The organism is Streptomyces sp. 17_S59, from assembly GCF_056930295.1.
This window is the reverse complement of the sequence record NZ_JBXOWD010000001.1, coordinates 6087685-6144859: the sequence shown is the minus strand read 5'-3', so window position 1 is coordinate 6144859 and position 57175 is coordinate 6087685. Positions and strand designations below refer to the sequence as shown.

The 57175-nt window shown below is 70.7% G+C and carries 50 protein-coding genes and 4 pseudogenes (2 of these 54 running past the window's edge); 29 read left to right on the top strand and 25 right to left on the bottom strand.

The genetic code is table 11. The features are described 5' to 3' along the window. A protein-coding gene (locus AC1Z4A_RS27875) for an RNHCP domain-containing protein (RefSeq protein WP_483683754.1) crosses the window boundary here: on the bottom strand, positions 1-126 show its start. The gene continues 261 nt to the left of window position 1, outside the view; 126 of the gene's 387 nt are visible here — the first part of the coding sequence; its start codon is at positions 124-126; the stop codon falls past the left edge of the window. A gap of 495 nt (positions 127-621) precedes the next feature. Between AC1Z4A_RS27875 and AC1Z4A_RS27870 the strand changes: the two genes are divergently transcribed. From AC1Z4A_RS27870 to AC1Z4A_RS27860, 3 genes are all read left to right on the top strand, one after another. Then, positions 622-1164, top strand: a complete 543-nt coding sequence (locus AC1Z4A_RS27870) for a hypothetical protein (RefSeq protein WP_483682618.1) — start codon at positions 622-624, stop codon at positions 1162-1164. 110 nt (positions 1165-1274) lie between these two features. Further along, entirely contained in the window at positions 1275-2654 is a 1380-nt protein-coding gene (gene hemG, locus AC1Z4A_RS27865; RefSeq protein WP_483682617.1) for a protoporphyrinogen oxidase, read from the top strand. 227 nt (positions 2655-2881) lie between these two features. Further along, on the top strand, positions 2882-3991 hold the full coding sequence (locus AC1Z4A_RS27860) for a baeRF2 domain-containing protein (RefSeq protein ID WP_483682616.1): 1110 nt from the start codon (positions 2882-2884) through the stop codon (positions 3989-3991). Here the strand turns inward: AC1Z4A_RS27860 and AC1Z4A_RS27855 are convergent. Next, the gene (locus AC1Z4A_RS27855) at positions 3988-4290 is read right to left on the bottom strand and encodes an ABC transporter permease (RefSeq protein ID WP_483683753.1); all 303 of its coding nucleotides are present in this window, start codon (positions 4288-4290) and stop codon (positions 3988-3990) included. The genes AC1Z4A_RS27860 and AC1Z4A_RS27855 overlap by 4 nt on opposite strands. A gap of 6 nt (positions 4291-4296) precedes the next feature. On the opposite strand from AC1Z4A_RS27855, the pseudogene AC1Z4A_RS27850 reads away from it, so the two are divergent. Then, positions 4297-4566, top strand: a pseudogene (locus AC1Z4A_RS27850) (ABC transporter ATP-binding protein); the annotation flags it as partial. Between the two features lie 93 nt (positions 4567-4659). Here the strand turns inward: AC1Z4A_RS27850 and AC1Z4A_RS27845 are convergent. The 3 genes from AC1Z4A_RS27845 to AC1Z4A_RS27835 all read right to left on the bottom strand — a co-directional run bounded on the left by AC1Z4A_RS27845 (position 4660) and on the right by AC1Z4A_RS27835 (position 6603). After that, positions 4660-5514, bottom strand: coding sequence for a hypothetical protein (locus AC1Z4A_RS27845; protein ID WP_483682615.1), 855 nt, complete (start codon positions 5512-5514; stop codon positions 4660-4662). Between the two features lie 10 nt (positions 5515-5524). Beyond that, positions 5525-6097: a papain-like cysteine protease family protein gene (locus AC1Z4A_RS27840; protein WP_483682614.1), complete on the bottom strand. Its 573-nt coding sequence runs from the start codon at positions 6095-6097 to the stop codon at positions 5525-5527. 176 nt (positions 6098-6273) lie between these two features. Continuing rightward, positions 6274-6603 carry a hypothetical protein gene (locus AC1Z4A_RS27835; protein ID WP_483683802.1) on the bottom strand — a complete coding sequence of 110 codons (330 nt, stop codon included), beginning with the start codon at positions 6601-6603 and terminating at the stop codon, positions 6274-6276. On the opposite strand from AC1Z4A_RS27835, the pseudogene AC1Z4A_RS27830 reads away from it, so the two are divergent. After that, positions 6551-6775 (top strand): annotated as a pseudogene (locus tag AC1Z4A_RS27830) (arsenate reductase/protein-tyrosine-phosphatase family protein); the annotation flags it as partial. The gene AC1Z4A_RS27835 and the pseudogene AC1Z4A_RS27830 overlap by 53 nt on opposite strands. A 138-nt stretch (positions 6776-6913) precedes the next feature. Beyond that, on the top strand, positions 6914-7591 hold the full coding sequence (locus AC1Z4A_RS27825) for a phosphatase PAP2 family protein (RefSeq protein ID WP_483682613.1): 678 nt from the start codon (positions 6914-6916) through the stop codon (positions 7589-7591). Between the two features lie 111 nt (positions 7592-7702). On the opposite strand, the gene AC1Z4A_RS27820 is transcribed toward AC1Z4A_RS27825, so the two are convergent. Then, the gene (locus AC1Z4A_RS27820) at positions 7703-8662 is read right to left on the bottom strand and encodes an AraC-like ligand-binding domain-containing protein (protein WP_483682612.1); all 960 of its coding nucleotides are present in this window, start codon (positions 8660-8662) and stop codon (positions 7703-7705) included. Positions 8663-8832: 170 nt separating this feature from the next. On the opposite strand from AC1Z4A_RS27820, the gene AC1Z4A_RS27815 reads away from it, so the two are divergent. Then, positions 8833-9615 (top strand): alpha/beta fold hydrolase, encoded by a 783-nt coding sequence (locus AC1Z4A_RS27815; RefSeq protein WP_483682611.1) that lies wholly within the window; start codon positions 8833-8835, stop codon positions 9613-9615. Between the two features lie 39 nt (positions 9616-9654). Here the strand turns inward: AC1Z4A_RS27815 and AC1Z4A_RS27810 are convergent, their stop codons facing one another. After that, positions 9655-10653, bottom strand: coding sequence for a GlxA family transcriptional regulator (locus AC1Z4A_RS27810; protein WP_483682610.1), 999 nt, complete (start codon positions 10651-10653; stop codon positions 9655-9657). A 137-nt stretch (positions 10654-10790) separates the two neighbouring features. On the opposite strand from AC1Z4A_RS27810, the gene AC1Z4A_RS27805 reads away from it, so the two are divergent. Next, a complete protein-coding gene (locus tag AC1Z4A_RS27805) occupies positions 10791-11096 on the top strand; it encodes a putative quinol monooxygenase (RefSeq protein WP_483682609.1) in 306 nt (101 codons plus the stop codon). A 228-nt stretch (positions 11097-11324) separates the two neighbouring features. On the opposite strand, the gene AC1Z4A_RS27800 is transcribed toward AC1Z4A_RS27805, so the two are convergent. Then, positions 11325-11642: a hypothetical protein gene (locus AC1Z4A_RS27800; RefSeq protein WP_483683801.1), complete on the bottom strand. Its 318-nt coding sequence runs from the start codon at positions 11640-11642 to the stop codon at positions 11325-11327. On the opposite strand from AC1Z4A_RS27800, the gene AC1Z4A_RS27795 reads away from it, so the two are divergent. From AC1Z4A_RS27795 to AC1Z4A_RS27770, 6 genes and pseudogenes are all read left to right on the top strand, one after another. Next, positions 11626-12468, top strand: coding sequence for a three-helix bundle dimerization domain-containing protein (locus AC1Z4A_RS27795; RefSeq protein ID WP_483682608.1), 843 nt, complete (start codon positions 11626-11628; stop codon positions 12466-12468). The two genes, AC1Z4A_RS27800 and AC1Z4A_RS27795, sit on opposite strands and share 17 nt — an antisense overlap. 518 nt (positions 12469-12986) lie before the next feature. Continuing rightward, positions 12987-13251, top strand: a pseudogene (locus tag AC1Z4A_RS27790) (oxidoreductase); the annotation flags it as partial. Between the two features lie 421 nt (positions 13252-13672). After that, on the top strand, positions 13673-14827 hold the full coding sequence (locus tag AC1Z4A_RS27785) for an RICIN domain-containing protein (protein ID WP_483682607.1): 1155 nt from the start codon (positions 13673-13675) through the stop codon (positions 14825-14827). A 454-nt stretch (positions 14828-15281) separates the two neighbouring features. Further along, a pseudogene (locus AC1Z4A_RS27780) lies at positions 15282-18419 on the top strand (Tn3 family transposase). Between the two features lie 50 nt (positions 18420-18469). Next, positions 18470-18970 carry a zinc-ribbon domain-containing protein gene (locus AC1Z4A_RS27775; RefSeq protein ID WP_483682606.1) on the top strand — a complete coding sequence of 167 codons (501 nt, stop codon included), beginning with the start codon at positions 18470-18472 and terminating at the stop codon, positions 18968-18970. Between the two features lie 159 nt (positions 18971-19129). Beyond that, positions 19130-19648 carry a hypothetical protein gene (locus AC1Z4A_RS27770; protein ID WP_483682605.1) on the top strand — a complete coding sequence of 173 codons (519 nt, stop codon included), beginning with the start codon at positions 19130-19132 and terminating at the stop codon, positions 19646-19648. A 121-nt stretch (positions 19649-19769) separates the two neighbouring features. Here AC1Z4A_RS27770 and AC1Z4A_RS27765 read toward each other — a convergent pair whose 3' ends face one another. The 4 genes from AC1Z4A_RS27765 to AC1Z4A_RS27750 form a co-directional block, all read right to left on the bottom strand. After that, complete coding sequence (locus AC1Z4A_RS27765; RefSeq protein ID WP_483682604.1) at positions 19770-20150, bottom strand: hypothetical protein; 381 nt, start codon at positions 20148-20150, stop codon at positions 19770-19772. 105 nt (positions 20151-20255) lie between these two features. After that, entirely contained in the window at positions 20256-20708 is a 453-nt protein-coding gene (locus AC1Z4A_RS27760; protein WP_483682603.1) for an NUDIX hydrolase, read from the bottom strand. Beyond that, complete coding sequence (locus AC1Z4A_RS27755; RefSeq protein ID WP_483682602.1) at positions 20705-21958, bottom strand: DegT/DnrJ/EryC1/StrS family aminotransferase; 1254 nt, start codon at positions 21956-21958, stop codon at positions 20705-20707. The genes AC1Z4A_RS27760 and AC1Z4A_RS27755 overlap by 4 nt, the downstream gene beginning before the upstream one ends. Then, positions 21955-22956 (bottom strand): Gfo/Idh/MocA family protein, encoded by a 1002-nt coding sequence (locus AC1Z4A_RS27750; protein WP_483682601.1) that lies wholly within the window; start codon positions 22954-22956, stop codon positions 21955-21957. The genes AC1Z4A_RS27755 and AC1Z4A_RS27750 overlap by 4 nt, the downstream gene beginning before the upstream one ends. A gap of 203 nt (positions 22957-23159) precedes the next feature. Here AC1Z4A_RS27750 and AC1Z4A_RS27745 point away from each other — a divergent pair, with 203 nt between their 5' ends. Next, on the top strand, positions 23160-24545 hold the full coding sequence (locus AC1Z4A_RS27745) for a helix-turn-helix domain-containing protein (RefSeq protein ID WP_483682600.1): 1386 nt from the start codon (positions 23160-23162) through the stop codon (positions 24543-24545). A 308-nt stretch (positions 24546-24853) separates the two neighbouring features. Here the strand turns inward: AC1Z4A_RS27745 and AC1Z4A_RS27740 are convergent, their stop codons facing one another. Genes AC1Z4A_RS27740 through AC1Z4A_RS27730 form a run of 3 tightly spaced genes read right to left on the bottom strand, consistent with a single transcriptional unit; the run spans position 24854 to position 26755 of the window. Next, the gene (locus tag AC1Z4A_RS27740; RefSeq protein WP_483682599.1) at positions 24854-25270 is read right to left on the bottom strand and encodes an arsenate reductase ArsC; all 417 of its coding nucleotides are present in this window, start codon (positions 25268-25270) and stop codon (positions 24854-24856) included. Further along, on the bottom strand, positions 25263-26363 hold the full coding sequence (gene arsB, locus AC1Z4A_RS27735; RefSeq protein WP_483682598.1) for an ACR3 family arsenite efflux transporter: 1101 nt from the start codon (positions 26361-26363) through the stop codon (positions 25263-25265). The genes AC1Z4A_RS27740 and arsB overlap by 8 nt, the downstream gene beginning before the upstream one ends. Then, the gene (locus tag AC1Z4A_RS27730; RefSeq protein WP_483682597.1) at positions 26360-26755 is read right to left on the bottom strand and encodes an ArsR/SmtB family transcription factor; all 396 of its coding nucleotides are present in this window, start codon (positions 26753-26755) and stop codon (positions 26360-26362) included. The genes arsB and AC1Z4A_RS27730 overlap by 4 nt, the downstream gene beginning before the upstream one ends. Positions 26756-26835: 80 nt before the next feature. Between AC1Z4A_RS27730 and AC1Z4A_RS27725 the strand changes: the two genes are divergently transcribed. Continuing rightward, positions 26836-27318, top strand: a complete 483-nt coding sequence (locus tag AC1Z4A_RS27725; protein ID WP_483682596.1) for an ArsI/CadI family heavy metal resistance metalloenzyme — start codon at positions 26836-26838, stop codon at positions 27316-27318. A gap of 87 nt (positions 27319-27405) precedes the next feature. Here the strand turns inward: AC1Z4A_RS27725 and AC1Z4A_RS27720 are convergent, their stop codons facing one another. Beyond that, positions 27406-28074 (bottom strand): recombinase family protein, encoded by a 669-nt coding sequence (locus tag AC1Z4A_RS27720; protein ID WP_483682595.1) that lies wholly within the window; start codon positions 28072-28074, stop codon positions 27406-27408. A gap of 456 nt (positions 28075-28530) precedes the next feature. Here AC1Z4A_RS27720 and AC1Z4A_RS27715 point away from each other — a divergent pair, with 456 nt between their 5' ends. The 8 genes from AC1Z4A_RS27715 to AC1Z4A_RS27680 all read left to right on the top strand — a co-directional run bounded on the left by AC1Z4A_RS27715 (position 28531) and on the right by AC1Z4A_RS27680 (position 36952). Further along, on the top strand, positions 28531-29265 hold the full coding sequence (locus tag AC1Z4A_RS27715) for a TnsA-like heteromeric transposase endonuclease subunit (protein ID WP_483682594.1): 735 nt from the start codon (positions 28531-28533) through the stop codon (positions 29263-29265). 71 nt (positions 29266-29336) lie between these two features. Next, positions 29337-31361, top strand: coding sequence for a transposase (locus AC1Z4A_RS27710; RefSeq protein ID WP_483682593.1), 2025 nt, complete (start codon positions 29337-29339; stop codon positions 31359-31361). A gap of 17 nt (positions 31362-31378) precedes the next feature. Continuing rightward, positions 31379-32398, top strand: a complete 1020-nt coding sequence (locus AC1Z4A_RS27705; RefSeq protein WP_483682592.1) for an ATP-binding protein — start codon at positions 31379-31381, stop codon at positions 32396-32398. Next, on the top strand, positions 32395-33327 hold the full coding sequence (locus AC1Z4A_RS27700) for a TniQ family protein (RefSeq protein ID WP_483682591.1): 933 nt from the start codon (positions 32395-32397) through the stop codon (positions 33325-33327). Before AC1Z4A_RS27705 ends, AC1Z4A_RS27700 begins: the two co-directional genes overlap by 4 nt. Continuing rightward, a complete protein-coding gene (locus AC1Z4A_RS27695; RefSeq protein ID WP_483682590.1) occupies positions 33324-33941 on the top strand; it encodes a recombinase family protein in 618 nt (205 codons plus the stop codon). Before AC1Z4A_RS27700 ends, AC1Z4A_RS27695 begins: the two co-directional genes overlap by 4 nt. 184 nt (positions 33942-34125) lie before the next feature. Beyond that, entirely contained in the window at positions 34126-35577 is a 1452-nt protein-coding gene (locus tag AC1Z4A_RS27690; protein ID WP_483682589.1) for a DNA sulfur modification protein DndB, read from the top strand. Between the two features lie 320 nt (positions 35578-35897). Next, positions 35898-36233, top strand: coding sequence for an ArsR/SmtB family transcription factor (locus AC1Z4A_RS27685; protein WP_483682588.1), 336 nt, complete (start codon positions 35898-35900; stop codon positions 36231-36233). 2 nt (positions 36234-36235) lie between these two features. Continuing rightward, positions 36236-36952, top strand: a complete 717-nt coding sequence (locus tag AC1Z4A_RS27680; RefSeq protein WP_483682587.1) for a cation efflux transmembrane domain-containing protein — start codon at positions 36236-36238, stop codon at positions 36950-36952. 401 nt (positions 36953-37353) lie between these two features. On the opposite strand, the gene AC1Z4A_RS27675 is transcribed toward AC1Z4A_RS27680, so the two are convergent. After that, positions 37354-38619, bottom strand: a complete 1266-nt coding sequence (locus tag AC1Z4A_RS27675; protein ID WP_483682586.1) for a multidrug effflux MFS transporter — start codon at positions 38617-38619, stop codon at positions 37354-37356. A 48-nt stretch (positions 38620-38667) separates the two neighbouring features. On the opposite strand from AC1Z4A_RS27675, the gene AC1Z4A_RS27670 reads away from it, so the two are divergent. After that, positions 38668-39180, top strand: coding sequence for a MarR family winged helix-turn-helix transcriptional regulator (locus AC1Z4A_RS27670; protein WP_483682585.1), 513 nt, complete (start codon positions 38668-38670; stop codon positions 39178-39180). A 64-nt stretch (positions 39181-39244) separates the two neighbouring features. On the opposite strand, the gene AC1Z4A_RS27665 is transcribed toward AC1Z4A_RS27670, so the two are convergent. Continuing rightward, positions 39245-40189 (bottom strand): amidohydrolase family protein, encoded by a 945-nt coding sequence (locus AC1Z4A_RS27665; protein WP_483682584.1) that lies wholly within the window; start codon positions 40187-40189, stop codon positions 39245-39247. A gap of 4 nt (positions 40190-40193) precedes the next feature. Beyond that, complete coding sequence (locus AC1Z4A_RS27660; RefSeq protein ID WP_483682583.1) at positions 40194-41420, bottom strand: amidohydrolase family protein; 1227 nt, start codon at positions 41418-41420, stop codon at positions 40194-40196. Positions 41421-41504: 84 nt separating this feature from the next. Here AC1Z4A_RS27660 and AC1Z4A_RS27655 point away from each other — a divergent pair, with 84 nt between their 5' ends. Then, positions 41505-42443, top strand: a complete 939-nt coding sequence (locus tag AC1Z4A_RS27655; RefSeq protein WP_483682582.1) for a LysR family transcriptional regulator — start codon at positions 41505-41507, stop codon at positions 42441-42443. 73 nt (positions 42444-42516) lie between these two features. Here the strand turns inward: AC1Z4A_RS27655 and AC1Z4A_RS27650 are convergent, their stop codons facing one another. Both AC1Z4A_RS27650 and AC1Z4A_RS27645 read right to left on the bottom strand, forming a co-directional pair. Further along, on the bottom strand, positions 42517-43491 hold the full coding sequence (locus AC1Z4A_RS27650) for an aldo/keto reductase (protein ID WP_483683752.1): 975 nt from the start codon (positions 43489-43491) through the stop codon (positions 42517-42519). 69 nt (positions 43492-43560) lie between these two features. After that, positions 43561-44493, bottom strand: a complete 933-nt coding sequence (locus tag AC1Z4A_RS27645; RefSeq protein ID WP_483682581.1) for an oxidoreductase — start codon at positions 44491-44493, stop codon at positions 43561-43563. 259 nt (positions 44494-44752) lie between these two features. Between AC1Z4A_RS27645 and AC1Z4A_RS27640 the strand changes: the two genes are divergently transcribed. Next, entirely contained in the window at positions 44753-45595 is an 843-nt protein-coding gene (locus tag AC1Z4A_RS27640; protein ID WP_483682580.1) for a helix-turn-helix transcriptional regulator, read from the top strand. A gap of 152 nt (positions 45596-45747) precedes the next feature. Here the strand turns inward: AC1Z4A_RS27640 and AC1Z4A_RS27635 are convergent, their stop codons facing one another. Together AC1Z4A_RS27635 and AC1Z4A_RS27630 are read right to left on the bottom strand one after the other, a co-directional pair. After that, on the bottom strand, positions 45748-47247 hold the full coding sequence (locus AC1Z4A_RS27635; RefSeq protein WP_483683751.1) for an ISL3 family transposase: 1500 nt from the start codon (positions 47245-47247) through the stop codon (positions 45748-45750). Between the two features lie 577 nt (positions 47248-47824). After that, on the bottom strand, positions 47825-48703 hold the full coding sequence (locus AC1Z4A_RS27630) for a methyltransferase family protein (protein ID WP_483682579.1): 879 nt from the start codon (positions 48701-48703) through the stop codon (positions 47825-47827). Positions 48704-49354: 651 nt separating this feature from the next. Between AC1Z4A_RS27630 and AC1Z4A_RS27625 the strand changes: the two genes are divergently transcribed. Further along, positions 49355-49738, top strand: coding sequence for a hypothetical protein (locus AC1Z4A_RS27625; RefSeq protein WP_483682578.1), 384 nt, complete (start codon positions 49355-49357; stop codon positions 49736-49738). A 301-nt stretch (positions 49739-50039) separates the two neighbouring features. Here the strand turns inward: AC1Z4A_RS27625 and AC1Z4A_RS27620 are convergent, their stop codons facing one another. Next, entirely contained in the window at positions 50040-50657 is a 618-nt protein-coding gene (locus AC1Z4A_RS27620) for a TetR/AcrR family transcriptional regulator (RefSeq protein ID WP_483682577.1), read from the bottom strand. Between the two features lie 133 nt (positions 50658-50790). Between AC1Z4A_RS27620 and AC1Z4A_RS27615 the strand changes: the two genes are divergently transcribed. Beyond that, positions 50791-51783 carry a 4,5-dihydroxyphthalate decarboxylase gene (locus AC1Z4A_RS27615; RefSeq protein WP_483682576.1) on the top strand — a complete coding sequence of 331 codons (993 nt, stop codon included), beginning with the start codon at positions 50791-50793 and terminating at the stop codon, positions 51781-51783. A gap of 150 nt (positions 51784-51933) precedes the next feature. Here the strand turns inward: AC1Z4A_RS27615 and AC1Z4A_RS27610 are convergent, their stop codons facing one another. Then, on the bottom strand, positions 51934-57175 hold the 3' portion of the coding sequence (locus AC1Z4A_RS27610; RefSeq protein WP_483682575.1) for a type I polyketide synthase. It continues 2672 nt past the right edge of the window; 5242 of the gene's 7914 nt are visible here — the last part of the coding sequence; its start codon lies off the right edge, out of view; its stop codon occupies positions 51934-51936.

The following is a 57175-nucleotide window of genomic DNA, read 5'->3' as shown; positions in this document are numbered from 1 at the left end:
GTTGCGCCGCGCGCCGTCGGCGGCGACGGCGGACACGGTCAGACCGCACCACGCGCAGGCGAAGGTGTCGATCTTCAGGGTGTTGTTCGGGTTGCTCTGCTGAGCATGGTTGGTGCTGGTGTTGATGCTGGTGCTGGACACCCGGAGTACTCCTTGCTGAAAAGTCTGCGATGACAGCAAGATCCGGCCGAGCGGTCCTCGGCATGGAGGCCGCGCGCACGCAGCGCCCTACGAGATGGGCATGGTGCAGCGTCGGCGGTACAGGGCACCGGAACTCACGTCCGGTCGCCGCGCGGGTACGGCGGCGGCGTAAGAAATGGACGGACGGTTACGCGGTGCGGCGAGGCGCGCTCGGCGCGGTCCGGGGCATCAAACACTCTTCCTAGGGCACACGGGCCCGGTCAGCGATCCGCAATCTTCGGTCTTCCACCACCGTAACGAGATCACCGGAACGCATGCCAATGATTTTCCGACCAGGGCCGTTCGGCCTCTGTCCCGGGAAGGACGCGGCCGTGTTCACTCGTGTCCTGCGGCTGCCGCCTCTGCTCGGCGGCAGCCGTCCAGGACTCCGGGTGACGGCGGTGAGAAGGAGAACACGATGGCGGCCTGTGGAGCCCGGTGGTGATCGCGGGTGTGGGTCATGCGGACCTGACCCCGGACACGGTGAAGCTGCTCGAAGCCGAACTGTCCCTCCGGTTTGCGGGGCTTCCGGAAGAACCCCGGGCGGTGGTGCGCGTCGGCGCCGGGCTGCCCGTCGCGTTCGGACGGGCGGTGAAAGAGGCCGGCGGGCGGCTGGTCGTGGCGTTGCCCACACAGGCAGGCATGCCCGCTCCCCTGTCCGGGAACGAACGGGCCGCGGCCGGAGAGCTGCTGCTCCTTGCCGAGCATGTACGGCTGCTGGAGTGCGCACCGGCCGACCGCCACGCGCTGGTGACCGCGGACGAGAAACTCGTCGCCTCGTGCCGCCGGATCCTGGCGGTCTGGGACGGGTCACCGTCCAACGGTCAGGACGCCACCGCGCACTTGGTGGCCTTCGCCCGTGCCCGCGGCATCCCGGTGGAGATCGTCTGGCCCGACGGCGCCGCCCGGGCAAGCGAACCAGGGACCCACGGCCCCGTGGTGCAGGACCGTACGGCCCCGGCTCCCCGGCCGTCGCGGACGTAGATTTCCCGGAGACCGCTCCGGGAGGCAACGGGTTTCCGGTGACGCCCTCGGCGTCCCGCCCCGGCGGGGATGCGGGCATTCTTCGGCACCACTCGGCCAGGAGGCCATTCATGCGTTCAGTCATCGTCATCGGCGGAGGCATCAGCGGGCTGGCAGCCGCCTGGTACCTCGCGCCCGAGGCCGAGGTCACCGTCCTGGAGGCCTGGCCGCAGCCGGGCGGGACACTGCGTACCGGCAGCGTCGCCGGGACCGCGGTCGACGAAGGCGCGGAGGCGATGCTGACGCTGCGCCCGGAGGCGGTGGAGCTGGCCAAGGCCATCGGCCTCGGCGGCGATCTGGAAGCGCCCGCGCAGGCCCCCACCGCGGTGTGGACGCGTGGCGCACTGCGCACCCTGCCGCCGGGCCACATCATGGGCGTGCCCACCGACCCGGCCGCCCTGGAGGGCACCGGCCTCCTGTCACCCGAGGGCCTGGCCCGGCTCGCCCGGGAAGAGGAGATCCCCGCGCCTCCCGTCGAGGACGATGTCGCCGTGGGCCGCTACCTCGCGGCACGGCTCGGACAGGAAGTGGTGGACCGGCTGGTCGAGCCGCTGCTCGGCGGGGTCTACGCGGGGCGCGCGGACCGGCTCTCGCTGCGTGCCGCATTGCCGCGGCTGGCGGAGATCGCCGGGCAGGGCGGCTCGTTGCTCGCGGCTCTGCGGCCCGGCAAGGCCGCCGTCGCGGCCCCCACCGGGGCACCCGGGGCTGCGATGCAGAGCCTGCGCGGCGGCCTGGGACGCCTCCCGCGCGCTCTCGCCAACACCTGCGGCGCACGGGTCCTCACCGGCACCCGGGTCCGCGAGCTGCACCGCACTGCCACCGGCTGGCGCGTGCTCGTCTCCGGTTCCGCACCGCGGACGCTGGAGGCCGACTCCGTCGTGCTGGCCGTTCCCGCCTACGCCGCGGCGCCGCTGCTGCGTCCCCACTCTCCTGTCGCCGCCCGCGAGTTGAGCGCGATCGAATACGCGAGCATGGCTCTGGTGACACTGGCCTTCGACCGCTCGAGGATGCCGGCCGTGCCCGAAGGCAACGGCTTCCTCGTCCCACCGGTCGAGGGCAAGGCCGTGAAGGCGGTCACCTACATGTCCAACAAGTGGGGGTGGCTCGGCAACGCCGCCCCGGACACCTTCGTTCTGCGGGCCTCCGTCGGCCGGATCGGCGAGGAGTCCCTCCTCGGCCGGGAGGACGGCGAACTGGCCGCCGTCTGTCTCGCGGAACTGGGCGGGTTCGCGGCCCCGTTGGGCCGCCCGGTCGACTTCCGCGTCTCGCGCTGGGCCCGCGGCCTTCCGCAGTACGCCGTCGGCCACCCGGACCGCGTGCGCCGGATCCGTGGCGCCGTGGCCGGCCTTCCCGGACTGGAACTGTGCGGAGCGGCATACGAAGGCGTGGGCGTGACCGCTTGCATTGCCGGTGGACGCGATGCGGCCCGGCGGGTGCTCGGCACGCCGTAGGGGTGTCCCATGCGCTGCCCGGCCCGGGAGCACGGAATCCCCCGGTCGGCCGCACCCGACCCGTGCCGGTGAGAGCACCTCCTGGTGACGGGCACACCGCAGCAGCAGCCCGGCCGGGGCGAACCGTCCTCCCGGCGGTCAGGGCCCGGATTGCGGGGTTTCGCGCCCACCGTTCAGTATGGATGGGCGTGGACGACACGGCTGACCCGTGGACGGAAGGTGAGGCTGTGAAGCTGTCGTTCCTGGACCGGCTGTACGAGCAGCCGGGCCCCTGGGCCAGTGTCTACCTCGACACCTCGCGGGACATCGACGATCCGGACCGGGCCGTCGCCCTGCGGTGGCGGCATCTGAGCGACGACCTCGCCGAGGCCGGAGCGGACGAGGAGACCGTCGGCGCACTCGAAGAGGCAGTCGGCACCGACCGGGAGGTGGCAGGACGCCACGGGCAGGCGCTGTTCGCGGCGCGGGGCCGGCTGGTGCTGCTGGAGGAGCTGCCGGAGCCCCCGCCGCGCGATGCGGCCCGCTTCGGCCCGCTGCCGTACGCGCTTCCCCTGGCGGTGCAGCACGCGCCGGACATTCCGTATGCGGCGGTCGCGCTGGAGCGGCTCGGGCCGGAGGAGGCGGGCAGGCCGGAGGAACAAGTGCTCGTGGAGGTGGAGAGCGGGCGGTGGCCGATGAGCCGGGTCGTCCCCGGCCCCACGGAGGCCCACTGTTTCGCGGCCGCGGACTGGCAGCGGCAGGCGCCGCGCATCGCGGGCGAGCTGGAGAAACTGGCCGCCGACGGCGAGGCGGAGATCATCGTGGTGCGGTCCGGCGCGGACGACGGGTGGGTGCGGGGAGTCCTGGTCAACCAGTTGCCCGCGCGCGTGCGCAAGCACCTGGTGACCACCCGGAGCGGGGCCGTGCCGGAGGCGGTGCCGGTGTGGGACGGCACGGGCCGGGCCCTGCTGGAGCAGGAGCTGGGCGGCCTGCTCGCCGGGCGGCTGAGCGAGGCGGACCACCGGCTGCTGAACCGTTACCAGACCCAGCGCGCGCGGCAGCCCGAGGCGTCCGACGGCATGGACGCCGTCGTCACCGCGCTCCAGCGGGGCCAGGCCGCCGCCCTGATCGTCAACGACCCGCCGCGGCTCTCCGCCCGCACCTGGGTCGGCACGGAGCCGGCGCACATCGCCCTGTCGCCCGAAGAACTCCAGGCCTTCCGGGCGCCCGCCGTCCATGAGGAACCGGTGGAGGACGCACTGCTGTGGTCCACGGTCGGCACGGGCGCGGAGCTGCTGGTGGTCCCGCACGACATGCTGTCCCTCCGGGACGGGGCAGGGGTGCTGCTGCGCTACTAGCGCGCCGCCTGGCCTTCCCTGACGACCTGCCGAAGCGGGGCAGTCAGCGGGGGCAGCCAGCGGGTCACCCGGGGATAGAGGCGGGCCGTGGCCGCGACGAGCACCACCAGCACGCCCAGCAACACCCCGATGTCGATGCCCAGGCCGAAGGCGGAGCGGCCCTGGGCGAGCATCAGCGAGCGCAGGGCGTCGGTCTGGTAGCTGAGCGGGTTGACGTGGGCCAGGACACACAGCCAACCGGGCATGACCGTGATCGGGTAGATCGCGTTGGAGGCGAAGAACAGCGGCAGGGCGAGCATCTGACCGATCCCCATGATGCCATGGTGCCGGCCGACAGGCTCATCGTGATCGAGCAGGGGCAGCAGGTGCAGGAGGGCGGCCCCCTGGAGATCGCCCGCCGGCCCCGCACCGAGTACGTGGCCCGGCTGGTCGGGCTGAACCTGTACCGGGGGCAGGCAGCCGGACACGAGGTGCGGCTGGCCGCCGGCGGCCGGATCAGCGTCGCGGAGGCGCTGACCGGTGAGGTGTTCGTCGCCTTCCCCCCCCGGCACCCAGCCGGCTGCCGGAGCCGATCGGGACCGGCGAACTGCGCGGCCGCCGGCGGCCGTGGCTTCGCCCCCGGGACGGGGTGGGGGCCGGGTCCCGGGGGCGAAGGTGCGGGCAGCGGGTCAACCGGCCCGTACCCGCCTGCGGCGGCGGATCAGGACGGCTCCGCCGGCCAGGGCCAGCGCGGTGCCCGACCCGCCCACGAGCAGCGGCACCAAGGGCTGCGACGCCCCCTTTCCGGTGCCTGTCCGGTAGCCGCTGGAGTATCCCTTCGTGTCGTAGTCCGAGCCCGGCTGCTTGTCGGCGTAGCGGGCCTTGACCAGCTTCTGGTAGTCCGCGAGGGACGCCGAGGACTGACCGCCGAGGCCCTGCCGCGCCGCGTCGTTGAGCGGTTCGACGGTGGTCAGCTTGAGCTGGTAGTAGGCGTGGATCTGCGGCTCGGAGAACACCGTCGTCGTCGCGTCGGCCTTGCCCGCGAAGCCGGCGTCGGCGTCGCTCTCGCGGACGGCGGCCAGGTGCCAGCCGGTCGTGCCGGTCGGGGCGAGCAGGACGGTGGCGGTGCGCCCGCCGGTGACGCTCACCCCGGCCACCGCGTAACCGAGCTTGATCGCCGCGGTGGGGATGGGCTGTGCCGTCCCGGCGGCGAACTCCGGTGTGATCTCGTTCAGCGCCACGGGGTCCTTGATGGTGAACGAGGGCAGGCCCTCGCACGGGTCGGTCTTGGCGGGGATCGTCACCGGGCCCTTCTTCGAGCCGTCGGGAACCGGCGCGCTCAGGAAGCGGCAGATCGCCTCGCGGGTGGCGGTCGACTTCAGGGTGTCGAGGGCGGCCTGGAGGTTCGGCAGGTCGGCCGGGGCCTTGGCCGCGAGGGCCGTGCCGGCCGCCGGCAGCAGCGTGGATGCGCCGAGGGCCAGGGCGACGGCCAGGTGGGAGGGCCGGGAGTTCCGGCGCGTCATGGACATTCTCTGGTCTCGCATGGTGCCTGCCTTACGGGGAGATGCCGATGCGGGAGTGGGTCCACTTGAACGAGCTGTTGCTCACGTAGTCGTTGTAGTTCCACCACGTGTACGTGTTGGTGTCCGGCCACGGGTCGCCCACACCGATGGTGTTGTTCGACGTGTCGTAGCCGTAGATCACGTTCATGTGGCCGCCGCCGGAGTTCCAGCCGATGCGCGCCCCGAGGGGCCGGGCGGCGTCGACGTCCGTGCGCACCTCGCTGAAGGACGCCGCGCGGGACAGGCCCGTACCGGTGTGGCTCATGCCCAGGTCGCCCCAGGCGTAGGCCATGTCCTGGAGGGTGGCGGGCTGGTTGTCGCAGCTCAGGTACGGGTCGTGGTTGGCGGCCCGGTTGCAGAAGTCGGTCTGCGTGGAGCCGTAGCCCTGGTACTTGGCGATGGTCAGCCCGGAGGCGTCCCAACACCACTGAGTCTTCTCCTGCTTGTACATGGTGATGTCGTCGTAGGCGGCATCCGCCTGCGCCGTTCCGGCGGCCGCCGTGAGGGCCCCGGAAACAGCCAGCGTCAGGGCCGATGCGATCGTCGCGAACTGGAGTCTGCCCATGGTCCTGCCTTCCCTTGACGGGGCAACAACCGGGTGTCCGGATCATCCGGTCATCCGCGATGGACAGTGGTATGACACCGCAACATCTGTCTGGCATATACAGATCTTGCAGGAATTTACCCGGATGGCGGCATAGTCCTATGAACACCCCTTCGGAGAGCGCCAGTTGCACGACATCACCGATGTTTTCCCCGGTACTGCCGAGGCGTCGACCGAAGGATGGGTCGGTCTCGTAGCCAGGACTCCGCGTCCTTGCACACGATCGTGCCCACGTGTTCGCCGGCGAGGGCCCTGGCCAGCAGCTCCGGCTTGCGGCCATTGATCACCTGGAAGCGCTTGACCAGGCGGGCCTGGGCCAGCAGGGTCCCGAGAATGTGGGCGTTGCCCGGCGCATCCGCGATCGCCAGCTGCGCCAGCACGCCCGACGGCAGTCCCAGGTCGATACCGACGGAAAAGACGCCGAGGCTGCTGACCACCGACGCTGTCCAGGCGTCCGACGTCGTCATCACCATGGGCTGCGGCGACGCCTGCCCCGTCTTCCCCGGCAAGCAGTACCTCGACTGGAAGCTCGCCGACCCCGCCGGCCAGGGCGTGGATGCCGTCCGCCCGATCCGCGACGAGATCGAGCGCCGCGTCCGCGGCCTGCTCACCGAGCTCGGCATCGAGGCCGGCGCATGACGGGTGTTCCCAGCAGGATCCCTTCCCATGGCCGCAGGTCTGCTGGTCGGCTGAGGCAGGTGACATATCTGCCTCCGATATCGTGTCCCGATTGCGGTGTGCGGCGGAGGCTGCCGCGTGCCGGTGAAAGGGCATGGTGTGACCTCGTACAGGAACAAGCTCGTCGGTGGCCTGGTGCTCCTGATCGTGCTGATGGGGATGGGTTTTGCGGCGAAGACCTCGGCGGTGACCCGTGCGGACATTTCGGTGAACGAGGAGGTGGCGACCTGGCGGGACGGGGCGCTGACCGTGTTGGCCAAGGCGGCCACGCACGCGGCCTCGTCCACGGTGGGGGTGGCCCTCGCGTTGCTGATCCCGGCGGTGCTGTGGCTGCTGCGTCGTCGGCGGGATGCGGTGCGGACGCTGCTGGCGATGGGCGGTGCACTGGCCGTCGCCTTCGTGGTGAAGGTTTCGGTGTCCGAGCACCGGCCGCCGACCCGGTTGTGGGTGATCCCGCCGGACAACGCGCAGAGCTTCCCCAGCGGCCACACCACGGTCGCCGCGGCCCTCGCGCTGGCCCTGGTGTTGCTGGTGCGCGGCCGGGTGCGGGCCCTGGTGGCGCTGGCCGGCCTGGCTTTCACGACGGTGGTGGCCTTTGCCCGCGTCTACTTGGGCGTCCACTATGTGCCCGACGTGATCGGCGGCGCGCTCAGTGCCGTTGTCGCCGCCGTGCTGGCGTGCGCCCTGGTGGAGCTGCCGCCCGTGCGAGGCCGCTTGGACACTCTGGAGGCCGCGGCCGGCGGCCGGGGCCGTCATGCGGGTCACCGCAGCCGGTAGCGAGCCCTCGAGGAACGCCTCCACGCCCGCCCAGGGATAGCGGGCCACGGTGCGCTCCAATGAAGCAAGGCGCTCTTGGAGATCGTGGACGGTCTCGACCAGCTCAGGTGCTCAGTGTCTGTCGCGGCGGGCGGCCCGGTAGTCGCTGGGGCTCAGGCCGTGGGCCGCCTTGAAGACGCGACTGAAGTGAGCCGGGTCCATGAACCCCCACCGGGCTGCTGTCGACGCCACCGTGCGGTGGGCCGCGTACGGGCCGGCCAGGTCGCGTCGGCAGCCCTCCAGCCGACGCTGCCTGATCCAGGCGGTGATCGACGTCTGCTCCTCGGCGAAGAGCTTTTGCAGGTAGCGCAGTGACACGTGGTGCGCCTTCGCGATCTGCTCCGGCGACAGATCCGGGTCGGCCAGGTTCTGGTCGATGTAGGCGCGGACGCGCAGGAGCATGGTGCGACGGACCGCTTTCGGGCCGTCGCCCGGGCGTGGCCGCCTACGCTCGGCAAACATGGTGGCGAGCAGGTCACCGGTGGTCCGGGAGAGGCTTTCCGCGCTGTCCGCGTAGTCGCGGGAGTGCCCGGCCAGGCGGGTGAGAAACGGAGCGACCAGGGCCCCGACCCCTTCGGTCGCGGAAAAACGGGTTGCCGTCACCTCGCCGGTCCGGCTGCTGTCCAGGTGGGCCAGGCGGTGCGGAAGCATGAACTCCAGCATCGAGAAGTCCGCACGGCACACGAGCGTGTAGGGCCGACTGGTGTCGTAGCAGGCGATGTCCCCAGGACCCAGCACTGTTTCGCGGCCGTCCTGGCGGACCACCGCGCTGCCGCGCCGCACCAGGCCCACCAGCAGGTACTCGGCACCTGAGCGGGCGATCAGCCGGGGCGTCCGGTCGACGCGGCTCGGATCGGCCGACACCTCGGCGACCTGGACAGCACCGAGGCGGCCGGCCGCGATCTCTCCGCGGAACGGCTCGTCCTGAAGCGGTGTGACGTGGACGGGCACGAAGCCGTCGCACACGACCTCCTGCCAGAAGGCGCGCCGCTCCGCCGGTGCGTGGTCTTGCGTCCGCAAGAGGACGGTCATGGCTCACCCGTTCGTTTCTGTCCGCCGCATACGGCTGGGCAACGCAGCGGGCCGACGGCGGATTCCCGTGCGCGTACCGACAAACGGGCGTGCGCCTGAGGACAAGCCGGCCACGCCCGCACCGGGCACCGTGGAGGCGTTCAACGAGCCACCCCGACAGGAGCCGGCGAATGCCTTTCGCGTCAGTCAATGGTCAGCAGCTGTACTTCAAGGACACCGGAGGCGACAAGCCGGTGGTCGTCTTCAGCCACGGCAACCTCATGAACCACCGGATGTGGGCGCCCCAAGTCGAGGAATTGTGCGGCGAGTTCCGTTGTGTGGTGTGGGACGAGCGCCTGCACGGCCGGACCAAGGACGATGGCGCTTCCCACACCTACTGGGACTCCGCCGCCGACCTTCTGGGCCTGCTCGACCACCTCTGCATCGAGCGGGCAACACTGGTCGGCCACTCCCAGGGCGGATTCCTGTCGCTTCGCGCCGCTCTGCGCGCGCCTGAACGGGTCAAGGCCCTGGCCCTGATCGACACCACGGCAGTGGCCTGGCCACAGGAGACCCTGGCCCAGATGAGCGGTATCAGCGAAGGCTTCCGAGCCGGCGGCCCGGATGCGGTGGCCCCGCTTCTTCTCGACATGCTGCTCGGCAAACCCGAGATCCACCAGGACTGGCTGCGTGCGTGGCGCAAGGAGCCTCAGGACCGGCTGGCTGACGCGGTGGCCGTGCTGATGAGCGCCGACGACGTCTCCGACCGCCTCGGGGAGATCACTCAGCCGGCCCTGATCGTGCACGGCGAGGCCGACCAGCCGGTCCCGCTGCCGCTGGGGCAGATGCTCCGCGACCGCCTGCCCGGGGCCGTGGACCTGATCGTGGTGCCGGGCGCGGGACACACCCCGAACCTGACCCACCCCGACCAGGTCAACGGCACATTGACCGCCTTCCTTCACCACCACGCCTGAGCCGTACTGGAGGAACCGCACCATGACGCCACCACCCGCCTAGGACGATGGCGTGGACCGCGCTGCGGCATCGGCACCACCGCCGTGGCGCAGCGCCTCGAGGGACGAACCGCGTCGCCGCCGCACGAGTTCCCGCAGGGTACTGACGTTGCGGTAACCGACCCGGCCGGCGATCGCCTCGGCGCTGAGCGTGGTGGTGCGCAGCAGGAAGGTCGCCTCGTCCAGTCGGATGTCCTGGATGAACTCCACAGGTGATCTGCCGAGGACCGTCTGCGCGGTGCGCTGCAGGGTGCGCTGGCTCACGCCGAGCGCGCGGGCGGCCTCGGCCAGCGGGGGCGGATCGGCCAGGTGCGTCCGGGCCCACCGCTCGAAGGCGGCCAACAGCGGGTCCGCCTGGGCCAGCTGCGTCGGGAGCGCGAAAGCGGCCTGTGAGGGCCGGTCGCCGATCAGCAGGTACCGGGCGACGAGGTCGGCGAGGGCAGGGCTGTGCCGCCGCACCACCCACAGCGCCAGGTCGATATGGGCGAAGGCCGCACCCGCGGTGGTGACCGGGCCGTCCTGGATCAGCGTGCGCGAATCCTCCACCACAACACCGGGGTACCGCGCACGGAAAGCGGGGCCCAGCCACCAACTCGTCGTCGCGCGCCGCCGTTCGAGGGTCCCCGACTCGGCCAGGAAGAACGCTCCGCTGCACGCGGCGGCCAGCGGGGTTCCGGAGGCGGCGGAGGTGACGGCGAGGTCGAGCAGCCACGCGTTGGCGGGCTCGCGGACCGCTGCGACCACCCGATCGGGGGCCTGGAAGCCCACCGCCGGCATCAGCAACAGATCCGTCCCGTGCGCAAGTTCCCCGACCGGAACGGTCGCCAGGCTCAGCCCGTTCCCGGTACGGACCTGCGGCCCCGCACCGGCCACGGTCAGCGAGAACGGTGGCGCGCCACCGTCCCGCGCGCTCAGCGAGTTCGCCGCGCCGAGCACGTCCATGATCGCCGAAAGTCCCGAGTCGAAGATGCCGTCGGCTGCCGCCATCACTATTCGCATGGCGCAAACGGTACTGGAAACGTCGTTTCCGCCGCTCGTGGCAGATCGACCGTGAACCTAACGTCTTTCCCGGGCCGGGATTCCGCCACCCGGCATCGCGGCGTCACAACTCGCCATGGAGATATGGAGATCTCGTCATGACACTGAAGCTCGGAGTCCTCGCACTGCTGACCGCCAAGCCGGGCAAGGAGGCGGAGCTGGCCGCCTTCCTGGACGCCGGCCGCGCCATCGTCGAGGACGAACCCGGAACCCGGGTCTGGTACGCGTTCCAGGTCGACAGCACGACCTTCGGCATCTTCGATGCCTTCGCCGACGAGGACGCACGCCAGGCCCACCTCACCGGCCGCATTCCGGCGGCGCTTGCCGAGGCCGGCCCGGAGCTGCTGGCCGCCGCCCCCGACATCCGTCCGATCGACGTCCTCGCGGTCAAGCCCGCTTCCTGAGGGCGCCGCTGCTGACGTGCCCGGTCACTGCACGGGCACGTCAGCGGCCTCTGCCGGCCGGCAAGCCCGCTCTGAGCGGAGTGTTCGGCACGCAGAATGCCGCAGCGAAGTGGAACGACTCCTTCAAGAGCGAGTACGGCACGTCGCGTGCGTGACGCTGATCCGGCCCGAGATGCACGGCGCCGGGAGGCTCCACCCCGCTTCGACTGGAGCGCTGCCGAGGCCTGGTCAGTCGTCGGGCGTGCCGCGGAAGGCGGACTCGAACTCGTCGATGTCCTCCTGACCCAGCGAGATCAGCGCGAAGTCCGACGGGGTGTGACCTCCACCGCCCTCGGAGGCGTGCCGGACCAGGCCGTCGAGCGCGGCCTGCCAGCGGTCGGCGAGGTCGCCGAGCTCCACCCCGGTGAGCAGGCCGCGGGGCGACTCGAGGACGAAACACAGTTCGGGGCCCTCGGGCAGGTCCCACGCCGAGCCGTTGAAGAGACTCCCCAAGGTCCGAGGCTCCGAGGGCGCCCGCACCTGGCTGCGCATGTCGGCCAGCGGCACCGCTTTCACCTACGCCCCGGCCATCCCGGCCCGCTACCGCATCCCGCAGCACACCACCGGCTCCTCGGACCGCGATCGCATCGGTCCCGGCTACTACCGGCGGAAGTGCGAGGTCGGCACCGACGGCTTCCAGCAGGCGATGCCCATAGCCCTTTCGCCGAGGCACCGTCGGCCAGACCGACGTCCCGGGCCTCACCAGCGCGTTCCGACGCCGCCTCGCCCTCACCATGGAACGCGAAGGGCACCACGACCTCGCCGCCGAACTCCTCACCGCCCAGCCGCTGAGCGCATAGCGAGGCGGCGAGCCGTGGCCGCCCCGACCGCCTGGCGCCCGGGGCAGCTCGCTGTACAACCTCCCTGGCCCGCCGCCGAACCGGTCGGTGCGGAACTGTCCTTGTCCTCCGCACCACAGGCAGAGGGGAGAAGTACGCCACTCGTGGCGACAGAGACGATCAGTACGGTGTACTTACGGATCACGGTGACTCCCCCACGGTCATATGCTCCGGTCCACCCGAAGCCGTCACCGACCCGTACGGGCCGGGCCCCGGGACAGCCTCACCCGGTTTACCTGCCCGATACACCTCCGATACGAAGTAACAACGCTCGGCGGGAGCTACGAGCAGGTCTTCGCCCGGAATGTGCCGGGCGGCTCCACGGCGCGCAGGACAGCCACAGCGCCCTTCCTCCTTCGGCCATCGAAGCGGCCGTCCGCACAGCAGAGGAAAGCCTCCGGGATGCCCGGATCCGGGATTACGCCCTCATCTTCATCGAGCGTCGGGCCCGGGTCAGCCTCGATCAGCAGAAAGGGAGCGGGGCTTCGGGATGAGGCACGTTCCCATTTCTCCGCCGCAGGTTCCGGGCCCAGCCACGGAATTCCAAGGTTCCCGTCCGGGCCGACGATTTGCTGACCGAGCCGGCTCGCTACTCCGCTTCCGGGCAACAGTCCATGTCCCTGCACCGGTGGCTCCGGCAGCACCGCCGTGCAGCACTCTCCCGGCACCGCCGCGATCTCGTCCACCGCGGCATACTGCGCCACGCACCCTCTACGACGGGGATCGGTCAAAGCCCGGGCTCCGCAGGCCCTGGCACCGCAGATCGCGCTCCGTCCGCCGTACCGGGCTGCAGGTCTACCGCGGCCACCAGGCACGCACTTCCGGGCGGCCCCGGGGGCCGCCGGTTCGAGGAACACCCCGCGGGCGAAGTTCACCGGGCGGTCCGCCGTCGCGGTGAGGCGCGTGTCCGGCCAGCCGGAAGAGGCGACCGCCATCGGCCGGTGTAAGGCAGCCCGACCTCGTCAGGAGTGATCCGCGCACGATCCCACCCCTCGACGACCTGCGCGTCGAGGGGTTCGCGGTCCGCGCCATCTGTGAAGGCCCGCGCCAGGAAGCCGGTGACTCCCTGCGGGTGACCCACCGGCTCGCCCGGCGCAGTCGCGACCGACTTCGCCGAGGCATCAACGAATCCGCAGGTCCGAGCAGAGACCAAGGCGATGCGGGACCGCATCGCGATACCGCCCGAAGCGATCGCCCAAGCCATCGCGTTCGCCATCGAGCAGCCGACGACCGTTGACGTGAACGAGATCGCCGTCCGGCCCACCGCCCAGAACTGACCCCGGTTGCCAACGGATCCGCCGGAGAACGGCCATCGGATGCCTGACGAGACATCCGTGTACGGGTGCCGCTGACGCGTCTCGACGCGCCTGTGTGACCCCCGCGCGTCGGCCCGCGCTTCGCGCGCCCCAGGTGGGTCACACTGAATGTCGCCCCCTCCACGGCGGCAGCCAAGCAACCCGAGACGGAAGGGAGCGACCCACTTGCCAACTCTCCCTATATTTCGGAGAGTTAATTGAAATACTGCCAGGCATGTTTTTCACATCCGCCCGAAGAAGCCGGACTTCCACTCCCGCCTCAGGGGCCACAGGGAACTCGTTACGCCAACTGGGTACGCTCTTCGCCGCCGGGCTGCTCGCCCTCGGCCTGCTGGTCGCAGGCGGCGGCCCCGCGGCCGCCGCCCCGCCGGACAGCCATCGTATGGCCACCTGGAACATGCAGGTCGGCACCACCCGCTGGGACGGGGTACGCACCCTGGCCCGTACCTTCGACGTGGTGGCCCTCCAGGAAGTGCCCAACAGGCCGCCGGCCGGAGCCGTCCAGGACGGGCAGACGGGCAACATCACCTCGTATCTGTGGCCGATCGGCGGCGGTGCCTACCGCTACCTGTACATCCTGCGCCAGCAGTCGCGGAACCTGGGCATCGTCACCTCGTGGGTGCCCAACCGTGTGCAGGAGATCGGTGGCGCCTACCGCTCCGCGCTGGCCGTGACGAACACGGGCGACAACATCATGTTCGCCTCCGTCCACGCCGCCTCCAACGGCGGCAGGCCCAATGACGCCGCCTACCTGGTACGCCGCGTATCCGACACCGCCTTCCGGCAGAACGTCGGCAACTGGGCGGTGCTCGGCGACTACAACCGCGCCCCGGGCGACCTGCAGGGCGACCGCTACATGCCCGGCAACGGACTGATCTACAACGGCGGCCAGGCCACCCAGCAGAACGGCAACGAACTGGACTACATGGTCTCCAACGTCGACACCGAGAACTGGCAGGCGACGGTCAACCCCAACTACGGCAGCGACCACTGGCCCGTCGGCTTCAGCGCCCTGCGGGCCGGTGCCGGCCCACGGCAATTCACCATCCACGCCGACAACAGCGACCGCCTGCTCGACGTCTACCGCGGCAACACCGCCAACGGCACCCACGTGATCACCTACCACGCCAACGGCGCCGCCAACCAGCACTGGACGCTCCGCGCGGTCCACCGCAACGGTGACTCCGGACGGCCGCTGTACAAGCTGGTCGGCGTCCAGAGCGGCAAGTGCCTCGACGTCAACCGGGGGCAGGCCAGCGGCGACGGCGACTGGCTGAACATCTGGGACTGCCACAACTGGGACGGCGCCCCGCTGCCGGGCGGCTACGCGCGCGACACCCAGAACTTCACACTCGAACACCCCGAGCCGCGCTTCCCGAACCTCACCGTGCTGCGCGACAACGGCACCCACCGCTTCGCCAACATCCGCGGCAACGGCACCGGCGACGGCACCTGGGTCGTCCAGTGGCCCTACCAGACCAACCCCAACGGCACCCCGGCCATCAACGAGACCTTCCACCTCCACCCGCGGTTCTGACCTCACGGGCGGGGAGCGCGGCACTCACCGAACTACGTCAGCTTCGTACAGAACCCGACCCTGTCCCTCGATACGGCGCACGCTGCCGCAGCGGTCCCCGACGCCGATCGGCGCCTGGTGCTTCGTGGACCACTACGGCCCCGACGCTCTCGGGCGAAACGTGGTGCGCCGAGCGGCAACCGTCCGTACGCGTCCGGTCCTAGCGTGGGGTGCACACAGCCCATGCGCTGCCCAAGAGGAAGAGAGCAGAGCCCATGCCGTTCATCACCGTCGGCCAGGAGAACTCCGCCCCCATCGAGCTCTACTACGGGCTTGGGGAACATCGGTACAGCGGTTGGCGCTGAGATCGCTCATGGTCGGCGGGCGGTGATCCTTTAGCACAGGCGATCCGTTTCACGGGAGGCTTCGGCCAAAGATCCACGCTCTGTCGTGACCGGGTGGTTGGCTCCGCCGTATGCCGGTGGAATTTTCTGACGGATGACCAGGCCGAGGCGTACGGGAAGTCCGCCGAGGAGCCGACGCGTCCGGAGCTGGAGCGGTTCTTCTTCTTGGACGACGTGGACCGCGATCTGATTGCGCTGCGGCGCACGCGGTACCACCAGCTTGGCTTCGCCTTGCAGATGTGCACGGTGCGCTACATCGGCCGGTTCCTGCCGGACGATCCGCTGAATGTGCCGTGGCCGGTGGTGGAGTACCTGGCCGAGCAGCTTGGCATCGAGGACGCCTCGGTGGTGAAGCGGTACACCGAGCGTCCGAAGACCGCGTACGAGCACGCGTGGGAGATCCGGGATGCCTACGAGTATCACGAGTACGACGACCCGGAGTGGGGTCGGAAGTTCCGGACGTTCCTGCACGGGCGGGCGTGGACCGCGCACGCGGAGGGCCCGAAGGCTCTGTTCGACCACGCGGTGGGCTGGCTGCGCCGCCACCGGGTGCTGCTGCCCGGTGTGTCCGTGCTGGCCCGCGAGGTGTCCGAGGTCCGGAAGATCGCGGAGAAGCGGCTGCACACCACGGTCGCGCGGTCGGCCTGGCGGGCGGACCCGTCGCTGCCTGGGACCTGGTGGCGCTGCTTCAGACGCCGGAGGGCCGGCGGTACTCGTACCTGGAAACGTTCCACCGGCCGCCGACGAAGACCACGGGCACGGCGATGAAGCGGGCGCTGGAGCGGGTGGACGAGATCGCCGTGTACCGGCTGGGGCGGGTGAAGCTGGACAAGCTCCCGCCGAACCGGCTCGCCGCGCTGGCCCGGTACGGCTTGGGGTCGAAGGCGACGAGCCTGGAGCGGTCTGCGGAGCCGAAGCGGACCGCGATGCTGACCGCGGTGATGCGGCACCTGGAGGCCAAGGCCATCGACGACGCGCTGGAGCTGTTCACGGTGCTGATGGCGACCAGGCTGATCAGCACCGCGAAGCGGCTCACGCACAAGGAACGCCTCTCCACCCTGCCGCAACTGGAGAAGGCGTCCCGCATCACGGCCCGCATTTCGAAGGTGTTCATGGAGGAGCTGGAGCACATCGAGGAGAGCGGCAAGGCGGTGGACGCGGCCGCGATGTGGAAGGCCCTGGAGGAGGTCGCGCCGCGGGCCCAGCTGTGGAGCGCGGCCGCCACCGTGGCGAGCCTGGTGCCGGAGGACGACGACGCGGCGGAGATCGCGGTACGCGAGGCGCTGGCCAATCGCTACAACACCGTCAAGCCGTTCCTGTCGCTGCTCGGCGACACCAAGATGCTCGGCGCGGCACCGGCCGGGGAGCGAATCCTGGCCGCGGTCAGGGGCCTGCCTGCTCTCAGCCGGCGCCAGGTGACGAAGAAGCCGCTGCTGAAGCGGGAGATCGACGACAAGGTGGTGCCGGCTTTCTGGCGCAAGGCGGTGTACGCGAACAAGGACCTGCCGCAGGGCGCGGTGGACCGCGACGCCTACGTGGTGTGCGTGCTGGAGCAGCTGTACCGGGCGCTGATGGGCCGCAACATCTTCGCGTCGCCCTCGCACCGCTTCTCCAACCCGCGCGCCCGCCTGCTGGACGGCAAGCCGTGGCTGGCGGTGCGCGAGGACGTGCTGGCCGGTCTGAGCCTGGAGATGCCGGTCGAGCGGCATCTGGCGGAGCTGGTGCGGGTGCTGGACGCGGCGTGGAAGCAGATGGCCGAACGCCTTGAAGAGGCGGGCGCGGACGCGAAGGTCAGCATCGAGAAGCTGCCGAACGGGCGGGCGAAGCTGAACGTGGACGCGCTCGGCGCGCTCGGCGTGCCAAAAACGTTGGCGTGGCTGCGCAAGCGGGTCGAGAAGATGCTCCCGAAGATCGACTTGCCGGACCTGTTGTTCGAGGTGCACTCCTGGACCGGGTTCCTGGACGCCTTCGTGCACCTGGGCGACGGCAAGACCCGTATGAAGGACCTCACCACCTCGGTCGTCGCGCTCCTGGTGAGCGAGGCGTGCAACATCGGCATGACCCCGGTGGTCAACCCGGGCCACGAGGCTCTGACCCGCTCGCGGCTGGTCCACGTCGACCAGTACTACCTGCGCGCGGACACCATCGCCGCGGCGAATGCCGCCCTGATCGAGGCCCAGGCGAAGGTGCCGATCGTGACCCACTGGGGCAACGGGCTGCTCGCCTCCGCCGACGGCCTGCGGTTCGTCGTCCCCGTGAGGTCCATCAGTACCGCCCCGAATCCGAAGTACTTCGGCTTCAAGCGCGGCATCACCTGGCTGAATGCGGTAAACGATCAGGTTTTCGGGATCGGGCAGATGGTGGTCCCGGGCACCCCGCGCGACTCCCTGCACATCCTGGACGCGTTGCTGAACCTGGACGGCGGGGTGAAGCCGGAGATGGTGGCCACCGACAACGCCTCGTACTCGGACATGGTGTTCGGCCTGTTCAAGATCCTGGGCTACAACTTCTCCCAGCGGTTCAAGGACCTGGACGACCAGCGGTTCTGGCGGGCGGAGATGGACGGGATCGCCACGGGCGGCTATGGGCCGCTGGATGCTCTCGCCCGTAACAACAAGGTGAACCTGAAGAAGGTGACCGCGCACTGGGAGGACATGCTGCGCGTCGCGGGCTCCCTGGTCACCAACCAGGTGCGGGCCTATGACCTGCTGCGGATGTTCGGCAGCGAGAGCAAGCCGGCCCCGCTGGGGCAGGCGTTCGCCGAGTACGGGCGCATCGCCAAGACCCTGTACCTGCTCGCCGTCGTCGACCCGGTCGATGACACCTACCGCCGCCAGATGGGCAAGCAGCTGTCCGTCCAGGAGTCCCGCCACACCCTGGCCCGGGACATCTGCCACGGCAAGAAGGGCACCATCCATCAGGCATATCGCGACGGGATGGAAGACCAGCTCGGCTCGCTCGGCCTGGTCCTGAACGCCGTGGTGCTCTGGACCACGAAGTACATCGACGCCGCGGTCGCCCAGCTGCGTGCCGAGGGCCACGAGATCAGCGATGAGGATGTCGCCCGCCTCTCCCCGCTGAAGTTCAAGAACCTCAACGTCCTGGGCCGCTACAGCTTCACCCCCTCCACCCCGAGCCAGGGCCTGCGCCCGCTGCGCGACCCGGATGCCGCCGAGCTCGACGAGGACGACGACGGCGCGGAGGACTGAAGGGCGGGTGCGGGCAGGGCCGGAAGAGCGAAGCGAGAGGGAGGGGCGCTGTGGCGCGTTCGTTAGGTGTGTCGCTGGCCGAGGCGTATCCGCAGGTCGCGGCGATGTGGTTGCAGGAGCGCAACGGCGGGCTCACGCCCAAGATGCAGGTCGCGGTGCGGTGGCGGTGTCCGGCCGGGCACGAGTGGCAGGAGAACATCTCCACCCGTACCGCGATGCCGAAGTGGAAGAACGGCGATGTCGCGGCCTGCCGCCAATGCGTCGGCTACAAGGTCGCCTACACCTACCCCGACTGCGGGCACACCGCGATGGTGACGCCCGAGGCGGCGGCGAAGAAGCGGGGGCGGTGCTGGAAATGCGCCCAGGCGTGGTGGCGGGAGAACGAACCCCGGCTCAAGGCGGAGCTGTCGGCGGCGGCAAAGGCCGCCGCGGGCCGCGCGGGCGAGTTACTGGACGCCGTCGCTCTGCCGGAGGGCACTCCGGCCCCGCCGGCGCTGGAATGGCGCTGGTGGGCGGCCAAGCACCTCCAGGGCGCGATCGCCGCCGAGTAGAACCTGGGCAAGGACGGCCAGCGCGACCAGGTCCTCGCCCAGGTCACAGCGGCCGCCGCGCGGCTGCTGCCGACGAAGGAGGACGCCGGCCGCGCGGCCGCCCGGGAAGGGGTCCTGCGGCTGGTCGGCCAGGCGCACTGGGCCGAGGGCTGGCTCCACGTGCTCACCGGCCGCCGCCCCCGACGGGCGAACAAGGACCACCTGGACAACCTGGCCTGGCTGCTCGGCGAGATCCTGGCCGACTGGTCGCAGGACGCGGCCGAGGCCCACAGCCGGGCGGACGGCCACCGCCCGCCCACCACGGCCGAGCTCACGCGGAGCCTGACCCGGGCGGTGCTCTCCTTGAAGGACGAGCTCGTGCGGGACAGCCCGCTGGCGCCGCTCGCGCGTACCTACAAGGAGCTGCGGCTGCCGGTGGTGCCGGACGGCAAGGGCCGATACGGGCGCCTGGACGTGGTGATCTGGATGCCCGGCGGGCCCGACATCGTGGTGGAGATCGACTCCGCACCGAACCCGGCCTCCGCCCAGAAACTCGCCTTCGCCCGCGACGTCGGCGCCTTCCCGCTGTGGGTGCGCTTCGGCTCCGGCGGCATCGAGAAGATCGACGGCGTGATGGTCCTCGACGTCCGCGACGCCGTACGGGGCGTGCGGGAGGCTGGCAGCCCGTCGGCGCCGTGACGCCGGTTGCCCGGGACGGGGCCGTCACACTCCCGCCCCAGGCACCTGGCAGCGTACGGACGACGCCGGGCGCGGACGGAGGTGAAGGGGGTCTTCTTCCTGGTCGCGACCGGGCCGTCCCCTACCCGGCGAGCGTGTCTGTGCTGGCCAGCGGGCCGATGGCGCTCTGTACCGGCGAGTTCGGTGTAATGCCTTCGCGTAGGGCCTTCCCGGCCCGGCGCGCGCGGTGTGCCGCGACGCGGCAGGCCGGCCGGTCGAAGACGGCGTCGCGGCGGTGTCCGCGGCCTGGGAGGAAGCGGCGGCCGCACACGGGGCAGCGCACGGCGATCGAGTCCGGGCCGTTGAGGATCATGTGCAACCCGATCGCAGCTCCCGCGCCCCACCGGCGCCGGTCGCGTCGTGCCCGGGCGGCACAGGCCGGGCCGCAGTAGAGGGCGTCCGGGCGGGCAGCCGCCCGGATCGGTTCCCGGCACCACCGGCACCGGCGCACTCGACCGGCCATGGCTTCAGCGTACGCCCCGGGCATGGGCGCCAGCCCCGTACGGCCGCGGGCCCCGGTCGCCTCCTCCGGGAGAGGTGGCCGGGGCCCGGTCGGGCTCGGGAGCCGTCAGACTGCCTGGTCGCGCCAGGTGTCGAGAACGGTCTGGACGGCGCTGGAGACCTGGTTCTGCTGGGTGCGGTCGGCCCACAGGTGCGCGTCGTGCTCGGTGAGCGTGACCGTCTCGCCCGTGACGGTGGCGGTGAAGTTGAACTGGCGGGTGGCGCGGCCGCTGCCGGAGCGGTAGTCGAAGTGGCCGAGGTAGCCACCGATGGCCGTGACCGCCAGCCCGGTCTCCTCGGCGACCTCGCGCCGCAGGGCCTCGACGAGGGTCTCACCGGTGTAGACGCCGCCGGAGGGCAGCTCCCACAGCCCGCCGAGGTAGTCGTCGGCCGGACGGTGCAGCAGCAAGACCTTGCCGCCCTCGTCGGCGATGACGGCGCCGACGACGGACTTGGCGATGCCGTCGCGTTCGGCAGCGCGTGCGAGATCGTCGAGCAGAGCGGTGTCGAGGGAACTCACAGAAGGTCCTTCGCATGGGAGGCGACTTTGGCGACGGCCGCGGTGTAGGCGTCGGCGAGGCGGACGTCCTCCTCGCGGTGCCATACCGGCAGCTTGAAGGTGGTGGCGTGCACGTGCCCGGCCGCCGGGAAGTCGCCGACGGCGCAGTCCTGACGGCCAGCGTATCCAGGCAGCAGGGCCCCGGGGGCCTGGAACAGCGGATGAGTGCCCAGGGGGCAGGTCGAGCCCGGCCGGTCGGCCTCGGTGGCGCCTTCGGCACGTACAGCGTCGAGGAACCGCTCCAAGGCCAGCCCTCCGAGGCCGGCCGGCTCGTAGCGCAGCGGCAGGGCGTACCAGGACGGCCGGGCGGAGACCGGCACGTGCGGCACGTGGATGCCCGGCACGCCGTCCAGGGCGGCGCACATCCGGGCCGCGATCTCCTGACGCCCGGCCAGACGAGCGTCGAGGCGGGTGAGCTGGGAGCGGGCGAGCGCGGCAGCGAGGGGGTGGATGCGCAGTTTGAGGCCCATGCCGGTCACCGCGAAGCGCGCGAGCGGGTGGCCGTTGGGGATCTCGCGGCGGCACCGCTTGTTGTACTGGCCGTGCAGCAGCACGCGGTAGTACAGCTCGGTGTCGTCGGTGGCGACGAACCCGCCCTCGCCGGCCGAGAGGGGCTTGGGTCCGTTGAGGCTGAACGCGGTCGCGGTGCCGAAGGTGCCGGTCATCTGGTGGTTCCAGGTGGCGCCGTGGGCGTGGGATCCGTCCTCCAGCAACATCAGCTCGTGCTCGTCGGCGAAGGACACCAGCGCGTCCATGTCCTCGGGCAGCCCCCACAGGTGTACTGCGACGACGGCCTTCGTCCGGGCGGTCAGCCGCCGCGCGGCGGCGTCGAGGTCGAGCTGGCCGCGGTCGTCGACGTCGGCGAGAACGGGGTGGGCGCCGAGGTGGAAGAGCGGGGTGGCGGTGGCGTGGAAGGTCAGGGCCGGGACGATGACCTCGTCGCCGGGGCCGATCCCGGCGGCCGCGTACATCGAGTGCAGCGCGGCCGTCCCCGTGCACGTGGTCACCACGTGCCGGACGCCGAGGTAGGAGGCGAGCGCGTCCTCCAAGTCGGCGACGATGCCGGAGCGGTCGGGGATCGAGACGCCCGTCTCCAGCTGGGCTGCGACCGCGCGCCGGTCGGCGTCCTCGATCGGCGGCCACGCGAAGTGCGGGCCGGGGGCCGTCACGGCCGGTTCGCCGCCGAGCAGGGCGAGCGGGGAGTCGTTCATGCCAGGAACTCCTTCGGGTCGGCGGGGCGGTTGGTGGTGGCGGAGGCGTAGGCGGCGGCCAGGAACGCGGTGTGCGGCAGGTGCGCGGCCGCTCCGGAGGGGTTGGGGGCTGCGCCGTCCAGGACGCGGCAGAAGCGGTCGATCACGGTGGCGGGCGAGCAGGGCCAGGCCGGCTCGCGCAGCAGCGACTCGACCACCTGCCCGCCGGGGTCGAGGAGGCGGACGGTGCCGCGCTCGACGGCGAGCGTGCCGTGCGGGCCGGTGATGGCCAGACGCTCGCTCTTCGGGCCGGCGGAGCGCGAGACCAGCAGCGAGCCGTACAGGCCGGAGTCGTAGGCGAGGTGGACCAGGGCGGTGTCCTCCGCGTCGTACTCGGCGCCCGGCGCCGCGGCGGTCGAGGTGTCCGCGAGGACACGGTCGGGCAAGCCGAGGTACCAGATCAACAGGTCGATGAGGTGGTAGCCCATGTCCGCCAGGCACCCGCCACCCGCGAGCTTCGCGCGGCCGCGCCAGCCGGCGCCCGGGTCGGGGCAGTGGAAGGTGTACCGGCCCTCGACCAGGTAGGGGGCGCCGATACGCTCCAGCAACTGGAGGGCGGCGGCGTAGACGGGGTGGAAGCGGCGCTGGACGGTGACCATCAGCTCAATCCCCGCCTTGTCGCACAGCGCGGCCAGCTCGGCCGCCTCGTGCGGGTCGGTGGCGAACGGCTTCTCCTTGAGCACGTGCACCCCGGCCTCGGCGCACGCGGCAACGACCTGCTGGCCGGCGTGGTGCGGTACCGCGGCGATGACGAAGTCCGGCCGGGCCTCGGTCAGCAGGCGCTCGACGGTGGTGAAGCCGGGCACCTGGTGCGCGTCGGCCGCGGCGGCGACCCGGTCGGCGTCGACGTCGCAGACCCCGGCGAGCTCGGCGAGGTGGCACTGGGCGAGGCCGGGCAGGTGGTCGCTGCTGGCCTGACCGCCGAGCCCCACCATCGCGGCCCTCTTGGGTGCGTTCATCGCTCACATCCCCTTTCGGATGCGCGGCGGCGGCCCGCCGTCCGGGCCGCCTGCCCTTCGAGGACACCGCGAACGCGAGGCCGGTGGCAGGGGCGTTGCCGTGGGCCGCAACGCCGTTTGCATCCGATGCAAAGCCCCTGCCCGGGCCCGGCGTGTGCGAGTACGGTGTGCGGCGGCGCACTCCCGGCGAGCGGGGGACGGGTATGGACGCGGTCAGAGCACAGCCGGATCCGGTGGCCGGTAGCCCCGGGGAGCTGGTCCGGCAGGCGCGCAAAAAACAGGGGCTGACCCTGGCCCAGCTCGGCGAGCTGGCCGGCTACTCCGCAGCCCAGGTCTCGCGGTACGAGCGCGGCGTCTCGCCGCTGACCGACATCACCGTGCTGCGGCGCTTCGCCGACGCGCTCGGCATCCCGCCGCAGGACCTGGGGCTGACCGCCCCGCCCGAGGTCCGCCATGGGCGCTCGATCGGGCCAACTGTGGCCTACCCGCGGCTGCCACGTCCTAGGGTGGCGGGGACGGCTCGTCGAGGAGACGGGGAGGATCCGGTGCGGCGCAGGAAGTTGCTCGCCAACCTCGCGGTCACGGCCGCCGTGGCCGTCGGCGCCCCCATCCTGCCCGCCGGCAAGACACCCGACGAGGACGCCGCCGTTGGCGAGACCTTGGTAGCGCGCGTGCGGGACGCCATGCTCGGCCTGCACACCGCCACCGCCGTGCCGCCGATGGCGGTCCTGCGCGCCGACCTGGCCCGCGCCTTCACAGACTTCCACGCCTGCGCATACGGGAGCCTGTCCGTTCGGCTGCCCCGGCTGATCTGCGCGGCCCACGCCCGGGCCGGCGGTGAGGGCGCCGAGGACGACGAGCTACTGGCCCACAGCTACCTGCTGGCCACGCGCATGCTGATCAAGCTGGACGAGCAGCAGCTCGGCTGGATGGCCGCCGACCGCGCCCGCCAGGCCGCCGAAGCCACCGGCGAGCCCCTGCTGATCGCCGAGGCCGCACGGCAGCTCGCGGTCCTCGCTCGCAAGGCCGACTGGCACGAGCAGGCACTGAGCATCGCCCTGACGGCCGCCGACCACCCCGCCCTCCGCGGCGGACAGCCGGCACTGGCGGCCCAGCGGGGCCTGCTGATCCAATCCGCCGCCTACACCGCCGCCCGCGTCGGCGACGCGGGCGGGATGCGGGAGCTGACCGGCGAGGCCGCCGCCATCGCCCGGGAGCTCGGCCCAGCCGCCGTACTGCGGGACCACGGCGGAGGGTTCAGCCCCATGACCGTCCAGCTGCACCTGGTCTCCGCCGAGAACTCCGCCGGCGACCCCTCCGCCGCACTCGCCGCGGCCAAGGCGGTGGCACCCGGGAGCCTGCCGAGCACGGAGAGGCGGGCCCGCTACTACACCGACATCGCCACCGCCTTCGCCCGCTCGGGCCGCCGGGACGACTGCATCCGCGCACTCCTGGCCGCCGAACACCATGCCCCCGAGGAAACTCACGCCCGCCCGGCGGTGAAGTCGCTGGTCTCCGGACTGCTGGTCTCCGGGAGAACGACCACCGAGCTACGCGCTCTCGCCGCTCGCGTCGGTGTCCTCGTCTGACGGTTCGCTCACCGTGCAAGAGGAGCCATCATCGCCGTACGGCCCGAAGGGGCCTTCCTCGCCCGGCTTCGCGCCCAGGTGCGGGGCGCCTCCCTTGGCCCGGTGGTAGCCGGGGTTATCTGGGGTTGCCCGGAGGGTTCAGGCATATGAGAGACAAGACTCGTAGGCCCTCATGTCTGGGGGTTCGTGAGGCACGTACGGCACGGTGACATGCAAAACGTTTCGGCCGAAACGTTTGGATCGTCAGGTCGAAGGGTTTTGTTCGAGCCAGCAGGCAACCCGACTCCTCGTCTAAGCAACCACCGTGTTCACGCACGAACCTCGATGCCCAGCCCGGCGAGCAGGCCGCGGACGCGCTGTTCGATCTCGTCCCGGATCGGCCGGACGGCATCGATGCCCTGCCCGGCGGGGTCATCCAGCTTCCAGTCGAAGTACCGCTTGCCGGGGAAGACGGGGCAGGCGTCGCCGCAACCCATGGTGATGACGACGTCGGACGCCTGGACGGCCTCGCGGGTCAGCAGCTTCGGCGTCTGGGCGGAGAGGTCGATGCCGACCTCGCGCATCGCCTCGACCACAGCCGGGTTCACCGTTTCGGCCGGTGCAGAGCCGGCGGAGCGGACCTCGACGCGGTCGCCGCCGAGGTGGGCGAGGAAGGCGGCGCCCATCTGGGAACGTCCGGCGTTGTGGACGCACACGAACAGCACCGACGGCTTGGACTCAGACACGGGCGGAACCTTCCGGAACGGCCGACCGGTCGTCGGCGGGTGAGGGAAAGAAGCGCCGCGCGGCGAGCGCGACGTAGACGAGGCCGATGAGGACGGGGACCTCGATCAGGGGGCCGACGACCCCGGCGAGGGCCTGGCCGCTCGTGGCACCGAAGGTGGCGATGGCGACCGCGATGGCCAGCTCGAAGTTGTTGCCCGCCGCGGTGAACGCCAGCGTCGTCGCCCGCGGGTAGTCCAGCCCGGCGGCCCGGCCGACCGCCATCGACCCGGCCCACATCACGGCGAAGTAGACCAGCAGCGGCAGCGCGATCCGGGCGACGTCGAGCGGCCGGGAGGTGATGGCGTCGCCCTGGAGGGCGAAGAGCACGACGATCGTGAACAGCAGCCCGTAGAGGGCGAACGGGCCGACGCGGGGGATCAGCTTCGTCTCGTACCAGGTGCGGCTCTTGGCCTTCTCGCCCAGGCGGCGGGTGAGGTAGCCGGCGGCGAGCGGGATGCCGAGGAAGATCAGCACGCTGCGGGCGATCTCCCACACCGACACGTCGAGCGCGGTCTGCTCCAGGCCGAGCCAGCCGGGCAGGACGGAGAGGTAGAACCAGCCGAGTCCGGCGAAGGCGATCACCTGGAAGACGCTGTTGAGCGCCACGAGGACGGCGGCGGCTTCGCGGTCGCCGCAGGCGAGGTCGTTCCAGATGATGACCATGGCGATGCAGCGGGCGAGCCCGACGATGATCAGGCCGGTGCGGTAGGCGGGCAGGTCCGGCAGGAACAGCCAGGCCAGGGCGAACATCACCGCGGGGCCGAGCACCCAGTTCAGCAGCAGCGACGGGATGAGGAGGCGGCGGTCGCGGGTGACGGTGTCGAGGCGGTCGTAGCGGACCTTGGCCAGCACCGGGTACATCATCACCAGCAGACCGAGGGCGATCGGCAGCGAGACCCCGGTGACGGTGACCTTCGCCAGCGCGTCCCCCAGCCCGGGGACGAGACGGCCCAGTCCGAGGCCGGCGCCCATCGCGGCGAGGATCCACACGGCCAGGTGGCGGTCGAGGAAGGACAGCCGGGCCGCCACCGGAGCCGTGGCCGGGCCGGTCACGACGGGGCCTCGGCCGGCTCGGGCAGGGGCTGCCCGGCGGGGCGGGTGAGGATCCCGGCGAGCCGGTCGGTCATCTCCGGCAGCAGCCGGTAGTACACCCACGTCCCCCGCCGCTCGGAGGCGATCAGCCCGGCCTCGCGCAGCAGCTTCAGGTGGTGGGAGATCGTCGGCTGCGACAGGTCGAACGCCGGGGTCAGGTCGCACACGCACACCTCGCCACCCGCCCGGGAGGCGATCATCGACAGCAGCCGCAGCCGCACCGGGTCCCCCAGAGCCTTGAAGACCCTCGCCAACTCGGTCGCCTGGTCCTCGGCGAGCGGAGCGGTCAGCAGCCCGGGACAGCAGCCGTCCGGGCCGTCCTGCCCGAGCACCACGAACTCTTGATTCGACATACGTCTATGTTGACGTTCTTCGATCCAAGGCGCAAGCTTGCATCGAAGTCGATCGATACAAGCTGATCGAGGAGATCGCCATGTCCCGAGTCCAGCTCGCCCTCAACGTCGCCGACCTCGACGCGTCGGTGGCCTTCTACTCCAAGCTCTTCGGCGTCGAACCGGCCAAGCGCCGCCCCGGCTACGCGAATTTCGCGATCACCGAGCCCCCGCTCAAGCTCGTCCTCATCGAGGGCGAGCCCGGCCAGGACACCCGCCTGGACCACCTCGGCGTCGAGGTCGAGAGCACCGACCACGTCACGGCCGCCACCGACCGCCTCAAGGACGCCGGCCTGGCCACCTTCGAGGAGAACGACACCTCCTGCTGCTACGCGCTCCAGGACAAGGTCTGGGTCCACGGCCCCGGCCGCGAGTCCTGGGAGGTCTACGTCGTCAAGGCCAACGCCGACACCCTCGGCAAGAGTCCCGTCCGGACCGACGACGCCTGCTGTACGGCCACCCCGGCCGCCCCCGACGACCAGGCCCCCGCCACCCCGAACGCCGCCAGCTGTGCCTGCGGGTAGGTGACACCGAGCACTTGCCTAACGTGCCTTAAATGCTTCTGAGGCTGTGACCTGCAGAAAAGCGTGACAGCCCTAGATAACGCTCGATCACCGTGTGCCTGCTTCGAGCTGGGTGGGGATGCGGCTGGCCCGCAGTTCGCGCAGGTCGGGGATGTGGTTATAGAGGGTGCCCGGGGAGACGCCGAGCATCTTGGCGATCGCGGTGATGGAGTGCTCGGGGTTGGGCAGCAGGTCCCGGGCCATGTTCAGGATCTTCTCGTCGACGACGGTGGGCCGGCCGCCGACCTTGTCACGGGCGCGCGCGGCGGCCAGGCCCTCGCGGGTGCCGGAGACGATGAGTTCGCGGATGAACTCGGCCAGGGCGGCGAAGACGTGGAAGACGAGCCGACCGCCGGGGGTGGTGGTGTCGAGGTTCTCGTGCAGGGAGGTGAAGCCGATCTCGCGGCGGCGGAGCTCGGCCACCATGTTGATCAGGTCCTGGAGGGACCGGCCGTAGCGGTCGAGGGCCGGGACCACCAGGGTGTCGCCAGCGTCGAGGAAGGCGTGGCATGCCTTGAGCTCGGGGCGGAGGTCGTTCTTGCCGGACTTCTTGTCCGCGAAGATCTTCCGGCATCCGGCCGCTTTGAGGGCGTCGATCTGCCGGTCGAGTTTCTGTCCGCCGGTGGACACCCGTGCGTAGCCGATGCGGATCTCGGTGCGGACAGCGGGCTCGGCGGCCAGCAGTTCGAAACCGTCGGCCTCAAGGGGCGTGTTCACGCCCGGGATTCTGTCAGAAAAGGGTGTCCCGAAGTTCTTGAAGCACCCTGGTTTTTGAAGGAGTTTTTGAAGGCCCTGGGGGCCTTCCGGGGCGTCCGCCCGGCGATCTTCATTAAACGTTGGTTTTTTGAAGGATCAGGCGATGCGGATTGATCACGATATCCTGAATTCAGGATTTGTCCCGTCTCACGTGATCCAGTCTCTTTCTCACCATGTCTTGTTGGGTTCGTTGCCGGTCTCACCTGAAGGTGCCCGTACGGGCTGACGTGGGGCGGCGAGTCTCACTGGATCGTGTCTCTCGACCTGGTTTGTCTCGGGTATTCGTGCATGCGGGGCCGTTCTGTCTCACCTGACTTTCGCTCGTGGGGGCGGTTTCCGGCTGTTCCCCTTGCTGCTCCGGCTGCTGGTGTGGCTCTCTCGTGATCACAGCCGGTACGGCGTCGAGGGGGTGTTGCGGTGGTGTTGCCGGAGGGGCCGGAGGGTTTCGAGGTCGAGTACGTCAATGCCGATGGTGTAGGCCGCCGGGTCAAGCTGGCCGAGTGCTGGGCGGAGCCGTTCGGGCGGCTGCTGCCGGTTCGTACGGTGCGGACGTATCCAGGGCAGAAGTCCGTAACGCGCCAGTACTGGGCCGCGACGACGCGGGGGCCACTGCTGGTTGAGTCGCTCCTGGAACGGCACCACGCGATGTTGTTGGACTTTGATCCGCAGGTGACGGGGCTGGCCGCCCAGCCGTTCCGGCTGTTCTGGCCCACTCGCCGTGGCCGGCGTGGGCACGTGCCGGACTTCTTCGCCCGCCGTGCGGACGGGGAGGGCCTGGTGGTCGACGTCCGGCCGGACGACCGGATCGAGCCGGATGACGCGGAAGCATTCGCGGCGACCGCGCGGGCCTGCGAGCTTGCCGGATGGCGGTTTGAGCGGGTTGGGGCAGTGGATGCGGTGCTGCTAGCGAACGTGAAGTGGCTGGCGGGCTACCGGCATCCTCGCTACGACCGGCCGGAGGTGCGGCAGGCCCTGCTGGAGACGTTCGCCGCTCCGAAAGAGCTGTTCGCGGGGGCGAGCCGGGTCGGGGACCGGCTGGCAGTGCTGCCGGTTCTCTATCACCTGCTCTGGCGGCGGATTCTCCATGTCGATCTGGACGAGGTGATGTTGGGGCCTTGCAGTATGGTCCGGCGGGCGGGAGGTGTCCGGTGAGCGTGATCCGGCAGCCGCTCGTAGTCCGGCCCGGCGATCGCGTGCGGTTTGACGGGACAGTGCACACGGTTGTGGGTATCAGCGGGATGCTGGTGCGGCTGGCGGACGAGTTGGGGCAGTCCAGCGCGATGCACCTGCCGACGCTGATGACCTGTCCGGGGTTCGAGGTGGTCGGGTCGGGTCCGGGTCGGCTGCTGCCGGCGGGGTTGCTGGACGGGCTGGAGCCTGGTCTGGCTGAGAAGGCCCTGTGGTGGCACCGGCACATGACCGAGGTGCTGACCGGACTGTCCCCGGATGCTCCGGCGGGCACAGCCCCGCGGCCCGAGTACGACCCGGTCTCGCGGTCGCTGACTGACCGGGAGACTGCCAAGGCTGCTGAGATTTCCGTTGAGTTGGGGCAGCCAGTGAGCCCTCACACGGTTCGGCGGCGCCGTCAGCGTTACCAGAAACGCGGAGTTCTGGGCATGGTCGACGGGCGTCATGCCCCGCGCCGCCCGGCCCGGGGGCAGGTGGACCCCAGGGTCGTGGACGAGCTGCGGAACCTGGTAGGCCGGGCCGCGGACGGCTCGACCCGCACCGTCAGCTACTACTACACCCGCGTGGGCCAGGCGGTGAAGAAGCTGGACGGGCCGCCGGTTGTCATGCCGTCGCGGGCGACCTTCTACCGTCTGTTCAACCGGCTGGAGGCCGGGCGGCATACGACCGGTTCGGCCCGCACCCGCCGTTCTCTCGCCAGCCAGCCCGACAGGGCCTTCGACCAGGTCACGGTCGGCCGACCGGGCGAGCTAATGGAGATCGACTCCACGCCGTTCGATGTGCTGGTGCGTCTGGACAACGGGGTGGTGGACCGGTGCGAGCTGGTCGGCATGGTCGACGTCGCTACCCGGTCGATCACAGCAGCGGTGCTGCGGCCGACCACGAAATCGGTGGACGCCGCCCTGCTGCTGGCCCGCTCGGTGACCCCGGCACCGATGCGGCCGGGCTGGCCAGAAGCCCTGCGGATGGAGCACTCCGCCCTGCCCTACCAGCGGCTTTTGTCCGTGGACGAACGGCTGCGGCACTCGGCCGCGGTCCCGCTGATCATCCCGGAGGCGATCGTGGTGGACGGCGGGAAGGCGTTCTTGTCGAAGAACTTCCACGCCGCCTGCAACGCGTTCGGCACCGAAGTAATCCACGCGCCGCCCCGCACCCCGACCCACAAGCCCCACATCGAGAGAACTCTGGGCTCAGCAGCCTCACTGTTCGCTCAGTTCGTCACCGGCTACACCGGCCGCTCGGCCGAGCACCGGGGGCGGAAGGTCGAGGACGCGCCGTTGTGGTCGCTGCACCAGCTCCAGGAACTCCTCGAAGAGTGGGTCAGCTCGTGCTGGCAGACCAGGGCCCATGACGGGCTGCGCGATCCCCTCGCGCCGCGGCGGACCTTCTCCCCAAACGAGAAGTACGCCGCGCTGGTGGAGACGGCCGGCTACCTGCCGCTCGCGCTCAGCGCAGAGGACTACCTGGAACTGCTGCCGACCCGCTGGCAGGCGGTCAACTCCTACGGCATCAAGGTCAACCACCGCATCTACGACTGCGACGACTTGAACGGACTACGCCGGGTGAAGTCCGGGATCACCGAACGGAAGAACCGGTGGGAGGTCCGCCACGACCCCTACGACATCCGGCTCGTCTGGCTACGTGACCACCGCGAAGGCCATTGGATCACCATTCCCTGGCGGCTGCTGTCGACCACCGCCACCCCCTTCGGCGAGCTCGCCTGGGACCACGAGGTGCGCAACCTGCGCGAGCAGGGTCGCCAGGTCACAGAGGACGCCATCGCCGAGGCAGTCGGTGACCTCCTGGAACGAGCGGGCACCGGCCCCGAGGAACCTCGCCCCGTGAAGCGGGGCCGCCGCGGCCGGAGTCGCAGTCAGAAGGTCGCCGCCCGCACCCGGGCCACAGCCAAGTCCGCCTGGCCCCGTCCCAATACGCCGGAGCCCACCGCCCCACAGGCGGCCGATGCCAGGCCCGGAGCCGATGAGGACGACGAGCTCATTGCGGACGTCGTGCCACTGAAGGTCTTTGACGCCCGTGAGGAGGCGAAGAAGTGGTGGTGAATTTCCCGGAGTTCGGGATGGCTGACGAGCGGCGCCTGCCGACCACGACTCTGGAGGGCTGGCGCCGGTTCGTGAACGCCGACCCACTCACCTTCGACCTGCTGCCCGAGGACAAGTGGCAGGCCATGGAGCCTTCGGCCCGCCATGAGTACGACGAGGCCCGGGTGAACTACCACTCCGAACTCATCGTCGTGGAGACGCCCACGATCCGCGAGGTCACCCACCAGGGCAGGCTGCTGACCCTGGTGAACCGGCGGGAGATCAGCGCCCGCCGCGGCTTGATCATCTCCGGGCCTTGGGCGACGGGCAAATCCACCGCAATCAAGCAGCTCGGACGCACCCACGAGCTGCGAGTACGCCAGCGGTTCCCCGACCATGACCGCATCCCGGTCGTCTACGTCTCCGCACCGCCCAACGGCTCCCCGCGCAAGCTCGCCACCCGCTTCGCGCACTTCCTGGGCCTGCCTCTGAAGTCGCGGCACAACGAGATGGACATCGCCGACACCGTCTGCCAGATCCTCACCGATGCCCGTTGCGACCTGGTCTGCGTCGACGAGATCCACAACATCAACATGGCCACCTCCACCGGCAAGGACATGTCGGACCACCTGAAGTACTTCACGGAGCACATCCCCGCCACGTTCGTCTACGCGGGCATCAACGTCGAGCGCGAGGGCCTGTTCAGCGGGGTCAGGGGCCGGCAGATCGCCGCCCGCTGCGTTATGCGCACGACGGGGAACTTTCCCGACACCGCCGAGTGGCGGTCAATGATCGCCACGATGGAACAGGCTCTCCGCCTGCACCGCCACGCCAACGGGATCCTGCCCAAGCAGGCGAGGTATCTCCACCAGCGCACCGGCGGCAGCATCAGCAGCCTGTCCCACCTCATCCGGGCCGCCGCCATCAGCGCGATCATCGATGGCAGCGAGCGCATCACCCGGCGCCTTCTCGACTCCGTCCCCGTCGACCACAGCAACCAGTCCGACAACCCGGCCCCGACTGACGACGAGGATGACGGGATCGGAGACGCCGCTTGAGCACAACATCGCTGCCCGGCCCGAGGCTGCGGCAGCTGCCCCGCACGATCGAACCGCTGCACCGTGAGACTTCCGGCTCCTACCTGGGACGACTCGCTGCCGCGAACCGCCTCTCCCACCAGGAACTGTCCGCGCACATCAAGGAACCCGACCCCATCCACCCCGGCAAGCTCACCACCTTGCACGCGCTTCACTGCCTGTCCGGACACTCCGTTGACCGGCTCCTGAGAGCTCTTCCCGATCTGCGGACCGAGGAGCTGACCGCCCGTTTCACCGCCCAGGCCCTCAAACCGCTGCCCGACAAAGGGTGGACGACCGAGCTCGTCTGCACCCGCTGCCTGGCTGCCCTGGGCATCACTACCCATGCCTCGCACCATGTCCCGGTCAGCACCAATGTCTGCCTGCGGCATGGACGTTGGATCGGCCGCTACCAGCAACTCGACCTGCACACTGTCCCGGAGGTGATCCGCGCGCAGCGGCACCACTACAACCTTGTCCGCCGCCACGGCCAGCGGGTCGTCGCCTACGCGATGGCCGAAGCCACCGACATCTCATTCCGCTGGTGGGACAGCAGCCGGTTCGACCGGCGGTGGCGTCTGCGCATGACCGCGCTCAGCGGTCCGAAATGGATGGCCTTCAAGGAAGACATCGAGCTCGCCGCCTGCACCTACCCGGACATCGTCGCCCTCGCCGGCCTGTTCGCCTCTCCCCATCTACGCTTCCTGCCCTTCACCGGCAACGACCGGGATCTTCAGCGCTTCATCCGGGAGGTCCGCGTCCGGGCCGCCACCGGCTACACCCTCGAAGCCGTCGGCAAGCGTGATCCACTCGTCCGCTGGATCGAGGAAGAACCCAGCGACCGCAGCCTTCCCTTCTACCCTTGGCGCCCTCCAAGCCGTCCAGATCCTGACCAGGTGAGCACCCCATGACGTCCGCATCCCCGCTGCGGCGGACGCCAACTGCCCCGGCCGTGATCGGCTACGTCCGCGCGGCAGCAGGCCAAAGCCCCGTCCCGCAGATCAACACGCTCATGCGGGCCGGCGTCGCAGAAGAGGACATCTACATCGAGCGCACGAACGGCCACAAAACCGCATGGCCCGAACGGGACCTGCTGCTGCCCCGACTCCGCTCCGGCGACACCATCACGGTCACCCGGCTCGACCGGCTCTTCTACTCCGTTCAGAACCTCATCATCGTGGGCACCGACCTACGAGATCGCGGCATCCGGCTCCGCGCCACGGAGCAGGAAATCGACAGCAACACCCTCGACGGACGAGACTTCTTCGCCATGATGTCCGTCTTCGCCAACCTGCACCGCGAGTTCACACTCGCCGCCACCAACGACGGCCTGGCCGCCGCCCGAGCCCGCGGGAGGACCGGCGGACGGCCCCCACGCCTCACCCCGGAACAGGTCGAACAAGCGCAACAGCTATACGACTCCGGCACCCCGGTTCCCAAGATCGCCCGCACCTTCAAAGCCGCACCCGCCACCATCTACCGCCACATCACACTCAAAGCGCCCCGCCTCACGGAAGGGCGATAGGTCTCAGCGACGTCAGAAAATTGGCCTGGCCTATTTTGAGAAATCGTGAGCGGCACTGTTGGAGGCTGGATAGCGTGTTGGGCATCACACACGACTCGGCCCGGCGACAAGGGGCTCTGGACAAGCGCGTCGCCGGGCCGACCCGATGCGGACCGAGTATGTCCGCGGAAACGAGGTTAGCGTCTTGGCCACCAAGGCCGTCCAGCCTGACATCTCCCAGGCGCGGGCCAAGCTCAAGCAGAAGAACCGCCCCATCCGTTATCAGCGGTATGGCTTCATGTCTCGGGCCGGGGATCTGAAGAAGATCACCTGGACCGAGCCCATGCCCATCCTCGCCACCACGTGGGCATTCGGGAGACTCCTGAACCGTCACGACTACGACCTGGAGGACAACAGCCTCCCAGGGCAGCGGGACATCTACGAGTCCCAGGTGAGGAAGATCGCCGACGGTATTCGGCGGACCAACCGCCCCTACCTGGGAACCTTGACGATCGGCCTCGACCCGGACCCCGAGTACGTGCAAATCGAAGAGGTCATGGAGACCACTCCCGGGGTCTCCCTCGTCCTTCTCACAGTCAGGGAGGGTGCACCGGATCCCTGGGCCGTCGATGGTCAGCACCGCGAGATGGCTCTGTGCCGGGTCTGGCCCGACGTGAAGGACGCCACCGAGGGCGACGCGGCGGAGATCCGCCGGCACATGGAGCAGTCCAGCGTCGAGATGACGATGCTCCTCGAAGGCGACCCGGACATCTTGTCCACGATCTTCGTCAAGATGGCCTCCACAAAAACGATCTCGCCTTCTCTGATCGCTGTCATGGACAAGGAGAACGTGCAGAACCAGCTGGGCCAGTACACGATCAAGCACTCGCAGCTGCTCCAGAACCGGGTGACCTACCTTTCCGTCACCGCGCACAAGGCACGTTCCGTGAGTTCCGGCGGTCGCTTTGAGGGGCTCTACCCGGCTGCGGCTGCCCGCTCGGCGGCCTCGGCGATCGCGGGCGTCGGCGTCCGGGACCGGAGCCCGGAGAACCGCGAGGCCATCCTTATCGACGTCCTTGCGAAACGGACAGTTAAGAACGGCATCTCGGGCACCGAGGCATTGAAACAGCTCGGCGACGAGGTCGTGGAACTCCTGGACTACGCCTTCCAACACGTCCCAGGCTGGCACGATATCGCCGAGGGACGCTTGTCGGTCGCCGAATTCCGGCAGAGCTACCTGCACTCGTCCGCAGCGGGCCTACACGTCATCGCAAACGTGATCGCGGCGGCCCGCGCGGCAGGGGTCTCACCATTCAAAGCCGTGGATGCACTCGCGGGCATCCCGTGGCAGCGTGATGCCCTGCGGGAGAGCAAGACCTCGGATGACGAGATCGTGATGTCCCACGAGTTCTTCGAGGGGAGCCTGGCCAAGACCGCGTGGGATTCACGCAAGCAGGCGTGGCGGGCCGGTGCGTCTGGGGCCACCCGCTCGGGCTACGAGGCGGCCATCGACCGGGTTCTGCAACACATCGCCAAGACACACCCGGCACTTGAGGCGCTGGCAAGCCCGGAGACTTACGTGGCGGTCGGTCTTACTGGACGCAAGCGCGGCCCGGGAAGGCCGCGCAAGAGCCCCGCCAACAGCACGGATCGGTAGTACCCCCAACCCAGGCCGCACTCAGCGGCAGAGGAACTGAGACAGCCCGCACCGGTGAAGGCGTGGGTGATCGCAGTTCCGAGGCTGACCGGAGCGACCGCCCATGAGGACGGATGCCTTCGAGGAACTGCCCCGTCGTCAATAGCACCGACCCGAGACTGGCGAGCACGATGAACTGAGACACGACCATCCATTCACGCTCCCCAGACACGACATCGTGAGACACCAGCCCCGGCACGTCTCACTGCACATTGCATCGCACCTGGTCAGGGCGAAGTCTCAGGGCTAGATCCAATGAGACCGGACAGTACTCTCGCAGCGTGCTGACTGTTGCCCCCGACGTCGAGGTGCTGGCCCGGTTCGGCCGCGCGCTCGCCGACCCGATCCGCTGCCGCATCCTGCTCGCCCTGCGCGATGCCCCCGCCTACCCCGCAGACCTCGCCGACACGCTCGGCGTCTCGCGGACCCGGCTGTCGAACCACCTGGCGTGCCTGCGCGACTGCGGCCTCGTCGTCACCGTCCCCGACGGCCGCCGCACCCGATACGAGCTCGCCGACGAACGCCTCGGCCACGCACTCGACGACCTGCGCACCGCCGTGGTGGCCGTCGAGACCGACCGCACCTGCCCGGACGCCGACGAGAAGGGCTGCTGCTGACCATGACCGCCGAGATACCGATACCCCTCGGCCCCTCCCCGGCCCGCCGCGACGCGCTCACCCGCCGGATACGCCTGCTGGTCGCCGCGACCATCACCTACAACGTCATCGAGGCGATCGTCGCCCTCGCCGCCGGCACCCTCGCCTCCTCCACCGCCCTGATCGGCTTCGGCCTCGACTCGATCATCGAGGTCTCCTCCGCCGCCGCGGTCGCCTGGCAGTTCTCCGCGGCCGACCACTCCGTACGCGAAGCCCGCGAACAGCGCACCCTGCGGATCATCGCTGTCTCCTTCTTCGCGCTCGCCGCGTACGTCGCCATCGACGCCGTCCGCGCGCTCACCGGCACCGGGGAAGCCGAGCGGTCGATCCCCGGCATCGTCATCGCCGCCCTGTCGCTCGCGGTCATGCCGTTCCTGTCCGCCGCCCAGCGCCGCGCCGGCCGCGAACTCGGCTCCGCCTCCGCCGTCGCCGACTCCAAGCAGACCCTGCTCTGCACGTACCTGTCCGCCGTTCTCCTGGCCGGTCTGGTCCTCAACGCCACCCTCGGCTGGTCCTGGGCCGACCCCATTGCCGCCCTCGTCATCGCCGCCATCGCCGTCAAGGAAGGCCGCGACGCCTGGCAGGGCAAGGGATGCTGCGCGGCCCCGGCCGCGGTCCCCGCCCAGCGGCTGGAGACGGACACCTGCGGCTGCCGCCCCGGCCGCGACTGCTGCAACTGACCGCCCACCAGCACGAAGCGGGCCCCGGCATCACGCCGGGGCCCGCTTCGCGTTCAAGATCAATCTCAGCGCCAACCGCTGTACCGATGTTCCCCAAGCCCGGTTTATTGAAACCTCGGGTCCGGCCCCGACGCCCGCCGCCACTCCTCCGTGACATTCACCCCGCGTTCGTGACTGACCACCAGTTCGAGCTCCCACAGCTGGGTGTGCTCATCGGGTGTGACGTTGCTCGATAGGTGGCCAGCAGTCTTCGTATCTCTGCACATCAGGCGGCCGTGTGGATCCGTGGTTGACCAGTTTGTGGCGGGACAGTTGGCCGCTCCGCATTCGGGTCGCCCCCGGCCACCACGGGAACCGGAGGCAGGGCATGGTTCGTGGGCGCTCCCGGCGCTGGTGGGGGGTCAGTTGTCTGTGAGCGTTTCGCCGTGGCGGAGCCAGGGGCGTGCCAGGGTGATCAGGGCGAGGGCGGCGAGGGCGACGGCGATGAGCATGATGAGGGCCATGGGGGTGGAGCTGGTTTCGCCGAAGAGGCCGACGAGGGGGGAGGCGAGGGCGCCGAAGAGGAATTGGAGTCCGCCGAGGAGGGCGGATGCAGCTCCGGGGGCGGTGCGGCCGAGGGCCTGGCCGAGGGTGGTGGCGGCGGGGAAGATGAGTCCGACGCCGAGGAGGGTGACGAAGAGGCTGGCCCAGGTGCCGGCGAGGGTTTCACCGGCTGTGCCGAGGATGGCCAGCTGGCCGGTCACCCCGAGGCCGCATATGGCGACGCCTGTGGTCAGCATGGCGTTGAGGCTGATCTTCCGGGAGAGCCGACTGAAGGCGAAGCCCGCGATCAGCATGCCGACGGCGTTGGTGGCGAAGATCAGGGAGTAGGCGGTGGACGAGACGCCGTGCAGGTGCTCGAAGATGAAGCTGGACCCGCTGATGTAGGCGAACAGCGCGGCCGAGGTGAGGCCGAGGACGAGTACGTACCCCATGAACGCACGTCGGCGGCACAGGCCGCCCATGGCGCGGAACGTGTTTGCCAGCCCCTGTGACTGCCGGTTCTCCGGGGGCAGGGTCTCGGGGACCTTGGCCAGCACCGCCACGGTGAGCAGGGCGCCGGTCACGGCGAGGGCGACGAAGATGCCGCGCCAGGCGGTCACGCTGAGGATGGCACCGCCGAGGACCGGGGCGGCCACGGGGGCGATGCCCAGGACCTGGGCGAGCAGGGCGAAGTAGCGGGGGACCTCGGGGCCGTCGAAGCGGTCGGTGAGGACGGCGCGGGCGAGGACCATGCCGGTGGCGGCCGCGACGCCCTGGAACAGGCGCAGGATCAGGAGCGTCTGCACGTTCGGCGCGAGGGCGCAGGCCAGGGACAGGGCCGCGAAGGCGGCGGTGCCGCCGATGAGGAGTCTGCGCCGGCCCAGTGCGTCGCTGAGGGGACCGATGGCCAGCTGGCCGGCGACCAGGCCGGCGAGGAAGGTGGTCATGGTCAGCTGGATCGCCGAGCTGTCGGCGTGCAGGGCGGCTCCCATGACGGGGAACCCGGGCACGTACATGTCGGTGGCCAGCGGGGCCACGGCGCTGAGGGCGCCGAGCACGGCGATCAGGGCGGCGCTGCGCCTTGTGGGGACGGCCGTTCGGTGTGTGCGGAGGGTGCTGTTTGTCGTTCGGCTCGGGGATACCATAAGAAAAACCGTAACCAATACATAACCAGTTAAGCAATTGGAGGTCCGGTGCACGCGCACTCGGGCAGGGTCCGCGGCCAGTGGGCGGCGAACAACCCTGGGCTGGACACGTCCTCGATGGAGATCGTCACGCTCATCAAGCGGTGCACGTCGTTGCTGGACCGCGCGGTGGAGCCGCTCGTCGAGGGCGCCCCGCTGACGTTGCAGGAGCTGGATTTCCTGGTGCCGCTGCGTTACGAGGAGGAGCCGGTGATCGCGCGCCGGCTCGCCGAGGACCTGGGGCTGACCCAGGCGGCGGTGAGCAAGGCGCTGGCGAAGCTGGAGCGGCGAGGACTGGTCGAGCGCACGCCCAATCCGGCCGACCGGCGTGCGTCGCTGGTGACCATCACCGAGGAGGGCAAGCGCCTGATGGACTCGCTCTTCCCCCGGCGCCTGGCGGTGGAGGCCGAGATGTTCCAGGCATTGGGCGGTGCCCGCGCCGAGGTGCTCGAGGCGCTGGAGCGTCTCGCCGAGGTGATGGGCGACCACGTCGAGAAGACGGCCGGCGACCGCCGGCGCTGACGGGCCGCCCGCGCGACGCGGTGCGGCCTGCCGGCTGTACGCGCAGCCGGCAGGCCGCACATGTTCAGCTGAAGAGCGCCTCGGTGTTGGTGCGCAGGGCCTTGGCGAGGCCGTCCTCGCCGAGGGCGGTGGTGGCCGCTTGGAGGCGTTCGGCCCAGGTGAGGACTTCCGGTAGCGGTGTGAAGGGCCAGTCGCTGCCGTAGTGGAGACGGGCCGGGTCGGCGACGTTCAGCAGGGCCGGCAGCATCTCGGGCAGGGGCATGCCCGCCAGGTCGAAGTGGAGCGTGCGCAGGGCGTTGCGCATCGGCTGCTGGTGTTCCTTGCCGGCCGTGCGCGCGCCGATGACGTCGACGCGCGAGGCGACGGCGGGCAGGACGGCGCCGGCGTGCGGGACGATCACGCGGAGGCCGGGGTGACGCTCCAGTACACCGGAGAGCACCATGTCGGTCACCGTCCGGGTGGTGTCGAAGAGGAACTCCAGCATGGGCCGCGGGTACGGCAGGGCCGGGGCGTGCCCGGTGCAGGGGGCGGCGGGGCTGGTGGGGTGCAGGAACAGCACGGCGTTGCGGCGGCCGAGTTCGGCGTAGACCGGCTCCAGCTGCTCGTTGCCCAGATAGAGGCCGTCGAAGTTGGTCTCGAAGACCACGCCGTCGGCGCCGAGCTCGTCGAAGGCGTACGTGATCTCCGTCAGGGCTCCGTCGATGTCGGGCAGCGGCGTCGAGGCGAAGAACCCGAACCGGCCCGGGTGGGCGCGCGCGAGCCGCGCGGCCTCCTCGTTGACCCGCCGGGCCAGAACACGGGCCGCGGCTGCGTCGCCGAAGTGGACTCCGGGAGATGAGATCGACAGATACGCCTTGGCGATCCCGGCCTCGTCGAGCATCCGGAGGGCGGAGGTCTCGTCCCAGCCGGGGATGCCCCAGATGCCGTCGGGGCGGGAGTGCCCGTTGTCGATCAGCGCCTGGCGGTAGAAGTCGGGCAGGAAGTGGTGATGGACGTCGATCTTCGTCACGTGGTCACGCTCCCTCGCCCTCGAAGACGACCCGGCCGTCCCGGATCACCTGGTGGATGCGGCCGATGGCCGTGATGTCCTGGGCCGGGTTGCCGGAGACGATCAGCAGGTCGGCGAGCTTGCCCGGCTCGACGGTGCCCAGGCGGTCGGCAATGCCGAGCAGCTCGGCATTGGCCTTCGTCGCCATGGCCAGGGCCGCATGGGGCGGGATGCCCTGGTCGTGGACCATCATCACCAGTTCGTCGCGCAGCTTCCAGCCGTGCAGCCCCGGGGAGTGGGCGTCCGAGCCGACCCCGAGCCGTACGCCCGCCTCGTACGCGCGGTGGACCAGGTGGTTGCCGTAGCGCAGGGTGCGGGCGTCCCCGTCGGCGGTCGCCTCGAACTGGTGGGCCACCATGGTGGGCACGAGGTAGGTGCCGCGGTCGGCCATGAGGGCGAACAGCGCCTCGGCGGCGGCCTCGTCCTGCGGTTCCTCCGCGCGCAGCACCAGGTGCTCGATGTCGTCGACACCCCGCTCGACCGCAGCCCTGGCGTCCTCGACGGTCTCGGTGTGGGCGGCGACCCGCAGCCCGTGGGCGTGGGCGGCGCCGACGATGGCCCCGGTGAGGTGCCAGGGCATCTTGAGCTCGGGCCGGGCCGGGCCGAAGATCGCATTGTTCGAGATGATGATCTTGACGAGATCGACGCCCGCGGCGGCGAGCTCGTCGACCATGCGCTCCGCTTCTTCGGCCGTCTTCGGCATGCGGGCGCCTTCCCGTACGGCCGCCGGGTCGCTGCCCCAGACGGTGGCGTTGGGGTGGCCGCCCTCGACCTGGAAGCTCGGCCCGCTGGTCACGATGCGGGCCCCGGCCAGGGTGCCGTTCTCGATGCCGTCCCGCACGGTGATGCTGTCGTGGAGGAAGTCGCCCAGGCTGCGCTGGGTGGTGACCCCGTACCGCAAGGCGCCCTCGCGGGCGGCGGCGTAGTCGTCGGTGGCGGCCCGACCTCCGAACGGCGGCGCGCTGCGGAACCCCAGGCCCCCCAGATGCACATGGGCGTCGATCAGCCCCGGAAGGACCGCCTTGCCCTCCAGGTCGACCACCGTCGCCCGGGGAGGGACCGGTACGCCGGTCCTGGCGGCGGCGATCCGGCTGCCGGAGACCACGACGGTCGCGCCGTCGATCACGGGTCCGCCGGTGCCGTCGATGAGGAGAGCGCTGGTGAGCGCGATGCTCGGTTCGTGCTGGTTCATGCCACCGAGTCTTCTGCCCTCCCAAGTCATAACGGAAATCAATGATCCATATGGCTCCATCAGCCTCACTGATAGCGTGGGACTGTGGCCCGTCCTGATCTGAACCTGCTCGTCGCCCTGCAAGCCCTGCTCGAAGAACGGCACGTCAGCCGCGCGGCCGAGCGGATCGGTGTCAGCCAGCCGGCGGCCAGCGCGATGCTCGCGCGCCTGCGCCGGCACTTCTGCGACGACCTGCTCGTACGCGAGGGCAACCGCTACCGCCTCACCCCCCTCGGGCAGCAACTGCAGGAACAGACCGGCAGCGTCCTCCAGCTCTCCGACCGGCTCTTCGCCACCAAATCCCACTTCGACCCCGCCGCCACCGAGCGCGAGTTCACCCTCCACGTCTCCGACTACGCCATGGCCGTCCTCGGCCCCCGGCTCCTGACCGCCTTCCAGGAGCGGGCACCGCACGCCCGGCTGCGGTTCCGCCAGTTCGGCACCCCCGAAGCCATGCACAGTGAAGCCGGCGCCTCCGCGACGGACGGGCTGATCGCGCCCCGGGACAGCGGCGTGAGCGGACTGCCGAGCCTGGCGCTCTTCGCCGACGAATGGGTCGTCATCGCCGACGAGCACCACCCCCTCACCCTCGCCGCACCCAGTGCGGACAACGTTGGTGAACTGCGGTGGGTACTGGGGCAGTTCGAGCCACGCGACTCCCGCTTCATGCTGCACCGCCTCGCCGAAAGCGGCCTCCAGCTCCAACCCGAAGCCGTCACCGACAGCTTCCTGGCTCTGCCCCTGTACGTGGCCGGCACCGACCGCGTCGCCGTCATCCAGCGACGCCTGACCAGGGCCGCCCTCCTCCCGCCGACCCTGTGCGTGCTCCCCTGCCCCTTCGACGCGGGACCGATCAACGAGGCCCTGTGGTGGCACCCCGTCCACACCCACGACACCGGCCACCGCTGGTTCCGCACCCTCATCCACGACACCGCCCGTCGGCTCGAGGCGGAAGAGCCCCTCGTCGGCAAGGCCGTCACCTGAAGGCCCCCGTCGGCCGACGCGCGGGCTGTGAGCGCGTCGGCCGGCGGGGGGGTGTCGGGCCGCGGTAGGTCGCTCAGCCCTTGGGCCTGAAGGGGGCTGCGTAGCGGTCGCCGGAGGCGCCGTTCGGCAGGATCTCCTTGATCCTGGTGAGGTCGTGGTCGGTGAGCGTGACGTCGGTGGCGTCGACGTTCTCCGCCAGGCGCTCGGGGCTGCGGGTGCCGGGGATGGGGACGATGTCGTCCCCGTGCGCGAGCAGCCAGGCGAGGGCGAGCTGGGCGGTGGTGATGCCCTTGGAAGCGGCCAGTTCGGTGAGGGCGGCGACGGCTTGGACGTTGGCGTCGAAGTTCTCGCCCTGCCAGCGCGGGTCGAGGCGGCGCCAGTCGTCCGCGGTGTACTGGTCGGCCGGCTTCATCGCTCCGGTGAGGAAGCCGCGTCCCAGCGGGGCGTAGGGCACGAACCCGATACCGAGCTCGCGCACGACCGGCAGGACGGTGTCCTCGACGTGCCGCTCGAAGACGGAGTACTCGGTTTGCAGGACCGAGACCGGCTGCACGGCGTGGGCGCGGCGGATGGTCTCGGGGCCGGCCTCGGACAGCCCGAAGTAGCGGACCTTGCCGGCGTCGATCAGCTCCTTGACCGTCCCGGCGACCTCCTCGATGGGTACGTCCGGGTCGACGCGGTGCTGGTAGAGGACGTCGATGTGATCGGTACCGAGGTAGCGCAGGCTGTTGTCGGCGACCTTGCGGATGTTGTCGGGCCGGCTGTTGAGACCGCCCGGGTTGGCGAGGTCGTAGCCGAACTTGGTGGCCAGCACCACCTCGTCGCGGAAGCCCTTGACGGCCTCGCCCAGCAGCCGCTCGTTCGAACCGGTGCCACCCCCGTAGACCTCGGCGGTGTCGAACAGGGTCACCCCCAGGTCGAACGCGCGGCGGATGGTGGTGATGTTCTCCTCGCGGTTGCTGGGGCCGTAGAACATCGTCATCCCCATCGTGCCCAGCCCCAGGGCGGAGGTGGTCAGGCCCTGCCGACCGAGAACGCGCTTGTGCATGGTCATCTGCGTTGCCTTTCGGATGTCTTCGTCTGTTTCGTCGATTGACGCGATGGCGTCGGGGGATGGTCAGGGGAAGGGGTAGCGGACCTGGGTGAGCTGCTCGGAGACCGACCACAGGCGTCGGGCGACGTCCAAGTCCTGGGCGGCCTTGTCGGGCTGGACGACGGTGGGGTGGCCCCGGTACTCGCCGAAGCCGTCCGGGCCGATGAACTGGCCGCCCTTCACCTCGGCGGCGGTGGCCGCGTAGAGCTGGTTCCAGGCGCCCTTCTCGACGGGCTGGGCCATCAGCGGATTGGCTATCTTGGAGAAGAAGAACCGCAGGAAGCCGGTCGGGCCACTGGACTGCAGGTTGGTGCTGGCGTAGCCCGGATGGGCGAGGACGCTGGTCACCGTCGATCCGGCCGCGCGCAGCCGCCGGTCGAGTTCCAGGCCGAACAGGGTGTTGGCGAGCTTGGACTGGGAGTAGTAGGCGCGCGGAGCGTAGTCGCGTTCGCCGTGCAGGTCGTCGAAGAAGACGGTGCCGCCGCGGTGCTCGACGGAGCTGACCGTCACCACCCGGGCGTCGCGGCCCTGGGCGGCGGACTTCTCCAGCCTGCCCAGCAGCAGGCCGGTGAGTGCGAAGTGGCCGAGGTGGTTGGTGGCGAACTGCAGCTCGTAACCCTGCCGCGTGAGCCGGTGCGGGGGCCACATGACGCCCGCGTTGTTCACCAGGACGTCCACCGGCAGACCGTCGTCGAGGATCTTCTGTGCGAAGGCGGCCACCGAGTCCAGGTCAGACAGGTCCAGCAGCCGCAGCTCGACGCTCGCTGCCGGCTGCTCGGCCAGGAGCCGCTCCACGGCGGCGGTGCCGCGGCTACGGTCCCGCGCGGTCATCACGACGTGGGCGCCGTGGCGGGCCAGCTCGCGGGCCGTCTGGAAACCCAGACCGCTGTTGGCCCCGGTCACGACAGCCGTGCGGCCCTTCTGGTCGGGGATGCGGGCGTTGGTCCACTTGGCCATGGGATGAAGCTCCTCAACAGTGCTCGACGGCTGCAAAGCACCGTCTACGTGCGAAAACACCGGCCCGGGAGGAGGTCTCCCAGCGGCTGTCTCCCAGCCTGCTGCGGACACGAGGAGGTATCCACGGTGCGTCTATCGTCGGTCCGGCAGTGCGTGGATAACCGGAGGCGGACGTACCAAGCTGGTCATGTCAGCGCCTGCAAGCCGGCCCCGCCCCGACCACCCGCAGCGTCCGCCGTACCGCCAGGGAGCACCGAACATGACCGACCGCCGAGAGCTGGGCCGCTTCCTGCGCGCCCGCCGCGAGGCCCTGCGCCCCGCCGACGTCGGCCTCATCCCCGGCGGACGTCGCCGCACCCCCGGCCTGCGCCGCGAGGAAGTGGCCATGCTGGCGAACATCTCCACCGACTACTACGAACGCCTCGAACAGGCACGCGGAGTCAACCCCTCCGAAGCCCTGATCGGCTCCCTCGCCCGCGCCCTGCGCCTGTCCACCGACGAACGCGACCACCTCTACGCCGTCGCCGGCTACCAGCCCCCACAACACCACTCCGCCGACGGCTACGCCGACCCCGGGCTGATGCACATCGTCGACGCCCTCACCGACACCCCCGCGCAGATCGTCGACGAGCTCGGAACGGTGATCGTGCAGAACGCCGCGGCCGTCGCCCTGCTGGGACCGCTGGCCAACCGCCCGGGCCGGGAGGGCAACGGCGCCTGGCTCTGGTTCACCCACCCCGAAGGCCGCCGGCTCTACCCGCAGGAGGACCACGCATCACTCGGCCGCGTCATCGTCGCCGACCTACGCGCGGCCGTCTTCCGCCACGGCCCTCACCCGGCAGGCGAGCAACTCGTCGACGACCTGCTCGAGCGCAGCGAGGAGTTCTCCGCCATCTGGGAACTGGGCGAGGTCGCCACCGTCCGCTCCGCCCGCAAGACCCTCCTCCACCCGCACGTCGGCCGCCTCGACCTGCAATGCGACGTCGTCCTCAGCCCCAGCACCGGAAACCGCCTCTTCCTCTACCGGCCCCAGCCCGGCACCGACGCCACCGAACGCCTGGAATTCCTCCGCGTCCTCGGCCACCAGACCTTCACCACCTGACACCGCCCGGCTGCGGGACGCAGGATCTCAAGGCCCAGATCCAGCGCGTCTGCTGCGTCGGCAACTGCTCCGGCTGCACTCACCCGCACCACAGGCGGCTGGTGTCCACGGACACGGCCGCGTGGCTCTGCGTCGCTTTCCGTGAATCATGCTCACGTGCTGAGGAGGATGCGGCGGCGCAGGAAGTCGAAGTTGGCCCGGCCGTAGCCCTGCCTCTTGATCATTTTGATGCGTGTCACGGCGCCCTCGACTGCTCCGGAGTTCCAGGGCAGGGTGAGGCCGGCGAGGACGGCGTCGCGGTCCTTGCGCAGGCCGTTGGCGAAGCCGTGGAGTTCGGCGATGCTGCTGGCCTCGACTTCGGTGATCCACGGGTCGAGACGTTGTCCGGTGCGGGTTCGGAGCATGGTGATGAACGTGCGGGCGAGGAGCCGGACTTGGTTGATGTGAGGGCAGCGGATGCAGATTGCTTTGAGGTGCTGGCGGGCGGACTCGCTGACGTTCTCGGGCAGGCCGACGATCCAGCGTACGACTTCGCGGATGCCGGGGGCGGTCTTCGGCACGGGTTGTGGTTCGACCTTGCCCTCCAGGGTGTTGAGGAAGCGGCGGACGGTGCGGCGGTCGCCGACGAAGCCCCGGGCCCGGAGCTCCTGGTGGAGGACGACGGCGTTGTTGCACCCTTCGGCCCAGAGTCGGGCCAGGTAGTCGTAGTGCGGCTGGAGCTTGCTGCGGCGTCTGGTGCCGGTCGGCCCGATCAGCTCCTCCGGGGCGGCTGCTTCTGCGTATCGCCGGACGGTTTTGGGGTCCCGGCCGGTGGCTTTGCAGATCTCCTGGAGCGGCAGGCCACGCGCGGCGAGCGCGTGGATCTCCGCATGCCACTGGCGGATCCGCAGGGTGCGAACGGTCTCGACGGCGGGTTCGGCGCCTGCCGGGAGGCCCGCGGACGGTTCGACGGGTTCGCTGGACTCACGCAGGCAGGAGCGGTGCCGGCGGACCGCACGTTCCATGGCCTTGATCAGGTTGTCGAACAGGTGCCAGCGATCGGCCACTTCCTGGACGCCGGGGACGGCGCTCTGTGCCCCGAGCGAGTAGGAGCTGGCGCGGTCGCGGCAGATGATCTCAACTCCTGGGTGGGCGGTGAGCCAGGCGGCGAAGGTCTGGGACGTGCGGTCGGGCAGGACGTCGACGGGCCTGCGGGTGGCCATGTCGACCAGGACGGTGGCGTAGACGTGGCCCTTGCGGGTGGCGAACTCGTCGACGCCGAGCACCTTCACTTCCGGGATGTCCGGCAGCGGAAGTCCTCGCACCAGGCGGAGCAAAATGGTGGCACTGACGGTGGTGGCCAGGTGTCCGGCCAGCCGGGCGCCGGGACGCCCGCCGAGCGCGAGCGCGACCTGCCGCAGCAGGTCCCGCAGCGGCACACTCCGGCGCCCGTGCCGCACCGTCAGTCCCTCGATCTGCTCGGCGAACGTCCGCCGCCCACACCCGTCGTTGTCGCAGAAGTACCGGTGGACACGCAGGTCGATGCCCACTTCCTGCCCGCCCACAGCGCGGTCGGCGAGGCGTCGCACATACCCGCTGTGCCGCCGGCGCGAGACCGCCCCGCACGCCGGACACCGGGCATCAGCCGCCCGGCTCCGGGCCCGTAACCGCACGGAGCGGCCGCTGTGGAACACCGACTCGACTGCCACCGAGTCAAGATGTGGGAACAGGACACTCAGCAGCTCAGACGCATGATCCCCCACGACACTGAGCTACCAGGCTCCGAAGCCCCACCACAAACTTTACGCAAAGCGACGCCAGAGCCACACGGTCACGTCCGTGGACAGCCCGGGCGGCTGAACACCACAGCATCGGTGTTCAGCCCCCTGGGCCCGACGACACCGGATGCCGGCGGGAGAAGTCATCCGCCAGAAGGGCTGGGAGACGGACTACTCGCCCCGCCGAGCACCGGGCCTTCGATGAGGTTGCCGAGCTCGTCGACGATCGGGGAGGCAAGAGCCCCCACACTCCCCAGGAGGTCCCCGAGGTCGTCGGAAGGGGCAGCCTGGGCCGGTGTTGCCAGGAAAAAGCCCCCAAAGGCGAGCAGGACAACGGCCCCGACGGCCATCAGGACACGTTCGACACGATTCACAGAACCCCCTCAAAGAGCCACAGTCGTGCACATGCCACAAGCCTCACTGAACATGCACAGAATCACCCAGAGCCTTCCCAGCAGCCAGGCACCTCACATCACGCCTTCGCGGGAACGGTGAAACACCAGTCCAACAGAATCGGGCAGGGGCAGGTTGCCGGGCCAACTTCGACTTCCTCCGCCGCCGCATCCTCCTCAGCACATGAGCATGATTCACGGAAAGCGACGCAGAGCCCCCGGAGCACTGCACCGAGTTCCGTGAGCTCGTAGAAGTCCCCGGCAGGAGCGACCACCCCGACGGCCGCGAGGTAGCGCAGCAGGCGCACCAGACTGGCCGGATCGACGGCGAGACGGTCGGCCAGCTCGGCGACGGAACCGGCCGCGGCCGCGGCTTCGGTGCCGCTTGTGGACGGGTCGGCGGGGCCGGGCAACTGGTCGGCCAGGCCCAGACCGGCAGCCACCGCGATCGCCTGCGTCGTCCAGGCCCCGGTCATCAGTTCCAGCAGACGCCGCGCCGGATCTCCCGGCTCGGCGCCCCGGTGCGCGGCCAGGACCGCAGGGTGATGACCGCGGGCCCGTACCTCCAAGCGGCCGGAACGCACCGGGCCCGTTGCGGAGAACCCGCCCCGGCCGTCCACCGCAGTGCAGAGGAAGTACAGCACGGTGCAGTTCTCCAGGGAGTTGTATCCCCCGCCGTCGGCGGCCAGTCCGCCGTGGTCGGCGAGGAGCGCACGCAATCCCGCCAGAACCACGCCGTCGGGCGCCCTCACCTCCAGCGCGAGGTGGGACTCGTTGCGCTCCACTCGCTCTCTGCTGACAATCCCGCGCAGCTCCGTACCCGGCACCACCTCCAGGACGAAGAGCTCGATCTCGCACGCCCGTTGGCCGACGGCAGGCGCCTGTACGTGCAGGATCGTGACCTCCAGCGCGGCAAGCGGCAGACCGTAACGTCGGCTCAGTCGTTCCCGCACCACCACACTGGGGATGGCTTCGCCGACTATGAAGCCGTCGGCCCGCAGGCCTGCTATCAGCCCGTCGAGCGACGGCGGAAAGACCAGTGCGGCAGCATGGGCCAGCGGCCACGGCCTCCTGCTCCCCCTCACTGAGCCCGGGCAGCAGGTCCCGCACGACTGCACGTGCGTCCGCCGACCGGACGAGCGACAGAGCGTCGTTGATCACTGCGAGATCGGCCGCGTCGAGGCCGGCCGTCCGGACATACGGATCCATCACAGTCACCTCCCTCGACACGGCAACCGGCAGAGTGTTCCCAGCCTGCCCGCCCGCGAGCCGCCCGGGCAATGACGCGCACATCTGCGCCCGCCCGACCCGACCCGGCCCCCCGAAGAATCAACCGACCACATCCCAGCTCAAGTTACGCCACGGAACGGCCTCCTGGGTGGGTGCGACAGGGCGGCCCGCAGCGCAGCCACGCGGCGTTCTGGCTGATGGGGCTCATCCCCTACTTCCCTTTCTCGAAGTGACGCAGCAGACACCGGGAAGAGGCCATGGTGTCCCGTGGCCGACCATCCGAGTGACTCAGCCGAGGACCGGTTCGTGCGGGCAGAGGATCGTGCCGCCCGTCCTGCTGACCTGTCTGCAGGATGGGCTGGGGCGGTGGCTTGGTGGCCTTGAACGCCGCGAGGGCCTCGCGAGTCACGCTGATCGAGCTTGAGCTCCCGACCCGCGGACGCAGCCGGCTCGCCCCGCCCGAGGTTGACGGGACGAGGAACGGCGCAATCACCGCACGCACCGGCACACCACGGCTCGTAGTACGGGTCGGCCCGTACGCCGGCATGGCCGCCGGGGACGAGGTACGCCTGCGCTGGGACACCGGAATCCTGCGCACCTCGATAGTCGACGCCCGGCTCGTCACCACCTCCACGGTGGGCACGAGCACCCTCTTCCACCTCCCCTGGCCCGCGCCCGGCAGGGTCAGGGTCACCTATGCCGTCGGTCGCGCCGACGGCTTGTGGAGCGTCTCTCAGCACCTGACCGTCACCATCACGGCGTGAGTGCGCGATCACCAAGTCTGCGAAGGGGGACTGACGATGGACCCGGCAGTCCGTCGGGAACTGATCGTTCGTACTGCGCTGCGCCTCGCTGGGCCGACGGCGTCACCGTCACCCCGGGCGCAGACGGCTTGACGGGGCATAGAGGCCGCCATCGCCCTCAAAATCTCGTGCTGATACGAGTTCCAACTGCCAATGCCAGAAGCGGCATTGACGCGAAAGCGGCCGAGGACGCCGTGACGGCGGCGACTGCGGACGGTTCCACGGCGAAGGCGGCAGCGCCACCTGGCGCAGTCATCACCCATCACAGGATCAGCCCGGCGCGCAGGTCATCTGCGAAGGCGGCCGTGTCCGTGAGTCCGAAGGCCACGCGCTGGAGCAGGAATCCGTGCAGCAGTCCCATCACCATGCGGGCCCCGCGGTCCGGGTCCGCGGCGGCGGGCACCGTGCCCGCGGCCCGGCCGCGGCGCAGAGCGTCGGCGATACTGGCGCGGACCTTCTCGAAGCCCTCCGCAGCCGGGCCGCGAACCTCGTCGTTGCGCAGCACCTCCGACCATGCCTGCACGACGCAGCGCAGCAGTTCGTCGACTGCGACCGTGTGCCCCGCCGCGTCCTGCACCGTTTCGCCGCTGATCGTGTCGAGCGCGGCGGCCACCAGTTCCGTGACGGTCGGGGCGTCCGTGCTGTCGGCCAGCCGCTCGACCGGTTCGAAGATCAGCCGGAACGCGTCGCCCGCAATGGCGAGGATGATCTCCTCCTTGCTCGTGAAGTAGCGGTAGGGCGCGCCGGCCGAGACGCCCGCCTCCGCGGCGATGTCCGGCATCGAGGTCTGGTGGAACCCGTCGCGGGAGAAGCAGCGGCGGGCCGCCGCGACGATCTCGGCGCGCTTGGCCTCACGGCGCTCGGCGGTGATGCGCGGCATGGGGTTCCCTTTCATCGTGAATGAACATTCACCTTGACGGCTCGGTCACGGCGGGACCACCATAAAAGTGAACGACCATTTACGGAAGTGAGCTCCCCCTTCCCCCCACGAACTACCCGACAGGAGTGCACTAATGGGCACGCAGTTGAGCGTCGGCGTCCACACCTACGAACACACCCAGGCACTGTTCGACGGGCGGGTCGCGGTCGACGGGGTGGACGCGGTGTTCGAGACGGCACCCCTCGTCTCGGACATCTTCCGCCGGGCCGTCGAGGGGCGTTACGACCTTGCCGAGTTCGGTCTCACCTACTTCCTGCGCACCTTCGACCTCGACGATGCGCCGTTCCTGGCGCTGCCGATCCTGCCCAACCGCAACTTCCGCCACTCGGCGATCTTCGTGAACACCGCCGGCGGGGTCGAGAAGCCGCAGGACCTCGCCGGCAGGACCATCGGCGAGTTCGCTCTCTACGGCCACGACGCCGGGATCTGGTCGAAGGGCATCCTGGCCGACGAGTACGGCGTGACCCCCGACCAGTGCCGCTGGATCATCGGCGGCACCAACCACCCCCTCCCCGCCTTCGGCTGGGTCCCGCAGCCCGTCCCGGACGGCGTCGACGTGCGCCACGCGGAGGACGGCCGGACCCTGGGTGCCATGCTCGGATCCGGCGAGATCGACGCACTGATCTCCGTCGACGTGCCGCAGGCGGTGCTGAACGGCTCACAGAAGGTCGCCCGCCTGTTCCCCGACTACGAGGCCGTGGAGCGCGCCTACTACCGCCGCACCGGGATCTTCCCTCCGATGCACATCGTCGTGATCCGCAGGGAACTGGCACGTCGACAGGGCCTCGCACGCGCCGTGTACGACGCCTTCACGCAAGCCAAGGAACTCGCCGAGAGCAAGTACCTCGACGACGCCACGAAGCAGCACATGGGCGTCATCACGCCGTGGTTCAGCGCGCTGTTCGAGGAGAACCGCCGACTGCTCGGCGACGACTGGTGGCCCTACGGCGTCGCCGCGAACCGCAAGGCCATCGACACCTTCTTGCGCTACCACCACGAACAGGGCCTGTCGAAGCGCCGATTGACGTGCGAGGACATCTTCGTGCCGGAACTCCTCGACACCTGAGTCGAGCGGCAACGACGTTTCGGGGGTGTCGCTTCCGAAGCTCCGAACCGCCACGCGACCGCCTCCGCGGCCAGGTCGCGGGCACGCTCGACGGGATGAGCGGGGCAGCCCTGGGCCGCGTGACAACTGCCTGCCCGGAGCCGTCTGTTGTCACGCGCGACCCGGTCCCGTGAGCCAGGCACTGATCGCTCCGGCAGTGGTACCTGCCTCCTCCTCGATGACGCTCCAGTGGTCGCCGAGGACATCGGCGGTCGTGCACGGAGCGGGCCAGGAGGTCTGCCGCCAGCCCCTGCCCGGTGACGGGGGCCGGGTGGCGCGGACCAGCAGGGTGGGAATCGGCATGGGTTCCGGGGTCCAGCCTCGGGCCAGGCGGCTGTAGGCGCCCAGGGCCGCCAGGGAGGTGTCGTCCACCACGGCGTCGAACTGCTCGCCCAGTTCGAGGGCCGGGCGGGCGGGCATGGCCAGCAGCCACGGCCGGTCCTCGTCGTCCGGGGTGACGTGGTAGGTGTCGACGAGGACGAGACCGGCCGGCGGAGTCGTGGTTCCCGTCAGCCGGGCGGCCACGGAGTGGGCCGCGCAGCCGCCCATCGAGTGGCCGACGAGGGCGTAGGGGCGGTCGCCGAGGTGTTCCCGCACGGTGGCGGCGTGGAGTTCCGTGAGGGTGTCCCAGGTGTGGGGGACGGCCTCTCCTTGGTCAAGTGCGGGGTGCCGGAGTTCGAGGACGTCGCGTTCGCCTCGGAAGAAGGGGGCCAGGGTGGCGAAGCAGGGGCGGCCGAGGGCGGGAGTGAAGGCGGGGAGGCACACCAGCGCGGGAGCTCCGTCCCTGCCCTCGGCCAGCCGGAGGGGGGCGAGCGCGTGGCGGGTGGCCTCGGTGTCGTCGAAGGTGGGCAGCGCGAGGGAGGCGGTGACGAGGAGGTGCATGGCCGAGACGACATCGCCGGTCCCGCACACTCCTCGGTAGAGAGAGGCGAGCGTCCGGGGCGGTCGTGGCCCGGCCTTCTCCGGCCCCGGCTCCCCCGGCAATGCCTCGTACAGATGGTCGGCGAGTTCCCGGGCACTCGGCAGGTCGAAGACGGCGGCCGCGCCCAGGGACAAGCCAGTAAGGGCGTTGAGCCGGTTGCGCAGCAGGACGCCCGTCAGGGAGTCGAGGCCCAGCTCGGTGAGGGGGCGGTCGGGGGGCACGGCGGACGCGTCGGGGTGGGCGAGGACCTCGGCGATTTCCTCGCGGACCAGTTCCAGCAGCGCGACGCGCCGTTCGGACTCCGGCAGCGCGTCGAACTCCTGCCGCCAGGATGCGGGCGTCGCGCTCCCGGAGTGCGCGGTCGGGCGTGCCGAGGGGAGCAGGGTGTTCAGGAGCGGTGGGGTGCCACCGGGAGGGGCGGTGGGGTGCGGCGGGGCGAGCAGCAGCGGGGCGAGCACCGGGGCGTTCATGTCCAGGGCGGTGTCGAACAGGGCCAGCGCGCGGTCGGGAGGCATCGCCCGCAGGATGTCGTCCGCTGCACGGCCGGGGCGGTCCGCGCGGGCCGCCCCCATCCCGTCCGGCCCGCCCCAGGGACCCCAGGCGAGGGAGAGCGCGGGCAGGCCCAGGGCGGTGCGGTGCCGGGCGAGGGCGTCCAGGAAGGCATTGGCGGCGGCGTAGTTGGCCTGGCCCGGGTTGCCCAGCAGCCCGGCCGCCGAGGAGAACAGGACGAAGTGCGCCAGGGGCAGGCCCTCGGTGGCCTCGTGCAGGTGCCAGGCCGCGTCCGCCTTCGGTCGCAGTACGGCGTCCAGGCGTTCGGGGGTGAGGGCTTCCAGGACGCCGTCGTCGAGGACTCCGGCGGCGTGCACCACGGCGGTGAGGGTGGCCGCGTACCGGGCGATCACTCCTGTCAGGCTGGTGCGGTCGGCGGCGTCGCAGGCGAGCACGTCCGTACGGGCCCCGGAGCGTTCCAGCGCGGCCCGCAGCTGCGCGGCTCCTGCCGCCCGTGGGCCGCGTCGGCTGAGCAGGACCAGGTGCCGGACCCCGTGCCGGGCGACCAGGTGCCGGGCGAGGAGCGCGCCGAGGCCCCCGGTGCCGCCGGTGATCAGCACGGTGCCGCCGCCCAGGGCGCCGCCGCAGGCGCGGTCCACCGTCGCGGGCGTGAGCCGGGGAACGCGTACAGCGCCTTCGCGCAGGGAGAGTTGCAGCTCACCGGTGGCGAGAGCGGTGGGCAGGAGCAGCGGGGACGAGGGGTGGTCGTCGAGGTCGACCACGGTGAGCCGTCCGGGATGCTCCGACTGCGCGGACCGCACCAGGCCCCACACGGCGGCGGCCGGCAGGTCCGGAGCGTCGCGGAAGGCACCGCGGGTGACCACGACCAGTCGCCCGCCGGGGCCCGCCGGACGGGACAGATGCTCCCGCAGCACGTGCAGGGCGCGTGCGGTGAGGGCGTGCGTGGCCTCGACGGGGCCCTCCGTCGCGGCCGCCGGTGGGGCGGCCAGGGAGACGACGGCCGGCCCGGGGCCCGTCCCGGCCCCGGAGAGCACTGCCCGGAGTCCCAGGTCATCGGGTTGCGTCACGGTGAACGCCGCTCCGTCGCCGCGGGCCGGAACGCCGACCCAGTGCGGGCGGTACAGGGCCCCGGCCCCGCCTCCGTCGGGGAGGGATTCCGGCAGCGGACGCGTGGTCACGGACCCCACCCGGGCCACCGGAGCGCCCGCGGGATCGGTGAGATGCACGCTGAACTCGTCCGCACCGACGGTGCGGACGTGTACGCGCAGTACCGTGGCGCCGACGGCGTGAACGGCCGTGTCGCGCAGGGCGAAAGGGACGCGGACGGGGCCGACGGAGCCTGCGGCGAGGAGAGGCGCGTGCAACGCCACGTCCAGCAGGGCGGGATGGATGACGCAGCGTCGCGCTTCGGCGTGCAGCTCGGCAGGCAACCGCACGTCGGCGAACAGCTCACCCGAACTCGGCTTCCGCCAGAGGGCGGTGACGCCCTGGAACGCCGCACCATAGGCGTGTCCCGCCGCGGCCAGCCGCTCATAGGCGCCGGTGAGGTCCAGGGGAACGGCTCCTTCGGGCGGCCACGTCCCGTCGTCGCCCTCGCGCTCCCGGGCTCGCGGTACGGGGCCGAGCCGTCCCGTCGCGTGGTGGGTCCAGTTGCCGAGCGGGCCCGCCGTCCGGGGGCGGGAGTGGATGTCCACCGCGCGGCGTCCGGTGGCGTCCGGTTCGCCGAGCGTCACCTGCAGCTGTATCCGTCCGTCCCCGTCGGGGAGGGCCAGCGGGGACAGCAGTACCAGCTCCTCCAGTCCGTCGAGTCCGCACATCCCGCCCGCATGGAGCGCCGTTTCGGCGAACACCGCCGCGGGGACGAGCGTGCTCCCGGCGACGACGTGGTCGCGGAGCCATGGCTGGTCCGTACCGGACAGGTCGCCCGTGCACAACAGACGTTGGGTGCCGGGCAGTGTGGCGGCCCCGGTCAGCAGTGGATGGGCGTGGTCGTCGGCGCGGGGTGCGGACGGCGTGGAACCGCCGGGCAGCCAGTGACGTCGGCGCTGGAACGGGTACGTCGGCAGGTCCACCCGCCGGGCGCCGCTGCCCTCGTACACCCGGTGCCAGTCGACCGGGATTCCCTCCACGTGCAGCCGGGCGACGGCGGACAGCAGCGCGGCGGGTTCCGGGGCACCGCCCTGCGCGGCGGCGAGAAACACAGGTGCGCGGCCGTCCTCTTGGGCGGACCCGGCGGAGGCCGCCGCCGTCAGCTGCGCACCGGGACCCAACTCCGCGCAGACGGTGACGCGTTCGTCGTGCGTCAGCCGGTGCACGACGTCGGCAAAGCGCACAGTCGCCCGGGCGTGCCGCACCCAGTACGCGGCCGAGCGCAGCTCGTCCCCTGTGGCCGGGCGACCGGTCACGGCGGACATCACCGAGATACGCGGCTCGTGGTGGGTCACGCCGGCGGCGACGCGTTCGAAGGCGGCCAGGGCCGGCTCCATCAGCGGGGAGTGGAAGGCGTGGGCGACCCGCAGCCGGGTGGCGCGCCGGCCGCGGGCGGTGAACCGGTCCACGACGGCGCATACGGCCGCCTCCTCCCCGGAGACGACGACCGAGTGCCGGGCGTTGACGGCGGCGACGCCCGCCCGGTCCGCGACGTCGCCCAGCACCGCGAGGACCTCGTCCTCGGTGGCTTCCAGGGCCACCATGGCTCCGCCGCCGGGGAGTTGCTGCATAAGGCGCCCGCGTGCGGCGACAAGGGCGACGGCGTCCGGCTCCGTCAGGATGCCCGCGACATGGGCCGCGACGATCTCGCCCAGGGAGTGCCCTGCCAGGACGCCGGGACGGATCCCCCAGGATTCCAGCAGCCGGAAGAGGGCCACTTCGAAGGCGAACAGACCCGCCTGGGCGATGTCCGTCCGGTCGCGGACGGCCGTGGCATCCGTGGTGCCCTCGGGAGCCCACAGCACATCCCTCAGCGGACGGAGACCGTTGCCGAAGGCCGCGTCGAAACGGGCGCACAGGGCGTCGAAGGCCGCGGCGAAGACCGGGAACGTGCCATGCAACGCGCGTCCCATGCCGGGGTGTTGCGCCCCCTGTCCGGTGAAGAGCACGGCGAGGCGGGCCGTGGGCCCGGCGGCGGTCCGGACCGCGGTGCCCGCCCGGGGCGTGGGGCCGTCCGCCGCCAGGCTGTCCAGAGCGTCCAGCAGAACAGCACGATCGCCGGCCTCCACAGCGGCGCGGCAGGAGAGCGCGGCGCGGGTGGTGGCCAGGGAGAAGGCGACGTCGAGCGGAGACAATCCGGGTTCCCCGCGCAGCAGTTCGGCGATCCGTCGGCTCTGGTCGCGGAGCGCGCCCGCGTCCGCACCGGACAGCAGCAGCGGCGGTGCGAGGGCCGCGGGACCGGCATCCCGCCCGGCAGCGACCCCTGGGACGGCCTCTTCCAGGATGACGTGCGCGTTGGTCCCGCCGATCCCGAACGCCGACACCCCGGCGCGACGGGGCCGTCCGGCGGCGGTCGCCCACTCCCGGTCCTCCGTCAACGGCCGCACGCCGCCCGCATCCCAGTCCACCTGTGGTGTCGGCCGCGCGCAGTGCGCGATGCGCGGCAGCTGCCCGTGGCGCATGGCCATGACGGTCTTGATGACGCCGCCGACACCTGCCGCGGCCTGGGTGTGCCCGGTGACGGACTTCAGCGCGCCCAGCCACAGCGGGCGGTCCGCCGGGCGGTCCTGCCCGTAGGCGGCCTGGAGTGCCCGGGCCTCGACGGGGTCGCCGAGTGCGGTGCCGGTGCCGTGTGTCTCCACGGTGTCGATGTCCGCAGGGGACAGCCCGGCGTCGGCCAACGCCCGGCGAATGACGTCCTGTTGGGCCGGGCCGCTGGGGGCGGTGAGCCCGTTGGAGGCACCGTCGGAGGCGACGGCCGAGCCGCGCAGC

Bases quoted from the DNA above. Each gene is read 5' to 3' on its own strand.
- hemG (WP_483682617.1), top strand. From the start codon at position 1,275: ATGCGTTCAGTCATCGTCATCGGCGGAGGCATCAGCGGGCTGGCAGCC.
- AC1Z4A_RS27855 (WP_483683753.1), bottom strand. From the start codon at position 4,290: ATGCTCGCCCTGCCGCTGTTCTTCGCCTCCAACGCGATCTACCCGATC.
- AC1Z4A_RS27845 (WP_483682615.1), bottom strand. From the start codon at position 5,514: ATGCGAGACCAGAGAATGTCCATGACGCGCCGGAACTCCCGGCCCTCC.
- AC1Z4A_RS27840 (WP_483682614.1), bottom strand. From the start codon at position 6,097: ATGGGCAGACTCCAGTTCGCGACGATCGCATCGGCCCTGACGCTGGCT.
- AC1Z4A_RS27835 (WP_483683802.1), bottom strand. From the start codon at position 6,603: ATGACGACGTCGGACGCCTGGACAGCGTCGGTGGTCAGCAGCCTCGGC.
- AC1Z4A_RS27820 (WP_483682612.1), bottom strand. From the start codon at position 8,662: ATGACCGTCCTCTTGCGGACGCAAGACCACGCACCGGCGGAGCGGCGC.
- AC1Z4A_RS27815 (WP_483682611.1), top strand. From the start codon at position 8,833: ATGCCTTTCGCGTCAGTCAATGGTCAGCAGCTGTACTTCAAGGACACC.
- AC1Z4A_RS27810 (WP_483682610.1), bottom strand. From the start codon at position 10,653: ATGCGAATAGTGATGGCGGCAGCCGACGGCATCTTCGACTCGGGACTT.
- AC1Z4A_RS27805 (WP_483682609.1), top strand. From the start codon at position 10,791: ATGACACTGAAGCTCGGAGTCCTCGCACTGCTGACCGCCAAGCCGGGC.
- AC1Z4A_RS27795 (WP_483682608.1), top strand. From the start codon at position 11,626: ATGTCGGCCAGCGGCACCGCTTTCACCTACGCCCCGGCCATCCCGGCC.
- AC1Z4A_RS27785 (WP_483682607.1), top strand. From the start codon at position 13,673: ATGGCCACCTGGAACATGCAGGTCGGCACCACCCGCTGGGACGGGGTA.
- AC1Z4A_RS27765 (WP_483682604.1), bottom strand. From the start codon at position 20,150: ATGGCCGGTCGAGTGCGCCGGTGCCGGTGGTGCCGGGAACCGATCCGG.
- AC1Z4A_RS27755 (WP_483682602.1), bottom strand. From the start codon at position 21,958: ATGAACGACTCCCCGCTCGCCCTGCTCGGCGGCGAACCGGCCGTGACG.
- AC1Z4A_RS27750 (WP_483682601.1), bottom strand. From the start codon at position 22,956: ATGAACGCACCCAAGAGGGCCGCGATGGTGGGGCTCGGCGGTCAGGCC.
- AC1Z4A_RS27745 (WP_483682600.1), top strand. From the start codon at position 23,160: ATGGACGCGGTCAGAGCACAGCCGGATCCGGTGGCCGGTAGCCCCGGG.
- AC1Z4A_RS27730 (WP_483682597.1), bottom strand. From the start codon at position 26,755: ATGTCGAATCAAGAGTTCGTGGTGCTCGGGCAGGACGGCCCGGACGGC.
- AC1Z4A_RS27725 (WP_483682596.1), top strand. From the start codon at position 26,836: ATGTCCCGAGTCCAGCTCGCCCTCAACGTCGCCGACCTCGACGCGTCG.
- AC1Z4A_RS27705 (WP_483682592.1), top strand. From the start codon at position 31,379: ATGGCTGACGAGCGGCGCCTGCCGACCACGACTCTGGAGGGCTGGCGC.
- AC1Z4A_RS27695 (WP_483682590.1), top strand. From the start codon at position 33,324: ATGACGTCCGCATCCCCGCTGCGGCGGACGCCAACTGCCCCGGCCGTG.
- AC1Z4A_RS27680 (WP_483682587.1), top strand. From the start codon at position 36,236: ATGACCGCCGAGATACCGATACCCCTCGGCCCCTCCCCGGCCCGCCGC.
- AC1Z4A_RS27675 (WP_483682586.1), bottom strand. From the start codon at position 38,619: ATGGTATCCCCGAGCCGAACGACAAACAGCACCCTCCGCACACACCGA.
- AC1Z4A_RS27660 (WP_483682583.1), bottom strand. From the start codon at position 41,420: ATGAACCAGCACGAACCGAGCATCGCGCTCACCAGCGCTCTCCTCATC.
- AC1Z4A_RS27650 (WP_483683752.1), bottom strand. From the start codon at position 43,491: ATGCACAAGCGCGTTCTCGGTCGGCAGGGCCTGACCACCTCCGCCCTG.
- AC1Z4A_RS27645 (WP_483682581.1), bottom strand. From the start codon at position 44,493: ATGGCCAAGTGGACCAACGCCCGCATCCCCGACCAGAAGGGCCGCACG.
- AC1Z4A_RS27640 (WP_483682580.1), top strand. From the start codon at position 44,753: ATGACCGACCGCCGAGAGCTGGGCCGCTTCCTGCGCGCCCGCCGCGAG.
- AC1Z4A_RS27620 (WP_483682577.1), bottom strand. From the start codon at position 50,657: ATGCCGCGCATCACCGCCGAGCGCCGTGAGGCCAAGCGCGCCGAGATC.
- AC1Z4A_RS27615 (WP_483682576.1), top strand. From the start codon at position 50,791: ATGGGCACGCAGTTGAGCGTCGGCGTCCACACCTACGAACACACCCAG.